The following is a 55,994-nucleotide window of genomic DNA, read 5'->3' as shown; positions in this document are numbered from 1 at the left end:
CCACGTCCTCGAGACCAAGACGCAGCTGGTCACCGGCGAGGAGTTCCACGGCTCGACGCTGGTCGAGTACATGGCCGGGATCGGCGCTCTCTCCGCGAACACGACCTTCGCGCACGGGATCTGGCTGACCGACTCCGACATGGCGTCGATCGCGGCGGCGGGAACCTCCGTCTCGCACAACCCGATCTCGAACCTCAAGCTCGGCTCGGGCATCGCCCCGTGGCGGGCACTGCACGACGCGGGGGTGAACCTCGGACTCGGCACCGACGGCTGCTCGAGCAGCGACTCCCCGCGGATGCTCGACGTGATCAAGGCGGCGGCGCTGCTGCACAAGGTGACCGATCCGGACCTGTCGACGTGGCCGACGGTGGCGGAGGTGCTGACCGCGGGCACGATCGGCGGCGCGCGCAGCGCCGTGCTCGGCGACGTCACCGGCAGCATCGAGGTGGGCAAGCAGGCCGACCTCGTGCTCTTCGACCTCGAGACGCTCGCCTTCACCCCGCGCCAGCGCCTGGAGAACCAGCTGGTCTACTCCGAGAACGGCTCGTCGATCGACACCGTGATCGTCGCCGGGCGGGTCGTCGTCGCGGGCGGCGAGTCGACGACCGTGGACGAGGCGGCGCTGCGGGCCGACCTGGCGGCGCAGCTCGGCGACATCGTCGCCTGGCAGGACGCCCTCGACCGCTCCAACGGCGTGCTGACCGAGCCGTTCCACCGCATGTACGAGCGGGCGATGCGCCGCGACGCCCCGATCGACCGCTTCAGCGGGAGGCGCCTGGTCTGACGGCGCTCGGGCTGACGGCGCTCGGGCTGATGGCGCTCGGGCTGATGGCGCTCGGGGTTACGGCGACGGGGCCAACGGCATGCATCTTCGGCTCGTGGAACCCCCTCCGGCGCGCAGAACGTGCGCGGTTCCGCGAGCCGGACGCGATGTCGCGAGCCGAACTCGCCCGCCCAACCGCCCGCAGCCACCTCCGGCACGCAGAACCCGCCTCGGCACGCCGGATCCGGACAGTCCCGCGAGCCCGACGCGGTTCCGCGAGCCGGACGCGTCTTCGCGCTCCGGGCAGCACCCGGGGCCCGTGGCACCCGTCCGGGGCGGGATCGGACGGACCGGCGGCGCGTCGAGCCGGAGTGCGCCCCCTGAACGGGAACCCCCGTCCGGAGGAAGGTTCATTGCGAACAGGCGTTCGAACGCCCCGCCTAGGGTCGCAGCAGACGCGCCGGACTCCTCCGGCCGACCTCTCGAGCGACTCCCCCACCGCAGTGCCGCGGTCAGGGCATGAGCCGCTCCTCCGCCCTCGACGCCCGGAAGGACGCCCGTGCCGACGACCCCCGCGACAGCCCGCCCGCGCCGCTCAGGCGCGCGGCAGGCCGGCGAAGTTCGCGGCGCTGAGCTCCTGCACGGCGGGCAGCTTGGCGAGGATGGCGGCCGAGACGCTGTCGCGGTCGGAGAGGACGCGCTCGAGGGCGTCGCCCACACGGCCGGCGAGACCGGCTCCCGGCTCGACGCAGAGGTACGGCAGCTCGAACATCGCCATCAGGCCCTCGACCTTGCCCTGGGTGGCGAGCGTGATCGCGGGGACGCCCTTCATCAGGGACATGATCGCCAGGTGCATCCGGCCGGTGACGGTGACGGTCGCGCGCTCGGTGAAGCCGCGCACCTCCGCCGGAGTGAGGACGTCCTCGACGAAGGCGACGCCGGTCGTGTCCGGCAGGGCCGCGTGGACCTTGCGGCAGGCCGCGAGGTCGTCCGGTCCGTGCTTGATGACGTGCGGGAGCAGCACGACGGCGAGGCCGCGGGCGCGCAGACCACCGATGATCTCCACGTAGGCGCCGGTCTGGTCGGTGTCGATCAGGCCGGAGACGTTGACGATCGCGATGCCGCCGGTCGTGTCCAGCGCGGCGAGCTCGGTGCTCGCGCGGCCCTGGTCGACGGAGCGCGCCGAGAAGACGATGTCCGCCGAGGCCTTCGCGTCCAGGCCGTCGCGGCGTGCGCGCTCGACGGAGAGCGGGTCGCGGAGGAAGAGGGTCGTGCCGGCGCGGTCCGCGTCGCGGAGCTGCGCGAGGGCACCGGGGTGCGCCTTGCCGTTCCAGCTGAAGCCGAGGACGCGGGTGTCCACTCCGGCCGACGCGGCGCTGCGGGCGACGAGCGCGCGGCTCGTCGAGGCGCGGAAGTTGTAGGCGCCGTCCATGATGTCGGCGCCGACGATCGAGACCGACGCGGCACCGGGCAGCATGGCCCGGAAGCGGCGCAGGTCGCGGACGAAGCTCGGCAGTCCGCCGTAGAGCAGGGTGCCCAGCGAGACGATCTCGACGCGGTCGGCCTGCTCGGCCGGGATGCGGAAGTCGCCCTTGTAGCGGGTGATCACGGTGATCGGCCCGGCCACGTTCTCCAGGAACGCGCCGACCAGCGCGGCGTCGCCGATGTTTCCGGCGCCGGGGGGCGCGATCAGGATCGCGCGGCCCTGAGCACCACTGGCTCCGCGGGCCCCGCCGGAGCGGCGGGCGCTGCGCAGGCGAGGGGCGTCGAGGAAGACGCCGCGCGCGCCGAGCGAGAGCACCGCCGGGCTCTTCAGCAGCGGGGCGGTGCGCTTGCGCAGCCCGCCCAGCACCGTCCGGACTCGCGAACCTACTCCGCTCACAGCGATCCCGTTCCCGGCCCCGTCGCGGAGCCGTGCTCATCGATGGCGGAGGCGGCCCGTCGCCGCATCCGTCCGTCAGGGCGCGAGCTCGGCGGCACGTGCATCGGTGGTGCTCGGCCGCCGGGGACGCTCCCGCCGCGCCCAGTGTACGGAGTCGTCCCCCGTTCGCCCGGCGCGCACCGCCGAGGCCCGGTGAGGCCTCCCCTCGTCTTCTCCCTTCTCCTCTCCCAGCCCCGAGTCCCCGCTCACACCTTCCCCGATTGGACACCACGCCCATGACTCGAACGCTCAGCGCGACTCTCGCCGCTCTGCTGGTCGTGATCGCCGCGTTCTTCGCGGCCGCGCCCAGCTTCGCGGCGGCGAACCGCTACGCCTCGCCCAACGGCACGGGAACGGCCTGCTCCGCAGCCGCTCCCTGCGCCCTGACCACCGCCGTCCAGAACGCCGCCGCCGGCGACACCGTGCTGCTCACCGCCGGCACCTACCCGACGACCACCCTCAAGGGCGGGAAGGCGACCGTCGCCGCTCCCGTCGTCGTGCAGCCCGCCCCGGGCGCCTCGCCCGTGCTCGGCTCGACGAAGGTCTACACGCCCAACACCGTGTGGAACGACATCTTCTCCAAGAGCACCTTCTACACCTACGGCTCGGGCATCACGGTGAACCGGATGCACATCGACGGCGCCGGCATCTTCGTGCGCAGCGCGAACGTCGTCGTCCGCGACTCGCTCTTCGAGAACGGCTCGTCGATGGACGGCATCCAGGTCGGCGGCACGGACAACGGGCTGATCGAGAACAACCTGGTCCGCAACTTCGACCAGAACATCGACAACGGCCTGCACGCCGACTGCATCCAGGTCTTCGAGAGCAACGACGTCACCCTCCGCGGCAACACGCTGATGAACTGCTACAACGCGGGCATCATCTTCTCCCCCGGCGGCGGCGACGGCATGACCGACATCACCGTGGAGTCGAACTTCGTCTCCGGCTGCATCGTGATCACCAGCGACTGCCGCGGCGGCTCGTCCGCGGACTTCCGCGAGGCCTCGGCCGACGGCATCCACATCCGCAACAACACCTTCGAGTCGGGCGCACTGCGGGTCGGCGGGGCGAAGAACACGGTCTTCGACCGCAACATCGTCAGCTACCTCTCCTCCTGCACCAGCCCGATGACGAACACCATCGTCGAGAACTGGAACACCAAGCTCTGCAAGACGCCGTCGCTGCTCAACCAGCAGGGCAACGTCCAGGGCGCTCCGGCGCTCGCCTCGGTGGCCACCGGCGACCTGCACGTGCTGTCCGCGACCGGGACCCAGATCGCCGGCTGGGGATCGACCACGTCGGCCCGCACCGACATCGACGGCCAGGTCATGGGCTCCCGCACCGCCGGCGCCGACCAGTTCGGCGGAGTGACCGCTCCGTCGCCGACCGCCACGCCGACGGCCACGGCAACCGCGACCGCGACCCCGACGGCCACCCCGACCGCGACTCCGACGGCGACGCCGACCGCGACTCCGACGGCCACCGCCACCCCGACCGCGACCCCGACGCCGACCGCCACGCCGACTCCGACCGCGACGCCGACGCCGACCGCGACGCCGACCGCGACTCCGACCCCGACGGCCACGCCGGCGCCGGTCGACCGCACGGCGCCGACCGTCGCGATCGTCTCGCCGGGCTCCGGCTCGTCGGTCACCGGAGTCGTCAGCCTGATGGCGACCGCCGCGGACGACACCGCCGTGACCGGAGTCACGTACTGGGTCGGCACCACCAAGCTGGGCGACGCCGTGAAGGCGTCGGACGGCAACTGGTACCTCACGGTCAACACCGCGGTGTTCCCCAAGGGCACCTACTCGGTGACGGCGAAGGCCGTCGACGCGGCGGGCAACGCCACGACGAGCGCTCCGATCCTCCTGAAGCGGGTCTGACGCCCGGAGTGATCACCGCCTGAACGACGAAGGGCCCCTGCGCAGTGCAGGGGCCCTTCGTCGTCCGCGGGTGACGGAGTCGCCGTCAGCCGGAGTCGCCGTCAGTCGGAGTCGCCGTCAGTCGGCGAAGATCGCGCCCACCGGCTCGCGCTTCTCCGCCTGGAAGCGGTCCTCGGCGCGGCCGAGTGCCCAGTAGGCCGAGAGCGAGAGCGCCGCGCGCTCCACGCCCCAGTCGTCCTGGAGGATCGCGCGGAGCCGCTTCATCGCCGTCCGCTCGCCGTGGGCGAAGACCTCGACGGCGCCGGCCGGGCGGGTGAGCTCCGCGACGGCGGCGGTCAGCGCCTGCCCCGCCTCCTCGTCGCCGCGGTGCAGCCAGCGCACCTCGACGCCCGCGGGGACGGTCAGCGGCAGCTCGTCCTCGGCGCCGTGCACCTCGATCAGCGCCGTGCCGCGGGCCTCGGCGGGCATCGCCTCCAGGGCCGCCGCGATCGCCGGCAGCGCCGACTCGTCGCCGAGCAGGAGGTTCGCGGCGTCGGCGCGGGGCGCCCAGGCGCCGCCCGGGGCCGACATCTCGAGGCGGTCGCCGGGGCGCGCGGAGGCGGCCCAGGGTCCGGCCACTCCCTCGTCGCCGTGCAGGACGAAGTCGATCGCGAGGCTTCGCGCCTCGAGGTCGACGGAGCGGATCGTGTAGGTCCGGCGCACCGGGAGCTCCTCGGGGGCGAGGCGGGCGCGCAGGGCGTCGAGGTCGTGCGGCGGCTCGAGCGCGACTCCGGGCGGGGCGAGCAGCAGCTTGACGTAGCGGTCGGTGGCGGCGAGCCGGTCGGGATCCGCGGCCTCGACGAAGGCGTCGAAGCCCTCGCCGCCGAGGTGCACGCGCACGAAGTGCTCGGTGAGCCGCTCGGTGCGCAGCACGGTCAGCACGAGCTGCGGGCGGGGCGGGCGGGCGCGGCGCTCGGACGGCGCGGCGGGCGTGGTGGCGTCGGTCATCCCTCCAGCATGCCGCCCGCGCCCGTCCGGCGCGCGCGCTCGGCCCGGGCTCGCAGGAACCTCATGACCCGGCCGCAGTGCCGGCTCGCCGGGGCACCTCCGGCACGCGGAAGCGTCTCCGGCACGCGAGACCGGCACGCGGAACCGTCTCCGGCACGCGAGAACCGTCGGATCCGACGAGCCGAGCCGCGATTCGCGTGCCGGAGGTGTGAGGGGAGCGGCGCGCTCGGCCGACAGACGGCTCCGGCACGCGAGAACGCCTCCGGCACGCGGAAACCGCCGAATCCGACGAGCCGGACCGCGTTTCGCGAGCCCGAGGTGCGACCGACGCGGAAGTCGGCGCCCGCCGGGCGTCTCCGGCACGCCAGAACACTTTCGGCACGCGGAACTCGTCCGATCCGACGAGCCGGACCGCGGTTCACGAGCCGGAGGTGCCGCGGAGGCGGGCCGGGACGCGCGGCGAGCGTCGCCTGGCGCGAGGTGGGGGCGCCCCGGCGCGCGACGGCGCGCGGGCGCGGGCGGCCACGCCGTAGCCTCTCCCCCATGGATGCGACCACGACCGTTCCGCGCGCCGCGACCCTCGCGCCCCGGCTGCAGCCGGACCGGGTCCTCGTGCCCGACGTCCTGCGCGGGGTCGCCATCGTGGCGATGCTGATCGCGCACGCGATGCCGCTCCTGCCGAGTCTGCGCGACGGAGCGGCCGGCTTCGCGGCGGGGAACATCAACGACCTCGCGTCGCCGCTGTTCGCCCTGGTGATGGGGATGTCGGCGGCGCTGGTCCTCGCGCGGCCCGGCGCCTCCGGCGGACGGGTCGTCGTGCAGAACCTGATCCGCGGTGCCGTGCTCGTCGGGCTCGGCGTCTGGCTGGGCGGCTGGGGCAGCTGGATCGCGATCGTGCTGCCGCACCTCGGGCTCACGCTCGCGCTCGGGACGCCGATCCTGCTCCTGCGCAGCCGCCTCGTCGCGATCGTCGCCGCCGTCGTGCTCGTGGCGGGTGCTCCGCTGAACGCGCTGGTCGCGGCGTCGGTGGACCCGGCGGTCCTCTACGCGCGGACGCCCATCGGATACCTGCTGCAGTGGAGCTTCATCGATCCGCACTACCGGCTGACGAACCTGCTCCCGTTCCTCCTGCTCGGCGCGCTGCTGCTGCGGCACGGCTTCCGGCGCGACCGCCTGCTCGCCGTGCTCGCCGTCGTCGCGGTGCTCGCGTACCCGGTGCGGCCGGCGCTCGAGCGGCTGATCGGCCTCCAATCCGTCTCGGGCAGCCACCCGGACACGCTGCACGACCTCGGCCTGGTGCTCGCCGCCTACGTCGTCGTCGTGCTGCTCGCGACGGTCCGCGAGCGGCCGGCGAGCACGGTGATCGCGGCGGTGCTCACGCCGTTCCGCGCCGTCGGCTCGCTCGCGCTCTCGGTGTACGTGCTGCAGGTGGCGGTCGTCGCCGCCTTCGCGACGCAGGGCCTCGGCTACGTCGCCGACACCCCCGGCGCGGCCCTCCTCCTGGTGCTGGGAGTGTGGGCGGTCGCGGTGCTGTGGTGGCGCTTCGTCGGCATCGGACCGCTGGAGTGGCTGATCGGCCGGCTGACCCGGCTGGTGCCGGCGCCGCGGCGCTGAGCCGCCTGGCCGATCGCCGCCCGGCCGGTCAGCTCTCGACGACCGGCAGCTCGGCGACCGCGACGGCTCCGCCGCTCTCGTCGGTGATCTCGATCGAGGCGACGGAGGCGCGCAGGACGGCCGCGTTCATCGCGCAGTCGAGCTCGGCGGTGCTGCCGAGGAAGGAGCCGGAGGGCAGCCGCACGCCCGTCGCCGTGACGAGGACGACCTCGTAGCTCTCGCCGACGGCGAAGCCGCTGCCGCGCAGGATCGTCTCGGTGCCCCAGGTGTGCGCGACGAGCTCGGCGTCGATGTCGAGGGCCGGGTCCTCGGCGAACGCGATCGGCTCGACGGCGCCGAGCGTACCCGGCCCGCCCTGGGACGGTCGGTCGCCGAGCGCCTGCAGGGCGAGACCGCCGACGGCGCCGAGCGCCACGCAGGCGGCCGCGGCGGCCACGCCGAGCGCGATCCGGCGGGCGCGCGCGGGACGCTTCGGTGCACCCCGCTCCTCCGGGGCGTCCCGGAGGGCCACCGGCGCCGGGCCGGCGAGCGCCGCCACCCGCGCGCGCAGGTCCGCCGAGGGCTCCGGCTCCTCCCAGCGGCCGACCCCGCCCAGCCCGGAGAGCACGGCGCCGAAGGAGGCCAGCTCCTCGTCCACGCTCGGGTCCTTCGCCCGCAGCCGGTCGAGCTCGGCGGCCTCCCCGGGCGACAGCTCGCCGGCGAGGGCCGCGGCGATCAGCTCCTCGCGACGGCCGCCCTCGTCCGGGCCGCCGCTGCGGGGTCCGCCGCTGCCGGGTCCGCCACTGCCGAGTCCACCGCTGCCGGGTCCACCGTCGCCGGGTCCGCCACTGCTGGTCACGATCGGTCCTCCGGAGTCGGGTCGGGCGCCGCGAGATGCGTGCGGAGCGCCTTGAGAGCGTAGAACGTGCGGGTCCGGAGCGTCGCGACCGCGACTCCGGTGGCCGCGGAGACCTCGGCGTAGCTCTCGCCGCGGAGGTGGATCGCGACGACGACCTGCCGGTGCTCGGGCGAGAGCCGGGCGAGCGCCTCGACCATCATCAGCGACGCGAGAGGATCGACGTCGTCGCCGGGGACGTCGTCGAGCACCTCGGCCGGCACGATCCGCGGCAGCCGCTGCAGGGAGCGGTGCGCGTCGACGATCACGTTGCGGGCGATCGCGAAGAGCCAGGTGCGCGGGCTCGCGCGCTCCGCCGAGTAGCGCTCGCGCGAGCGCCAGGCGCGCAGGAACGTCTCCTGCACGCAGTCCTCGGCGAGCCCGCGGTCGCGCAGCGCGTTGACGGCGAAGCCGAGCAGGGCCGAGCCGTGCTCGTCGAACGCCGCGGTGAGATCGAGGGGCGCGGGGTCGCCGGGCGCGGGGTCGAGAGGCGGGGGGTCGAGAGGCGGGACGGCGGGTCCGGCGGCGGGCACGGGCGCCGGGCGCGGGTCGGGCTGCGTCATCGCGGTGCGGTCCCCTCGTCGCCTCGTCGTCGGCCCGGTCGTCGTCAGCCCGGTCGTCTGCGGCCCGGTCGCCGTCGGCCCGATCGTCGTCGGCCGGAGAGCGGTCGGCCCGATCGTCGTCGGCCCGATCGTCGTCGGCATCGTCAGCGCCGCGAGTGCCATCGGCGCCTCCTGTCCCGACCGGCCGGGCGGCCCGTCACAGGGGGTACGGAGCGGAGGAGCGAGACGTTCATCCGGGCACTGCGGTCGAGTCTATGAGAAGGATCTCAGACAGCGGGGAACGGGCGCGCTCAGCTCCGGGGCGCTCGGCTCCGCGGCGCTCGGCTCCGCGGGGCTCGGCTCCGCGGGGCGAACGCGCCGAGGGCGTACGCGAGCAGGAGCAGCGCCATCGCCGCTCCGGACGCCACCGCCGCCAGCACGGCCGCGTCGCCGCTGCCGACGAGCAGGCCGAGCCCGCCGAGCACGACCAGCGCGCCGCCGAGCAGCGCGAACATCCGCTCGGAGAACGCCCATGCGAACGGGAGGAAGTGCAGCCCGACCACGAGCGCGATGAGCGCGGGCCTGAGCTCGCCGCGACCCGCCGACTCGAGGGCGCGGCTGCCGACGGCGATGAGCGCGAACTCCGCGACCACGCAGGCGCCGTAGACGGCGAGCCGCGCGGGCCTCGGCCGCGCGAAGGGCCCGAGCGGACGCGGACGGACGAAGAGGAACCAGAGCGCGGCGGTGACGGCCGCGGCGACGAGGACGCGCGCGACGAGCGCGACGGGCTCCGCGGGCGAGTAGGAGAAGGCGAAGACGACCGCGCCGGCCAGGCCGACGACCGCGCCGAGCCGGCGCGGGTCCGCGAACCGCGGGGGGCCGTCCTGCTCCGATGCCATCCGGGCAGCCTCGCACACTCGCCCTACTCGGGGGCCAGAGGCGGACCGCACTCGGCGCCGATCCGCTGCGAGGATCGGGGTGGCCCCTCTCGTCCCGGTGGCGCCGCGCCCGCCGACCGAGAGGCCGCCATGACCGAGATCCACCACTCCGCCGCCGCGTCCTCGGCGTCCTCAGGATCCTCGGCGTCCCGCGGACTCTCCCGCCGCGCGCTCACCGCTGCCGCCTGGACCGTGCCGGTGGTGGCGGTCGCCGTCGCCACTCCCGCCGCCGCCGCGTCCACCGCCGACATCGGGGCGTTCGTCCTCGCGGGCAGCTGCGGCAACGCCGGGATCACCGGCCCCGGCTTCACGCTCCGAGCCGGCAGCGGCGACGTGCCCGTCGGCACGACGATCGTGATCGTCGGCAGCCGCGTCCCGAGCATCGGTACGTTCACGGCCACCTCGGACATCGTGACGATCAGCTCGCCGAGCAGCACCGCCCGCCTCGTCACCTTCATCGGCCCGCTGCCGGCCGGCGCCTTCCTGGGCCTGCGCACCACGCTGTCGCTCACCACCGCTTTCGTGCTCACCGCGACGCTGACCCTGCCCGAGGGCTACGTCGGCTCCGGCGCGAAGAGCACGGCGTCCGTCAGCTCCGACCGAGTGTTCTGCTCGGTCAGCTGACCGCGGCCCGGGCCCGAGGAGCGGCTCCGGCGCTTCAGGTCGCGGAGCGGCGGGCGTCGTCGAGCTCCTCGCGGTTCCGTTCGACGTAGCCCGCCATGCCGGGGACGGTGAACGCGATCTGTCCGTGCTCGGGCGAGTAGACCAGACCCTTGCTGATCAGAGCGGCCCGGTACGGCCCGACACTGCTGGTCTGCGGGCCCATCCGCTGGGCGACGAGCGCCGTCGAGCACGGGCCCTCTCCGTCAGCGGCCATGGCGAGCAGCATCCGCCGCTCCGACCGGGTCGCTCGCTGCCACCGGGAGCGGAAGAATCCGGCGTCGAGCTGCTCCGTCCCGTACTGGACGGCGGCGATCGCGTCGGACCGGTCGATCAGACGGTCCGCGGCGAGATTCCACGCCGCCTGCCCGTACTCCTGGAGGAAGTACGGGTAGCCGCCCGCCGCCTCGAGGAGCGTCGCCAAGGCGTCCGTCGCGTACTCGGCACCGAGACGCTCGGCGGGTTCGCGGAGCGCCTGCGCCGCGTCGGTGGGAGCGAGGGTGCCGATCCGCCGGTAGTTGAACAGCCGCTCGGCGTACGACCGCGTCTCGGTGAGGACGCGCGGCAGGTCCGGGAGGCCGGCGGCGATGACGAAGAAGGGCCACTCCCTCTGGTTCGCGGTGTGCTGGGCCGCGAGCAGAGCACCCATCGTCTCGGGGTCGAGATCCTGCATCTCGTCGATGAACACGGCGAAGGCCCGCCGCTGCTCGCCGAGCGCGATCGAGACGTCCTCGACGAGTTCGAGGAGGTCGACCTCGGCGTCGCCGGAGGGATTGGGAATTCCTAATCTTGTGCAATCGATGGCAATCGACGCTCCGAGTCGCTCGTCCTGACGACGCGCGACGACCGATCAGTACGGGACCGACAGCGACAGCACCGTGACGTCGAAGCCCGGCGCGGTGATGACCAGGTCCGCCACGGGGACCGGGCTCTGCGTGCGGTCGGTGCTGGCGATCAGCAGGAAGAGGACGACGGACTCCTCGCCCGGTGCGAGCGCCGGGTCGTAGCGGAGGGCGACCCGCCCCTCCGGGAACCCGTACGCGTAGCTCCACTGCTGACCGTTGTAGCCGTCGAAGACGTAGCCGTCCCCCGGATCCTGGAGGACGGCGATCACGGACCCGCCCTCGAGCGGGGTGGAGCCGGTGTTGGTCACGAAGACGCGGTACTCGGTCGAGGACGACGGCCGGTACTCCGCGGGGCCGTCGGCGCGGGCGCCGAGCGGCGGCTGCGTCCCGCTGGCCGCGGCGGTCGGTGCGGAGACGGCGAGCGCGACGACCGGAGCGGCCCACGCCGCTCCGACGAGGGTGCGGCGTGCGAGCGGCGCGGCGGGAGCGGTCGGGTCGGTCATGACGGAGTCCTCTCGGCACGGGTGGGCAGGACCGAGCGTAGGTCGGTGCGGCGCCGCCGGGGAAGCGGATCCGGGCGCCGAGCCCTACTCGGGGGTGGGCGCGTCGGAGGTGGGCGCGTCGGGGGTGGGCGCGTCAGGGGTGGGCGCGTCAGGGGTGGGCGCGTCAGGGGTGGGCGCGTCAGGGGTGGGCGCGTGACGGACGAGCCGCGGGAGCAGCCGCACGAGCACGACCATGCCGATCAGCTCGACCAGGGTCTGCGTCACGACGACCACGGGTGCGAGTGCCAGCGGCGCGGGGAGCGCGAGTGCGAGCGGCAGCACCACGAGGGAGTTGCGGGTGGCGCCGCTGAACACCAGCGCGCGGGACGAGGGGACGTCGAGGCGGAAGAGCCGGGCGACGCCGAGTCCGGCCGCGACCATCACCGCGAGGAACGCGGCGTAGAGGGGGACGAGGACGAGCAGCCTCCCGGCGGCGGCACCGACGGCGCCGATCTGCGAGGCGACGACGACGAGGAGGGTCGCCGCCATCAGCGGCACCATCAGTCCGAGCATCGTCGATTCGACGACCCGCCCCGCGCGATGCCGGCGGCCGAGCGCCTGCACGAGCGCGGCGGCGGTGAGCGGCAGCACGATCAGCAGCAGGAGCGCCCGCGCGAACGGGGCCACCTCGACCACGGCGACGCCCTCCGGCCCGAGGAACAGGAGGAGGTAGAGAGGAAGGAGCAGGAGCTGCGCGAGCATCAGCAGCGGCGCCGCGGCGAGCAGCCGGTCGGCGGCGCCGCCCGCGAGGCCGGCGAAGACGATCACGTAGTCGATGCAGGGCGCCAGCAGCACGAGCAGCACCCCGAAGAGCAGCGCGGGGCTCTCGGCGACGAAGCGGGACAGCCCGAACGCGACGACCGGGACGACGACGAAGTTCAGGACGCCGACCGCGGCGAGGAAGCGGACGTCCCGCAGGGCGCGGCCGAGCGCCGCGAACGGGACGCCGAGGAACGTCGCGAACAGCAGCAGCCCGAGCACCGGCTCGATCGCGCCCTCCAGGTGCCGCGCGGCGGGCAGCAGCAGCCCGAGCACGGCGCCGGCGGCGATCGCGCCGAGGTACACGGCGATCTGCCGCCGCTCGAGCCGCGCGACGAGCGCGCTCACGGGCGGGGGCACGGCGGTCGGAGGGGCACACGCCAACGCTAGAGGCTCGGCGCGTCAGTGCGGGCCGAGCAGCGGCCCCTCCACGCCGGCCGAGTAGCCGCCTCCGGCGGCGTATCGAGACCCGCTGTCGTCAGCGGGTCGCGTCTGCAGACTCCCGTTCTGACGGGGTGGATCTCGATACGCCCGCTGCGCGGGCTACTCGATCAGCAGGGGGTCGCCGTCCGCAGCCGCGATGCGTGTCGTGAACGTCATGCAGGTCGAGCAGCCGCCACCGGCGACCCCTCCATGCTGGTCGAGTAGCCGCCTCCGACGACCCCTCCATGCTGGTCGAGTAGCCGCCTCGGGCGACCCCTCCATGCTGGTCGAGCAGCCGCCTCCGGCGACCCATGCATGCTGGTCGAGTAGCCGCCTCCGGCGGCGTATCGAGACCCACCATCACCGAGACATCCGGGAGCGAGTCTCCTCCACACTCGCGATCCGACGACGTTGTCCCCGATCAGCCCATGGTTCCAGTCCCGGTGTCGGTGGTCCCTGCTTCAATACGCGTATGTCAGAAGATGAGAATGCGGCAGCACTCGCGGAGGTGCGCGACTGCTTCACCGACGCCGCCGCCACCGAGCGCGCCGCATCCCCGACGCGCCTGAGAGCCGCGGAACGCATCCACCGCGGCTACCGCGTCGCCCTCACCGTCCCGGAATCATTCGCCCGCGGCGCGACGCGCAGCGAGACGCGCGACCTCGTCGAGCGCTCCATCCGCGCCGAACTCGCGGTCACGCTCGGCGTCTCCGAGCGGGAAGTCTCGCGCCGCCTCGAGACCGCGCAGATGCTGATGGAGCACCTTCCCCTCACCCGCGCCCTACTCCGCGACGCACGAATCCTCTGAGAGATCGGCGAGGCGATCTGCAGAACCGCGAGCAGCCTCCCCGAGAGCTCCCGCTCCGCACTCGACGAGTGCGCTGCCGACGCCGCGCTCACGATGACGACCACGCAGCTGCGCCGCGCCCTCAGCCGCTGGCGCGAGGAGCTGCACGAGCAGCCCCTCGCCGAACGCCACGCCCGCGCGAAGGAGGACCGCGCCGTCTGGGTCACCCCGGACATCGACGGCATGGCGACCCTCTGCGTCCACGCTCCCGCGCCGGCGGTGACGGGCGCTTACGACCGCCTCCGCCGCATCGCGCGCACCCTCCGCGACGACGGCGACCCCCGCACCCTCCAGCAGCTCAGCGCCGACGCCGCCGTCGACCTCCTCTGCGACGGAGACATCGCCGGAACCACGCCGAACGCCGAGCACCGGCCCGACCCGACCTTCGTCCCCGGCATCCGCGCCGAAGTCCGCCTCACCCTCGCCGCCTCCACCGCCGTCGGCCTCGACGACGCACCCGCGGACCTCGACGGCTACGGCCCCGTCCCCGCCCCGATCGCCCGAGAACTGATCCGCACCGCCGCCTCCTTCACCCGCGTCCTCATCGATCCCGAGACCGGCGCGGTCGTCTCCGTCGGCCGCACCCACCGCGTCCCGCCACCGCAGATGCGCCTGCACCTCCAGCTGCGGGACCAGACCTGCCGCTTCGCCGGCTGCACCCGGCCCGCCGCGACCAGCGAGGCCGACCACACCCTCGAGTGGCGCAAGGGCGGCGAGACCTCGCTCGAGAACCTCGTCTCGCTCTGCACCTCGCACCACCATCTGCGGCACGGCGACCAGTGGACCTACGACCAGGTCGACGACGGGACGATCGTGTGGACGAGCCCCACCGGCCGGCGGATCAGCAACCGGCCGCCCCCACTGCCCGGGCGGCCGCCCGAGCCGCCGCCGCGGCCGCACTTCGTCGACGCGCCGGCACCGTTCTGACCGGTGGATCTCGATACGCCCGCTCCGCGGGCTACTCGATCAGCATGCAGCGCCAGCAGCGCACGCAGCGCACGCAGCGCCCCTCGGTGTGCGCCCCTCCATGCCGGTCGAGTAGCGCGCAGCGCGTATCGAGACCCTGCCCCGGCAGAACCTGGATCCTCTTCGAAGGGACACCCGCAGACTCTGCTGGTCGAACAGCCCCGACGGGGCGTGTCGAGACCCGCCCACCCGAAGACATCGGCCTCTTCCCCGCCCTGCGCCGGCGCTGAAGGCGCCCCCTCCGCTCGACGGAGTCGCTGCGCGCGCTGCTCGAGCGGCCCGGTCGGCGACCGGAAGCCGCGTGCGCCGGCACCGCCCGGCACGCTACGCTCATTACTCAGCCAGCTGACTAATCGAGGAGTGACATGACCGCCACGACATCCCCCACCCGCGCGGACCGGATCCGGCAGTCGACCGTCGCCGTCAGCGCCGTGCTCGCGGTGATCGGCTCGTTCATCGGCTCGGGAGCAGCAGGCGGCACGCAGATCCAGGACGCCGCCGGCGGTGCGCTGTCCGCGTCCTCGACGCCGGTCGCGCCCGACGGACCCGCCTTCGCGATCTGGAGCGTCATCTACGCCGGCCTCCTCGGCTACGCGATCTGGCAGTTCCTGCCGTCGCAGACCACGCGCACCCGCCACCGCCGGCTCGGCTACTGGGCCGCCGCGAGCCTCCTGCTGAACGCGGCGTGGATCCTGGTCGTGCAGGCCGGACTGCTCGCGCTCAGCGTCGTGGTGATCGCGCTGCTCCTCTCCGTGCTCGCGCGGATCTTCGTGCTCCTGCGCAGCACCCGCACCGGCGGCGTCGTCGACGCGGTCCTCACCGACGGCACGTTCGGCCTCTACCTCGGCTGGGTCTGCGTCGCGACGGTCGCCAACGTCACGGCCGGCCTCGTCGGCGCGGGCATCGGCAGCGCCGACGGACCCGGCGCCGCACCGTGGGCGGTCGTCGTCCTGATCGTCGCCGCGCTGATCGGCGTGCTGATCGCCGTCACCGGACGCGGCCGGATCGCTCCGATGCTGTCGCTCTGCTGGGGCCTGGCCTGGGTCGCGGTCGGCCGCTTCTCCGGCGAGCTCGTGTCGATCCCCGCCGGCACCGCCGCGCTGATCGCCGCGGCCGTCGTGCTCGTGGCGACGCTCCTGCTCCGCGTCGCCGCCGCCCGTCGCACCGGCACCGCGCGCGTCGCCGCGGCCTGACGCCGCCCGCGCCGCTCAGGCGGGCGGGAACGCGCGCCCGACCGCCTGGCGCAGCAGCGCGCGCCGGCGCTCGTGCTCCGACGCGGCCTCCTCCGCCGTGGCGGCGTAGACGTTGCTCACCGGCGACCAGGCCATCGACATCGCGATGACCAGCGCCATCACGTCGAACGGGTCGGCCGCGACGCCCACCGTGCCGTCGGCCTGAGCGGCGCGGATCGCCTCGAGCTTGCCCTCCTCGCGCACGCGCGCCTCGTCGTCGGCGACGAGGTGGCCGGCCGGGCGGCGCTCGAGGCGCGCCCAGGTGGCCAGCCGGATGAGGTCGGGGCGGCGCAGGTACTCGTCGTAGAGGCGGACGGCCCAGTCGCCGAGGTCGGACGGGTCGATCGGCACGACGTCGACGATCCGGTCGAGGGACGCCTCGAAGACCGCGTCGAAGAGCAGCTCCTTGCTGGTGAAGTAGGAGTACAGCTGCGCCTTGTTGCTGCGGGCCTCGGCCGCGATCCGGTCCACCCGCGCGCCGGCGATGCCGTAGCGCGCGAACTCCGCCGTCGCCGCGGCCATGATCCGCGCGCGCGTCGCCTCGCCCTTGCCGGTGGCCGGTGTCGCTCCCATCCCTCGAGACTACCGACCGGTCTGTTCTCCGACGTCCGCGAGTGCTAGCGTCAACAAAACAAACCGGTTAGTAGAAACGAGCGCGCAATGATCAGTACCACCGCCTACGCGGCCACCGCCGAGGGCGGCCTCGCTCCCGCCGTCATCGAGCGGCGCGCCCTCCGCTTCGACGACCTCGCCGTCCGCGTCGACTACTGCGGCGTCTGCCACAGCGATCTGCACGCCCTCCGGACCCACGCCGCGCACTCCGCCGACCCCGCCGCCGACCCCGGCCCGCTCGTCCCGGGTCACGAGTTCGTCGGCACGGTGCTCGCCGTCGGCGCGGCCGTCACGGCCTTCTCCCCCGGCGACTCCGTCGCGGTCGGCAACATCGTCGACTCCTGCGGCGGGTGCGACATGTGCACGGCCGAGCAGGAGAACTTCTGCCGCGAGTTCCCGACCCTCACCTACGGCGGCACCGACCGGCACGACGGCAGCACCACGCTCGGCGCGTTCTCGCGCGAGTACGTGGTCCGCGACCGCTTCGCCTACCCGCTGCCGGCCGGCCTCGACCCGGCGGCCGTCGCTCCCCTGCTCTGCGCGGGCGTCACCGTCTGGGAGCCGCTGCGCGCGCACGCCGTCGGCCCCGGCTCACGGGTCGGCGTGGTCGGGCTGGGCGGCCTCGGCCACCTCGCCGTGAAGCTCGCCCGGGCGCTCGGCGCCGAGGTGACGGTCTTCACGACCTCCGCCGCGAAGACCGCCGACGCCCTCGCGCTGGGCGCCACCCGGGTCGTCGTCTCCCGCGACGAGGAGGCGATGGCGGCGCAGCGCGGACGCCTCGGCCTCGTCCTCGACACGGTCTCGGCCCCGCACGACCTCGCACCGTACCTGCACGTCCTCGCGCTGGACGGCGCACTGAGCGTCCTCGGGATGCTCGCGCCGGTCACCGTGGACGTCACCGACCTGCTGATCGGACGCAAGAGCCTCACCTCCGGCGGCAGCGGCGGCACCCGCAGCACCCGCGAGCTGCTCGCCTTCTGCGGCGAGCACGGCATCACGGCGGACGTCGAGGTGCTGCCCTCCGCTCAGGTGGGCACCGCACTGGAGCGTCTCGTCGCGAACGACGTCCGCTACCGCTTCGTCCTCGACCTCGCGGACCTCGACACGGCACACTGATCGCGCCGAGTACCTCGTGTACTTGACGTACTCGACGGCCCGGTCGATGATCGGAAGATGACCCTCCTCGGTGCCCAGCACTACGACACCACCAGCAGCGCGCGGACCAGCTTCAAGCGCGTCATCGACGGGGCGGTCCGCGGCAGCAGCGTCACCGTGCGCCGCGACGGCGACTCCGTGGCCGTCGTCGACGCGTCGCGCTACCGCCGGTTCCTCGCCCGGACGGTCACCCCCGAGGTCCGCGTGCTCGAGGAGGACGGCGTCTTCGCGATGATCATGGTGGACCCCGCGATCGCCGTGGAGGACGAGGACTACGAGGCACTAGTCGCCGACATGGTGCTCGCCCTCCGCGAGTACGCGGAGGACTGGCAGGACCACCTCCTGACCGCGCCGAACCACGCGGAGAACTGGGGGCTCGTCCAGCTCGTCGAGCTGTCGGACGACGCGCAGCTGACCGCGTGGCTCCTCGGCACGGACGAGTGAGCACAGACGAGTAGGCACCGTGAGCAGGCACCCCGCGCCGACGCGCGAGCACCACGACGACTTCTGCCTCACCGAGAAGTGGACGCTCGTGCGCGGCGCGACCGGGAAGCCCGTCCGCCACCACAAGACCTTCGAGTTGCCGCTGCACGACGGGCGCATCCTCCGGACCCGGATCTCGAAGCCGGTGAACCGCACCGCCTACGGCGCGAGCATCTGGGCCGAGATCCTGCGCAGCCAGCTCTGCGTCGAGTCCTCCGTCTTCTGGGCCTGCGTGCAGGACGGCGTCCTGCCGGATCGGGGTCGCCCCGCCGCTCCCGCGTCCGGCGGCCTCCCGCTCTCGCTGATGACGCAGCTCGTGCGCACCGTCGGCCTCGAGCCGTCGGCGGCGGTGCGGCTGAGCGTCGCAGAGGCCACGGCCGCGATCGCCGAGCACTGGGCCCGCGTCAGCGACGAGCACTGACGCGCCGCTTCTGAGGAAGTAACCGACCTCGAGGATCGACGGAGGTTCCGCGGAGCGGAGACGCGCAGGTCTCGCATCCCCGTGACGACGCGAGCCGCGCGAGTGGACGCGGGACGGGCGCTGCGGAAGCTGCAAGGCCCGTCGCGCGTCCACTCGGAGCCGCCCCGAGCCCGGCCGCGCGTCAGGCGCGAGCCGCCGCCGCCGCGCGCGCCAGCGCCGGGCCGTGCGCCGCCAGCACCAGGTCGCGCACCGCCGTCACCGGCAGCGACGCTGCCCCGGCCGGCAGCAGGTCCGCGTCCGACGTAAGCACCAGCGGAGTGTCCGCCGCCGACACCGGCAGACGGCCGTGCGTGCCGCGCACCAGCGACGCGTCCAGCGGCACGAGGTTCATCGCGTAGCGCAGGCCCAGGGCCTTCTTCGCGAGGTTGCCGGCCGCCTTCGCCTTCACAAGCCGGTCGGCGGGGTCGAAGAACAGCTCCGCCGGGTCGTAGCCGGGCTTGCGGTGGATGTCGACGCCGCGCGCGAAGTCCGGCGCGCGGTCGTCGTCGAGCCAGTAGTAGTAGGTGAACCACGCGCCCGGCCGCGCCACCACGACGAGCTCGCCGGAGCGCTCGTGGTCGAGGCCGTACCGCGCCTGCGCCTCGCGGTCGAGCACCTCGTCCACCCCGTCCAGCGCCTTGAGCAGCGAGCGCACCCGCGGCAGGTCCGCCGCATCAGGCACGTAGACGTGCGCGATCTGGTGATCCGCGACCGCGAAGGCGCGCGAGGTCCACGGGTCCAGCTGCTCGCGGCCGTCCTGCACGTACACCTCGAGCAGGCCCGCGCGCCGCAGCGCCCGGTTGACGTCCACGGGGGTGTCCGCCGCCGCGATCCCGTACTCCGCCACCACGACGACCGACGCACCGAGCGCCTCCGCGTCGTCGAGCAGCGGCGCGAGCACCACGTCCAGCTCGCCCGCCGCCCGCCGCGCCTCGGCCGAGTCCGGCCCGAAGCGCTGCAGGTCGTAGTCGAGGTGCGGCAGGTACGCCGTGGTCAGCTGCGGCGGGCCGGAGCCGTCGCCGGCGAGCACGTGCCGGGTCGCGTCCACCATCCACTGCGTGGAGCGCAGCGACGCGGTCGGCCCCCAGTACTGGAACAGCGGGAAGGCGCCCAGCTTCCCGACCAGCTCGTCGTGCAGCGCCGGCGGGCGGACGTAGGCGTCCGGCGACTTGCGGCCGTCGGCGTGGTAGATCGGCCGCGGCGTCACGGTGACGTCGGTCGTCGCTCCCATCGCGTACCACCAGCCGATGTTGGCGGCGCGGTAGGGGTCGCCGTCGGACAGCCGACGGGCCGTCTCCCAGACCTTCTCCCCCGTCACCAGGCGGTTGTGCTGGCGCCAGAGGTGCACCTCGCCGAGGTCGCGGAAGTACCAGCCGTTGCCCACGATCCCGTGCTGCGCAGGCATCGTGCCGGTGAGCATCGACGACTGCACGCTGCAGGTGACCGCCGGCAGGATCGTGTCCAGCGGCAGCTGCCCACCGGCCCGGGCGAGCCGGGACAGCCGCGGCATGTCGGCGAGCGCCGTCGCGGTGAGGCCGACCACGTCGATCAGCAGCACCGGCGTCACAGCGCGACCTCCTCGGCGACGAGGGCGGCGACCGGCACAGGTGCGGGGCCCGCCTCCAGAACCGCGGCGCGCGCCTGCGGCGTCAGCAGGTGCTCCGCCGCCCAGGCCAGCTCGGCGCCGATGCCGACCGACAGATCGCTCGGCGCGTCCGCGAGCACCGCCCAGGTGTAGGTCTCCACGTCGAGGTGGATCTCGTCGTACGGCCAGGCGGCGTCGACCACGGACACCGCCTCGGCCAGCACCGCGGTGGTCGCCGACAGCGGTGCGGCCGGCCGGTGGTGCAGCGGCACGTGAAAGTGCACGCGCCAGGGCCCCGCTCCGGGCAGCGTGTCGAGCGCCTCCGGCAGGTCGTCGACGCGGAGCACCCCGCCCGCGCCGTTCTCGCGGGTCTGGTGCAGGTAGCGCTTCTCCACGAACGCCCCGACGGCGAGGCGCGCGGCCGGATCGGCCGGGTCCTCGACGTGCAGCGCGGCCGAGGCCTGCACCTTCACGACCCGGAGCCCCGCGTCCCGGATTCGCCGGACCGCCGCGGCGGGGTCGGCGAACGACACCGCGAGGTGACAGGTGTCGAGGCAGACGCCGACGTAGGCCGGGTCGACCAGGCCGATCCGCGGGTGCAGCCAGGCGACGACGTCCTCGACCGTGTCCAGGATGCAGCCCGGCTCGGGCTCGATCGCCAGGCGGATCGCGTGCCCGGTCGAGCGCCGCAGCTCGCGCAGCTCGTCGACCAGCCGCGCGAGCTGCCGGACGGCCGCCGCGTCCTGCTCCGCGCCCCAGCCCTCGCGCCAGCCCAGCGGCAGCGTCGAGATGCTGCCGTCGGCGCCGGCGGGCAGCAGATCCGCGAGGATCCGCGCACAGTCGATCGTGTAGGCGAGGCGCTCGGGCGTGGTCCAGTCGGGCCGGTAGACGTCGAGCTTCACCACCTCGGCGTGGAAGGCGGCGTAGGGGAACGCGTTCAGCGTCCGCACCTCGAGGCCGTTGCGCTCGAGCGCGGCGCGCAGCACGGCGCGGTCCTCGCGGCTGGCGACCAGCCGGGCGGCGAGGTCGCGCGGGATCCACAGCCCCACGCCGACGGTGTCGAGCCCCGCGGCGGCGCGGGCGGGCCCGGCGTAGACGTCGAGCTGACGGACGACGCCCTCGAGGTCCTCGGCCGGGTGGACGTTGGTGCAGTAGGAGAGGTGCATCAGACGACCTCCGCCACGCGCGGCGCGCCCCGGAGGATCGAGTTGCCCTCGAAGCTGCGCCCCATGGCGTCGACCGCGTCGAAGCCCGGGATCGGGTCGAGGTTCAGCCGCCCGCTCTGCCCGTAGAAGTCGATCGGGTTCTGCCAGAGCAGCCGGTCGACCTCGGCGGCGCTGAAGCCGGCGACGAGCAGCAGGTGCCCGGTCTTCGCGGTGGTCAGCGGATCGGAGCGGCCCCAGTCGGCGGCGGAGTTGACCAGCACGCGGTCCAGGCCGATCCGCTCGACGAGCGTCACCAGGCGGGTCTCGTCCATCTTGGTGTCCGGGTAGATCGAGAAGCCCAGCCAGCAGCCGGAGCCGAGGACGAGGTCGACGGTGGTCTCGTTGAGGTGGTCGACGACGACGAGGCCGGCGTCGATCCCCGACTCGGCGACGACGTCGAGCGTCTGCTGCGTGCCCGCCGCCTTGTCGCGGTGCGGGGTGTGCACGAGCACGGGCAGGCCGTGGTCCTTCGCCAGCTCGAGCTGGTGGCGGAAGACGGCGTCCTCCTCCGCGGTCAGCGAGTCGTAGCCGGTCTCGCCGACCGCGACGACGCCGTCCTTGGCGAGGTAGCGGTCGAGCTCGGGCAGCACCTCGCGGCAGCGCGGGTCGTTCGCCTCCTTGGGGTTCAGGCCGATCGTGCAGTGGTGCCGGATGCCGTACTGCGCGGCGCGGAAGCGCTCCCAGCCGATCAGGGCGTCGAAGTAGTCGGTGAAGGAGCCGACGCTGGTGCGCGGCTGGCCGAGCCAGAACGACGGCTCGACCACGGCGCGGACCCCCGCGTCGTGCATCGCCTGGTAGTCGTCGGTGGTGCGGGAGGTCATGTGGATGTGCGGGTCGAAGATGCGCATCGTCGCGCCTTTCTCGTGAGGGGTCGTGATGGTGTGCGGGGCCGGCGGTCGTGTCGAGGGACGCGCCGGGGTCCCTCAGCTCGGCAGGAGCACCGCCAGGTCGTCCGGCACCGTGCGGCCGGCGGCGCGGCGCTCGTCGGCGAAGCGGCCGGCCATCGCGGCGAGCTCGGGGTCGCTCCGCCGCTCGAGACCGGAGACGGCCGCGAGCGGGACGCCGCAGAAGACGAGCTTGAGCACGCCGTGCCGCCAGGCGTGCGCGTCGAGGTGCTCCTCGGCGAAGCGGCCCATCGCCGCGGCGACCAGCCGGGTGTCGTTGGCGCGCAGGGCGTCCGCGATCAGCTCGCGGCCGGCCGCGGCCACCGGCTCGCCCGCGCGGCCGGCGGCGGTCAGCGCGTGCAGCCCGACCAGCACGCCGCGGCGCTCGGCGTCGTCGCCGCCGCGGTAGAGCCGGAGGAGCAGGGCGGCCAGGTCCTCGTCGTCGAGGGCCGAGGCGGCGGCCGTGATCAGCGCCGAGCGCGCCGCGTCGTCCTCGGTGCCGTGCACGAGGCCCTGCGGATCCGCGTCGGGGCGGAGCGGGGCGCGACCGGCCTCCCGACCGGCGGCCGGGAAATAGCGGTCGATCCGCCGCGGCTGCTCGCGGAGCACGGCGCAGGCTGTCGCGGTCCAGGGGTGCTGCGGCGACTCCGCCCCGGTCCCCCGGGTCCGGATCGCCGCCCGCATCGCCGCGAGACTCGCGACCGCCAGGCGAGGCGCGTCGTGCGAGTGGCGCGGCAGCTCCACCGCGGCGATCCCGCGGTAGCCGATCTCCTCGAGCGTCGCGAAGGCGGCCGCGAGATCGAGCACGCCCGTGCCGAGCTCGAGGTGCTCGTGCCGCTCGGGCAGCATGTCGTCGACCTGCACGTTCACCAGCAGGCCGGCCGCGCTGCGGAGGGCGCCGACGACGCCGTCCGGCTCGACCACCACGCAGTGGCCGAGGTCGACGGTGAGACCGAACGCCTCCGGGTCGCCGAGCTCGCGCCGCAGCAGCAGCGCGTCCGCGACGGTCTCGACGAGCATGCCGGGCTCCGGCTCGAAGCCCAGCCGCACGCCGTAGCGCTCGGCCTCGGTGACGACGCCGCGCATCCGCTCGACCAGGAGCCGCCAGCCGCGGGCGCGCTCCATCCCCTCGGGCAGCACGCCCGACCAGAGCGAGACGGCGTCGGCGCCGAGCAGCGCGGCGATCTCGATCGCGCGGTGCAGGAAGGCCAGCCGCGGGCCGGCCTCCTCGTCGACCAGGGTCGGCCGGTGCTTCACGAACGGGTCGAGGAGGTAGCGCGCCCCGGTCTCGATCACCACGCGGAAGCCCAGCTCGTCGAGCCGTCGACGCAGGGCGAGGGTGCGCTCGCGGACGTCGTCGGCGAACGGGTCGAGGTGCGGGGTCCCGAGGGTCAGCGCCACCGCGCGGTAGCCGGCGGCGTGCAGCACGGTCAGGGCGTCGTCGAGGGTGTGGTCGGCGAAGCCGTTGGTGCCGTAGCCCAGGACGGGGCCGGCGCCCAGGACGGGGCCGGCGCTGTCCTGCATGCCCTGCTCCTGCCCGCTCATGTGATGTCCGCCGAGACCCTCGGGCGCCGCAGCACGACGGCCCCGAGCGCGTCGAGCCCCAGCAGGGCCGCGCCGAGCTCCGGCCGCCGCAGCCCGGCGAGCGCCGCCTGCAGCGGGACCATCCCCGCGATGCCCGAGCGGGTGGCCGTCCGGGCCGAGGCCGCGTCGGACGTCCGCACGGCGCGCAGCTGCGGGACCAGCACGAGCGCGATCCAGCGGGCGAGCGCGACGGCGACGACCGCGCCGAGAGCCGGGCCGCCCTTCGCGCGGACCGCCCCGGCGCCCAGCGCGAGGGCGAGCGCGGCCGTGCCGGTCGCCGCCGCTCCCGCGACCGCCGGGCGGGTGCCGTGCACCTCGCCGCGCGAGAGCACGGTCACTCCGAGCGTGTGCGCCGCGACGGCGGCGGAGGCGGGAGCCGCCGCGCGCACGCCGGACGCCCCCGCACCGAGCAGCACGTCGAGCCCGCGGCAGGCCGCCATCACGACCGGCCCGAGCGGAGTCGGCTTGGCCAGCAGGTCGTACGACCAGATGCTCGCCGCGAGCGGCACGCTCAGGAGGAGTGAGCGGCGACCGTCGACGAGCGCCGCGACCGCGATCCCCGCCCCGGTCAGCCCGGCCGCCAGCCCGAGTGCGGCACCGCGCCGGATCCGCCCCGACGGGATCGGCCGCTCCGGCCGCTCCACCGCGTCGAGCTCCGCGTCGGCGTAGTCGTTGAGCGCCATGCCCGCCGAGTAGAGGAGCGCGGACGCGAGCGGCAGCGCGACCGTGCGCACTCCGGGCGCCCGGCCGGCCCACGCCGCTCCGGCCACCGTGTCGCCGAGCACCGAGAGCGCCGCCTTGGCGCGCACGAGCTCGAGCCAGTCGCGCAGCTCAGCCATGGCGGATAGCGCCGCCCGCCACGAGCGAGCGCTGGACGACGGCCGCGCCGGTGCGCGCCGACCAGGCGACCAGCTCGGCGGTCTGCTCCGCGAAGCCGTGCACGTCGCTCCCCCACGGGTCCTTGAAGAAGAAGCCCATTTCGGCGACGGGCCCCGAGATCCCGGCCGCGTCGGCGAGCGACATCAGGCGCGCCAGGTCCAGGATCAGCGGCGCGGCGAGCGCCGAGTCGTACGCCGACCAGATGGTCTGCACCGTGATCCGCGAGCCGAGGAACCCCTCCGCGTGCACGTGGTCCCACGCGGTCTTCACGTCGCCGAGGTCCGGCACGTTGTCGATGTGCAGCGGAGTGACGACCTCGTCGCCGAGCAGGCTGCGGAGCCCGCGGTTCTTCGAGACCAGCTTCGAGCGCACCGCCTCCGGGTCGGCGAGGGTCTGCCCGTCGCCGCCGCCGAGCAGGTTCGCGCCCGCCCAGGACAGCACGCGCATCCCGCGCGCCGTGAACATCGGCGCGAGCACGCTCCGGAGCAGGGTCTCGCCGGTCTTGCCGTCCTGTCCTGCGATCGGGACGCCCGCCTCCGCGGCCCACTCCTCCAGCGCGGGCAGCGCCAGCGCGGTGGAGGGGGTGAAGCAGACGTAGGGCGAGCCGGCGGTCACCGCGGCGAGCGCGCTGATCGAGCTCGGCGGCAGCACGGTCTCGCCGGGCCGGGCGAGCGCGGCGCGCAGGGCGGCGAGGTCGTGGAACTCGGGGCGGTCCTGCGGCAGCACCTCGGTGGAGGCGACGTCGATCACGACGACCCGGGCGAGCGCGTGCCGCTCGCGGAACTCGACGATGTCGGCCGCCTGACGGTCGATCTCGTCCTGCTGCGAGCCGCCCTCGACGCCGAAGGAGCGGCGGATCTCGCGGTCGGTCGCGTCGAGCCGGTCGGCGACCTCGGCGACGACCGAGGTCGGGAACATCCCGCCGGCCGCCAGGCCCATCGCCTTCTCGAGCAGCGGGGTCGACGAGACGTCGTGCCCGCCGATCACGATCGCGTCGAAGCCGGCGAGCGGGACGTCCTCGAAGGCCGGGGTCGCGGTGGCGCAGCCGTTGCTGGGCGCCGCGCCCGAGGCGATGGCGTGCAGGCCGACGGCGGCCGTGGTGGCGACGCTGCCCCGGGCTCCGATCAGCCAAAGGCCGATGCGCTCCTGCTGCGGGGCGCGGTCGGCGGTGGAGGCAGTGCCGGTGGTGCCGGTGGTGTGGGACGAGGTCATCGTTCTCTCCTGTCTGTGGACTTCATTCGGGGGGACGTCATTCGGGGTCTCCTCGCGCGTCGAGATTGCGTCACCTCGCGGCGACTGCTTTCCTCAGGTGTGCCGAGCCGCGACCCGTCCTCCCGAGCAGTCGCCTGCGACATCTGCACCGTCGACATCCGAGCGGGCGGGCGCTGAGCGTGGGAGTGCGGGCCGGCTCGCAGACCGGCGACCTGCTGCGGCTCTTCGCCGACGGCCGTCCGCGCACCCGCGCGGAGCTGGTCGAGGAGACGGGACTCGCCCGCACGGCGGTGATGACGCGGCTCGACCTGTTCTTCGAGCTCGGCCTGATCACGCACCTCGACCGCGCGCCGTCGACCGGCGGCCGCCCGTCGGCCCGGCTGGTGTTCGATCCGTCGGTCCGCGCATTCCTGACCATCGACCTCGGCGCGACGCACTCGACGATCGCGCTGACCGACTTCGACGGCCGCATCGTCGTCGAGCGGCGCGAGGAGCTCGACATCGCGCAGGGCCCGATCCGGGTGCTCGACCACGCGCTCGACGTCTGCGACGAGATCCTCGCCGACGCGCACCTGGCGCCCGAGGCGCTGGCCGGCTTCGGCCTCGGCGTGCCCGGCCCGGTCGAGCACGCGAGCGGCCGCCCGGTGCGCCCGCCGATCATGCCCGGCTGGGACGGCTTCGACATCCCGGGCTACATCCGCCGCCGCGTCGACACCACCGTGCTCGTCGACAACGACGTGAACCTGCTGGCCCTCGGCGAGCGCGCCTCGCGCTTCCCGCACGCGCAGGACCTGATCTTCGTGAAGATCAGCACCGGCATCGGCTCGGGCATCGTCTCGGGCGGCGTCCTGCAGCGCGGCGCGCTCGGCGCGGCCGGCGATCTCGGTCACGTCCAGGTGCCGCGCACCGCTCCGGAGGCGGCGGACGGCCGCGACGGCGACCTCGAGGCGCTCGCGAGCGGCGGGGCCCTGGTGCGCGCACTGGCCGAGGCGGGACGCGACGTGCACTCGGTCCGCGATCTGCTGGCGCTCCTGCGCGACCGCGACCCGGAGGCGATCGAGGCGGCGCGCCTCGCGGGCCTGCAGATCGGCGAGGTCCTCGCCACCTGCGTGAGCCTGCTGAACCCGTCGGTGATCGTGCTCGGCGGCAGCGTCGCGCTCGCCGCCCCGGAGATCCTGGCCGGCGTGCGCGAGGTCGTCGATCGGCGCTCCCTGCCGCTGGCGACCCAGCGCCTCCATGTGGTGACCGCCGAGCTCGGCGGCAGCGGCGGCGTCCGCGGTGCGGCCCTGATGCTGCGGCAGCACCTCCTCGGCCCGAGCAACGTCGACGCGTTCCTCGAGCAGCTCCGCGAGCAGAGCCTCGCCGAGCGCTGAGCCCTCGCCGAGCGCAGAGCCCTCGCCGAGCACTGGCGCCCCGGCGACGACGGAGGTCAGGAGCGCACCCCCGCACGGTCGGAGCCGGACGGGTCGGTCGCTGCCGGGTCGGTCGCTGCCGGGTCGGTCGCTGCCGGGTCGGTCGCTGCCGGGTCGGTCGCTGCCGGGTCCGTCGTCTCCCGCGAGATGCCACTTGTGAGCTCGACACGCCGCGAATCCTCGTCATAAGTGGCATCTCGCGGAGGCGCGGAGGCCCCGGTCGTCGAGGCGCCGGCCACCGCGGCGGCGACGGCGGCGTCGATCCGCTTCTGCTCGCCCGCGGCGCGGCGGCGGCGGCGCACGACCGCCAGCACGATCAGCCCGATCAGCAGCGCCAGCAGCAGCAGCGCGCTCCACGGCACGGCCGCGGTCGAGGCCTCGGAGGAGACGGCGGCGACCTCGGGCACGGCGGCCGGGTCGGCGGCCTGGCCCGCGAAGTCGGCGGTGACGACGGTGCCGGTCAGCGCGATCCGGGCGGTCGCGACGAACAGCGGCCAGACCCCGGCGACGGTGACGCTCCGGCTGGTCGAGCTGCCCGGGAGCAGCTCGGGCAGCGGCTCCGGATCGGTCGCGGCGACGCTGCCGAGGCCGAGGAGACCGGAGACCGCGAGCTCGGCGCCCGGGGCGAGGCGGGTGTTGCCCGCGTTGGTGACGGTGTAGTCGATGGTGGTCGTGCCGGGGGCGAAGGGGTTCCACTCGCCCTGGTACGAGACGGCGAGGCCGTCGACCGAGAGGCGCGGGGCGAGGTCTCCGCCGACGCGGAGGTACATCCGCGAGCCGAGGCGGCGGTCGACCGAGACCCCGGTCTCGCCCTGGACGAGGATCGAGGAGACGACGCCCGCGGCGTAGTCGCCCGGCACCGCGTCGGCCGGCACCTCGAGCTGGAACGGGATCTGCACGCTCTCGCCCGCGGGGACGACGACGTCCGGGGCCTCGAAGGAGATCCAGCTGCCCAGCTGGGTGGACGGCTCGGCGGCCGGCAGCAGATCGAGCTGCCCCGCCTCGGTGATGAAGCCGTCGGAGCCGTAGACGCGGAAGGTCTGGTCCTCGTCGTCGTAGTTGGAGACGATCAGCGCGTCGCTCAGCTGCCCGCCCGGCTCGAGCGCGTAGGCGTAGTTCGGCCGGTCGCTGCCCTGCTCGGTGTCGGCGGGCCGCACCCCCCAGGTCACCGGCGAGCTCGCCGGCGAGGTCGCCTCCTCGGCGAGGGCCTGCGCCGGCAGCGCAGCGGCCCCGAGCCCGACGACGAGCAGGACACCGAGCGAGCGGAGTGTGGAGCGGAACATCATCGTCCAGCCTTTCGAGGGGGGGGTGGGTCCCCCCGCGAGATGCCACTTGTGCACGCGACACGCCGTGTCAGGCGTGCACAAGTGGCATCTCGCGGAGGGGAGGAGAGAGGGGGGCCGGCCGCCGGGGCTCCGGCGGCCGGCCGAGGGGGCTAGCCGAGCGCGGTGAGCGTCAGCGTCGCCGTGTAGGTGCCGGTTCCGACCGACAGCGGGAGCTGCAGGTCGAGGTCGGCGCCGAGGACCGAGGATCCGGTCGGGTGCCCGGCCGCGGCGGAGCCGAGGACGCGAGCGGTGGCGAGGCCCTCGCCCGAGACGAACCCGGAGACGACGGGGGCACCGGCGACGGCACCGCCCTCGTTCTCCAGGACCTTCGGGGTCCAGCCGAGGTACTTGCCCGAGACCGTCTGGTCGCCGGCACGGAAGTCGCTGATCTGAGCGGTCACCGACCACTCCGGTCCGGACAGGCGCGAGTCGGTCACGCGGACCGGCACGAGCTCGCCCGACGCGGCGAAGTGGTCGCCCTGCTCCTCGGCGACACCGAGGTTCACCAGGTTGCTGGTGCCCTCGAGGCTCCAGGTCAGCTCGCCCTCGCGCGCGTCCGGAACGATGACCGCGACGGCCTGGTCGCCCTGCGCCGCAGCGCCGGCGGCCGTGCCGGTGAAGTCCCCGTCCACTCCGGCGGCGGTGTTGCCCGCGCCGAAGTTGACCGCCGGAGCGTTCTCCGCGAGCGTGATCCGCCCGCCGACCGTCGAGCCCGCGAGCTGGACGTTGCCGGAGTTGCCCGAGAGCACGAGGTTCCCGCCGACGGTGTTGCCGAGCGCGGCCGCGGAGCCGTCCTCGTTCGCGCCGAGGAGCACGCCGCGCGAGGATCCGCTGACCGTCAGCGAGCCGCCGACGATCGCGCCGCCGACGCTCACGCCGAAGTCGCTGCCGGCGAAGGTCGCGTCGCCGCCGACGCTGGTGCGCGCCACGTCGACGTAGTTCGCCGCATCGGTGCTGACCGAGCCGTCGACCGAGACGTCGCTGAGCTCGACGTCGATGCCGCCCGCCTCGACCATGCCCGCGACGGTGAGGTCGCGGAGGTAGAGGAAGCCGGCGCGCGAGCCCTCGGAGAACGACACGACGTCGCCGCCGACGCTGGTGCCGTCGATCGAGATGCCGTACGCGTCCGTGCCGATGACGTCGCCCTCGATCGTCGCCGAGGTGGCGTCGAGCCAGGCGTCGTCGCCGACGGTGATCGAGCCCTGCACGACGACGTTGCCCAGCACGCAGGTCTCGCCGGCGGCGACGGTCAGGTCGCCCGCGATCGTCGTGTTGCCGAGCTCGGTCGTGCAGTCCGTCGTCGCCGCGAAGGCGGACGGCGCGGCGACCATCGCGAGGGAGGCGGCCGCGAGGACCGCCGTGGTCGTCTTCCACTTCATGGGGGTTCTCCTCGGTGCGCCGGTGCGCGTGGTGGTGCGGGGAAGGGAGGCGCCGGCGCGGCGCGAGGACTCAGCCACGGAGAGCCTCGATGGCGTCGTAGCTGCGCGCGGCGTTGCCGAGCGAGTTCACCGGGTTGGGCGCGACGGCCTGGGTGGGCGCGGTGTCCTGCTCCCAGACTCCGTAGCGCTGGCCGCGGTCGCGCAGCTCCGACAGGAACGCCTGGTACGGCAGGTTGCCCGCGCCGAACTCGATGATGTCGTAGCCGTTGGTGTTGGCGTTGTTCGTCTTGCCGTCCTTGAGGTGCAGGATCGGGTAGCGGCGCGGGTTGCGCTTGATGTAGTCGAGCGGCTCGAAGCCCGGGTAGAGCTTCTTGCCCACGTAGGCCCAGTAGACGTCCATCTCGAGGTAGACGTGCTTCGGGTCGGTGTTGTCGTAGAACACGTCGTAGAGGCGCGTCTTCGGGTCGTCCGAGCCGAAGGCGAACTCGCCCGCGTGGTTGTGCTGGTAGAGCTTCATGCCGGCGGCCGAGACCTGCTGGCCCCAGGCGTTCCACTCGTCGGCAGCGGCGCGGTAGCCCGCGACGGTGTTGACGTTGGTCGGCGCGTTGCCGGTGCCGAGGTGCGGGGTGCCGAGGATCTGCGCGATCTCGATCTGCTTCCCCAGCTCCGAGCGGAGCAGGTTGGTGCCGACGTGCGAGCCGACGGCCCGCAGGCCGTTGTCGTCGAGCAGCTGGCGGATCTCCTGGGGGGTGATCGCGCCGACGTTGCCCTGGGTGTAGCCGGCGAACTCGATCTCGCTGTAGCCGATGCGGCCCAGCTCCTCGAAGACGGCCCGGAAGCCGATCGACGAGACCTTGTCGCGGACGCTGTAGAGCTGGATCCCGATCCGGTTGATCGGGACGAGCCGGTTGGCGCCGGACGAGGGGGCGGGAGCGGCGAGGGCGCCGGGCGCCAGCGCGCCGGCCCCGACTCCGACGGCGACCGTGGAGGCGGCGAGGGCCGTCATCAGCGCGCGTCGGCTCATCGGCTTCGCCGTGATGGATCCGTGGTGGTGGTGCATTGTCTCTCCTTCGAAACGGAACATGCAGGTGGATCAGGGGGGGGACCGGCCGGCCCGGGCTCGGGGCGCGAGCCGGCCGGTCCCGCCGCGGCTACTGCTGGACGGTGAGGTTCAGCAGGCTGGACGCGGCGTTGGTGTTCGCCGTGGCGGTGTGGGTGACGGTCAGCTTGTAGCTGCCCGCCGCGAGCTTCGGCAGGGTCACGACGACCTTCCCGTTCTCGTCGAGGGTGCCGGTGAGCATCGCGACGGTGGAGAGGTTCCTCTTCACCATCACGGTGACCTGGCCGGTCCCGGCGACGCCGGTGGACGTCTTCGACTCGACCGAGACCTGCGCGCTGGCACCCGGCTTGACCGGGTTCGGCGAGACGGTCGCGGTGAGCACGGAGTCGGCCTTCGACACGATCAGGCGGGCGGTGCCGGCCGACGCCTTGAAGGTGCCGTCCGCTCCGTAGGCCGCGCGGAAGGTGTGCGTTCCCGCCCCGAGGGTCTGCGGCAGGGCGATGGTCGCCTTCCCGCCCTCGAGGGCGCTGCGGCCGATCTCGCTGTCGCCCTCGTAGAGGACGACCTCGCCGCCGGGGGTGCCGCCCTGGCCGGAGACGGTGACCGTCGCCGATCCGGGAGCGCCGAAGGTCACGCGCGGGGCGGCGAGCGCCACGGTCGTGGTCGAGTCGACGGTCGGCGCGTTCCCCGCGGCGAGGTCGATCGTGAACGAGACCGTGCCGACCGCGGAGACGTTGCCGCCGGTGTCGGTGGCGCGGTACTGGACCGTGCGGGCGCCGTTGGTGGTGAAGGGCACCGAGTAGGCGCCGTTCGCGGCGCGGACCGTGGTCCACGTCGTCCCGTTGTCGACCGAGTACTGCACGCTGGCGAGCGCGCCGTTGTCGGTCGCCGCCAGGGTGAGGTTCACCGCGCGGTTGTAGACGCCGCCGACGCCGGTGGGCGCTGCGGGGTCGAGGGTCGCGCTGACGGTCGGCGCCGTCTTGTCGCCGGCACCCGCACCCTGGAAGGTGAGGGAGTCGAGCGACAGGCCGGAGGGCGAGGTCACGTAGAGCGAGCCGGTGCCGGTGGGCTGGCCGGAGAACGGCACGAGGACGTCCTGCCAGCCGGCGCCGGCGGGGATGGTCGCCGTTCCGAAGGGCGCCGCGTCGGCGGCGTTCCAGCGGAGGTCGACCGTGCCCTCACCGGTGGCGCGGACCACGACGCCGGTCAGGTTCGCGAGGTTCACCGGGTCCCAGCGCAGGAAGGATCCCGCACCGAGTCCGCTGACCGCGTTGCCGCCGCTGGCGGCGGTGTCCGCGTAGGGCAGGACGCCCTCGCGGGCGGCGTGCTCCGCCTCCTGCGTCTTCGGGTTCAGCCGCAGCGTCGCCTCGGCCGCGGCCGGGGGCAGTCCGTTGTAGCCGGCGTCCGTGTAGGTCACGACGACGGTGCCGTAGAGCAGCGCGCCGGGGCCGTGCTCGGGCGAGTCCTTCGACGTCGGGAACGCTCCCGTGGCACCGGTGCCGGTGACCTCGGGGTGGGCGTGCTCGTCGTGGCCGAGACCGTAGGTCCAGCCCACGCGGCTGCCGACGATCTGGTCGCCGTCCTCCGCGTCGCGGCCGGTGACCCGGTAGGGGATCGCGTCGCCCCACTCGAAGAACGAGCCGTTGCCGGGCGTCGTGATCTCGATCTGCGGCGCCTGGTTGCCCACCGAGATCACCCGGGAGGTGAGGCTGAACTTGCCCTTGGCGTCGGTGACGCGCAGGCGGGCCGTGAACTGGCCGAGCTCGGTGTAGGTGTTCTTCGCGGTGACGCCCGTGGCGTCGAAGGTGCCGTTGCCGTCGAAGTCCCAGTCGTAGGTGAGCGCGTCGCCCTCGGGGTCGGAGGATCCCTTGGCGTCGAACGTCACCTCGAGTGGCGTCTCGGAGGCGGACAGCGGCGTCGCGGTGAAGCGCGCCTGGGGGGCCTTGTTGCCCTCGGCGTAGTCGATCCGGTACAGGCCGGCGTCGGGGTTGGCGCGGAAGAAGCCGTCGCCGTACTCGAGCACGTACATCGACCCGTCGGGGCCGAACTCCATGTCCATGGGGTTGTCGTGGATCGGCTGGTTGCGCGAGCTCAGCGCCGTGTTGGGCAGGAAGTCCTCGATGTGCGTGACCGCGCGGTCGTCATCGAGCGTGAACGCCGCGATGTAGTCCTGCGAGAACTCGCCGAAGAAGGTCTTCTCGTTCCAGTAGGCCGGGAACTTCGACGTCGAGGTGTTCTCCTCGTCGAAGTGGTACACCGGTCCGCCCATCGGGCCCTGGCCGGTGCTCGTCCCGAAGTTCACGAGCTCGTCGAACGGCTGGTCGCCCGGGTTGTCGCCGTAGTAGACGGTCGCCGGCGTGGCCGCCGGGATGTCCACGAGGCCGGTGTTCCAGCGCGAGTTGTTCTTCAGGTTCTGCGGGTCGAAGAAGCCGCGGGGCGTCGCCGTCTCGAAGTTCCACTCGTTGTACGGCAGGTTCGGGCCGTGCACGTAGGGCCAGCCCGAGTTCTGCGGCTGGTCGAGACCGGTCGCGTTCCACTCGACGAGACCCATCGGGCCGCGCACGCCGTCGGCCGCGGCGGCCTTCGTCGCGTCGGGCCCGTAGTCGCCCCAGGAGAGGGTGTTCGTCTCCGCGTCGACGTCGATCTTGAACGGATTGCGCACGCCCATCACGAAGATCTCGGGGCGGGTCTTCTCGGTGCCCACCGGGAAGAGGTTGCCCTCGGGGATCGTGTACGAGCCGTCCTCCTGGACCGCGATCCGGAGGATCTTGCCGCGCAGGTCGTTCGTATTGCCCGCACCGCGACGCGAGTCGAAGCCGGGGTTCATGCCGGGCGCGTCGTTGTTCGGCGCGAAGCCCGCGGCCCCCGGAGCGCTCGCCGGCGTGTTGTCGCCGGTCGAGAGGTACAGGTTGCCGTCGGCGTCCCAGTCGAAGTCGGCGCCCACGTGGCAGCACTGCCCGCGCTGCGCCTCGACCTCGATGATCTTCTGCTCGCTCGCCAGGTCGAGTCCGGAGCCGGTCCACTTGAACCGGGAGAGGCGGTTGACGCCCTTCCACTGGTCCCAGTAGCTCTCGTCCTCACCCGCGGGGAGCATGTTCGGGGCCGCACCGGTCGGCGTGCCGCTCTGGGGCGCGTAGACCAGGTAGACCCACTGGTTCTCGGCGAAGTCGGGGTCGACGCCGACGCCCTGGAGTCCGTCCTCCGAGTTCTGGTAGACGGGGATCGTGGCCACGACGCGCGTGGTGCCGGTCTTCGGATCGGTGTGGCGGATCTCGCCGTTCCGTGCCGTGTGGAGGACCGACTTGTCCGGGAGGACGGCGAGGTCGATCGGTTCGCCGACGTTCTTCGTCAGCAGCACCTTCTCGTAGTTGCTCCAGTCGAGCGCGGACTCCGCGCCCGGCTCCGAGCCGTGGTCCACTCCGTCGTGGGCCGAGGCGGGCAGGCCGAGGGCGGTGAGTCCGGAGACCGTCACCATCCCGGCGATGCCGAGGGCGAAGAGAGACCTGATGCTTCTCTTCGTGGATCGCTTACCATTCATGCGTGATGTGATTCCTTCAACGAGGTGTTCATCGCAGAGGCCGGATCCGTCTCTGTCCGCACGACGTGCGGATCCGGTCTCCTCTGGTCGGCCCGTGGGCCGATGTCTTCGTCGTCGCCTCCTCTCGCGGGATGCTGTCGCGGCGCCGGTCGCTCCTTTTAATAGGGGCGCGGTTCCGGCTGGTCCGGGCCGGCGCGAGGTCTCCCCCGCGCCGGCGGGTCAGTGGGCCGGTCGGATCAGTGATCCGGCCGGATCAGCCGATCAGGACTCGAAGGCCGAGGGCAGGTACTCGGCGACGTTGTCCTTGGTGACGACCGGCGCGAAGAGCTGGATCTGGCGCGGGACGCCGAGCGAGGTGGTGTCGCTCATCGACTTGTTCTGCTCGATCAGGCGGGCGAGCTTGATGCCGTCCGCGGCCTGGGTCGAGGGGTAGACGACCGTGGCCTTGACCACGGAGTCGTCGGCCTCGATCGAGCGCATCACGTTCGCCGAGCCGGCGCCGCCGACGAGGATGAACTCGTCGCGGCCCGCGGTGTCGATCGCGGCGAGGACGCCGACGCCCTGGTCGTCGTCGTGGTTCCAGATCGCGTCGATCTGCGGCGCCGCCTGGAGGAGGTTGGCCGCGGCCTGCTCGCCGCCCTGGACGGTGAAGTCGGCGGCGACGCGGTTGTCCACGTCGAGCCCGCAGCCCGAGAGCGCGTCGGCGAAGCCCTGGCTGCGGTCCTGGGTCAGCGGCAGCGAGTCGATGCCGGCGATCTCGGCCACGACCGCGTCCGGGTTGTCACCGAGCTGCTCGCAGAGGTAGGTGCCGGCGCTGACGCCCATGCCGTAGTTGTCGCCGAGCACCGTCGAACGGGCGGCGAACGGGCTGGAGAACTCGCGGTCGACGTTGATGACGGTGATGCCCGCCTCCATCGCCTCGGTCGCGACCTCGGTCAGCGCCGCGCCGTCGATCGGCAGCAGCACGATCGCGTCGACGCCGTCGTTGATGAAGGTCTCGACCTGGCTGATCTGCAGGTTGACGTCGTTGGTGCCCTCCGCGGTGCGCAGCTCCACGTCGTCGTACTTCTCGGCCTCGGCGATGGCCGCGCGGCTGACGGCGCCCATCCAGCCGTGGTCGGCGGCGGGAGCGGTGAAGCCGATCACGACGGTGTCGCCGGAGGCGTCGTTGTCCGAGGCGGCGACCGCGGCGGCGGTGCCGCCGCCGGAGGCGTTCCCGGTCTCGACGGGGGCGTTGGAGATGCAGCCGGTGAGCATCAGCGCGACGGCGCCGAAGGCGAAGCCGGCGGTGCCCAGGCGGGCGGTGCGGCCCAGTCGGGTGGTGCGGTCCAGGCGGGAGCCGGAGGGGTGGCGAACGGACATGGAAGTGATCTCCTTCGATGGATCCATGAGGGGCCGCAGGGCACAGCGGTGCCTGCGGAGGGTGACCGGAGTGGTCGAGGTGGGTGCTGCTGGTGCTGGGAATCGGGGCGAGCGCCCCGGGAAGAGGTGGGGCGGCGGCCCCTCGGGTCAGGACTTGCCGCGGGCGGCGAAGCGCTGCTGCAGCAGGACGGCGGCGACGATGATCGCGCCCTTCGCCACGGCCTGAGCCGAGGTCGACATGTTGTTCTGCGTGAAGACGTTGGTGAGGGTCGTGAAGATCAGGACGCCGAACACGGTGCCGACGATCGTGCCGCGGCCGCCGGCGAGCAGCGTGCCGCCGACCACGACCGCCGCGATGGCGTCGAGCTCGTAGAGCGTGCCGTTGGTCGAGGAGCCGGCGGTGGTGCGGGCGAGCATCATCACCGCGGCGATGCCCGCGGTCAGGCCGGCGAGGCCGTAGACGTACATGGTGTGCCGGCGGACCTTGATGCCGGCGAGGCGGGCCGCCTCCGGGTTGCCGCCGACAGCGACGGTGCGGCGGCCGAAGGTGGTGCGGTTGAGCAGGATCCAGCCGGCCACCGCGACGAGCGCGAAGATCAGCACGAGGACCGGGATGCCGAGCACGTCGGCGCGGAAGAAGTCGAGGAACGGGTCGACGGTGACGATCTGCGTCTGCCGGTTCGAGATCAGCTCCGCGAAGCCGCGGGCCGCGACGAGCATCGCCAGCGTCGCCATGAAGGCGACCACGCGGCCGTAGGCGATCAGCGCCCCGTTGATCAGCCCGCAGACAAGGCCGACGAGCACCGCGGTCAGCACGATGACCAGCCACGAGGTGTTCGCCGCGTAGTACTGCGTCGAGACCGTGCTCGCCCAGACCGTCGCGAGCCCCATCACCGAGCCGACCGAGAGGTCGATGCCGCCCGAGGTGATGACGAAGGTCATGCCGATGCTGAGCACGCCGATCACGGCGGCCAGGCGGAGGATCGTCAGCACGTTGTCGACGCTGGCGAAGCGCTCCCCCGCGGTGGCGAACCCGACGATGCAGAGGATGACCAGCGCGAGCACCAGGCCGATGTTGCGGCCGAGGGAGCCGCCCATCATCCCGGCGAGCCCGGAGCGGGCGTCCTTCGACGGGGTCCCGCCGCTCGGCCCTCCGGTCGCGGCCGAGGCGTGACGTCCGGCGTCCTCCTGCGGACCGCAGATCGACGGTGACGCGGTGTCGAGCTGTCCGCTCACGCTGCACTTCCTTCCATGACGAGATCGAGCACGCGGTGCTCGTCGATCGAATCGGCGGGGCCCTCGTGGACCACGGCGCCGTCGGAGATCACGAGCACTCGGTCCGAGAGCCCGAGGACCTCGCCGATCTCGCTGGAGACCACGAGCACGGCGGCGCCGTTGGTCGCGAGGTCCCGGATCAGGGTGTAGATCTCGGCCCGCGCTCCGACGTCGACCCCGCGGGTCGGCTCGTCGAGCAGCAGCACGCGGCAGCCGCGCACCAGCCAGCGGGCGAGGAGCGCCTTCTGCTGGTTGCCGCCGGAGAGCGTGCGGGCGTCGCGGTCGACGCCGTGCGGGCGGAGGTCGAGCGCCACCGCCTGCTCGGCCGCCGCCGCGCGCTCGGAGCGCTCGTCGAGGAAGCCGCGCTTGGCGAAGCGGTCGAAGGTCGAGAGGGTGATGTTGCGGTAGACCGGCTCGTCCAGGAGCAGGCCCTGGCTCTTGCGCTCCTCCGGGCAGAGGCCGATGCCGGCGTCGACCGCGGAGGTGACCGAGCCGGCCCGCAGCCGCTTGCCCGCGACGCTGACGGTGCCGGTGCTGGCGCGGCGCGCCCCGTAGATGGTCTCCAGGATCTCGGAGCGTCCGGAGCCGACGAGCCCCGCGAGGCCGACGACCTCTCCGGCGCGGATCTCGAGCGAGACGTCGGCGAACGAGCCGCGCAGCCCCAGGTTCTCCACCTTCAGCAGCGTCTCGGCCTCGGCGGGGAGCTCGGTGCGGTCCGGGAAGACGTACTCCACGGCGCGGCCGGTCATCAGCGTGATCAGCTTCGAGGTCGGGGTGTCGGCGACGGCGAGGTTCTTCGCGACCGTCGCGCCGTCCTTGATGACGGTGATCCGATCGCCGATGGCGCGGATCTCCTCGAGGCGGTGCGAGATGTAGACGATGGCGACGCCGTCGGCGGTGAGCTGGCGGACCACGTGGAAGAGGTTCTCCACCTCCTCGGAGTCGAGCACCGCGGAGGGCTCGTCCATGATGATGACCCGCGCGTCGTGGGAGAGGGCCCGCGCCATCTGCACGATCTGCTTGCCGGCGGCGGAGAGGCTGCCGACCTCGCGGTGCGGGGCGATCTCGGGGTGGCCGAGGCGCTGCATCAGCTCGCGGGTGATCCGCGCGGCCTTCGAGCGGGCGGTGAAGCCGCCGCGGGAGAGCTCGTGGCCGAGGTAGATGTTCTCGGCGACGGAGAGGCCGTCGACGACGTCCAGCTCCTGGTACATCGTGGCGATGCCGAGCGCGAGCGCGGCCGTCGGCGAGGGGATCGTGACGACCTTCCCGTCCACGAGGATCTCGCCCTCGGTGGGCTGGTGGGCCCCGGCGAGCGTCTTGATCAGCGTGGACTTGCCGGCGCCGTTCTGGCCGAGGAGGCAGTGCACCTCGCCCGGGCGGACGTCGAGGTCGACGCCGTCGAGGGCTCGTGCTCCGGGGAAGACTTTGACGATCCCGCGCATCTGCAGAAGCAGTTCTGACGCGGTGTCCTGGGTGCGGGAAAGAGGCTGGGCGGCGGTGTCGCCGGGGTCTGCGTTGACCATGCGGACGAAGCTACAGCGACTTAAGTCGCGGGTCAACCAAAAGTTCTGAGCCGTTTCGAAGGAGATCCCGGCGGTCGCCCAGCGCATCGAAACGCTTCCGTCACCCGCGCCAGCCCTGGGATCCGCGGGTTTAGGCGACATCTGACGGCGCAGTGCACGGCGCGTCTGGACACGGAGTCTCGTCATAGAGCGCTCTCCGACCCTATGAATAGCGTCCGGGCCGCAACCGGATCGTGACCTGCCGCCTCCCGAGCCCTCCGTCGCCGCCCTCCCGCTCGGCAGAAAGAGCTGGCGGAGCCGAGCGCGGGCATGGGAGGGTCGACCCGCCGACGAAAGGACGACGATGTCGAACGACCGAGCACTGCGCGTCGCGATGGTGGGGACCGCCTTCATGGGCCGCACCCACTCGCACGCCTGGCGCACCGCCCCCCGCTTCTTCCCGCTGCCGCTGCGCCCCGAGCTGGCCGTGCTGGTGGGCACCGACCCGCAGCGGACCGCCGAGCGCGCCGCGACCCTGGGCTGGAGCGAGTCCTCGACCGACTGGCGCGCGGTGATCGCGCGCGACGACATCGACCTCGTCGACATCTGCACCCCCGGCGACACCCACGCCGAGATCGCGATCGCCGCCCTCGAGGCCGGCAAGCACGTCCTCTGCGAGAAGCCGCTGGCCAACTCCGTCGAGGAAGCCGAGCGGATGGTCGCCGCGGCCGCCGCCTCGGGCCGCGTCGCGATGTGCGGCTTCAGCTACCGCCGCACCCCCGCGCTGGCCCTGGCCAAGCGCTTCGTCGACGAGGGCCGGCTCGGCGCGATCCGCCACGTCCGCGCCCAGTACCTTCAGGACTGGCTCAGCGACTCCGAGGCCCCGCTGACCTGGCGCCTCGACGCCGCGAAGGCCGGCTCCGGTGCGCTCGGCGACATCGGCGCGCACATCATCGACAGCGCGCAGTGGCTGACCGGCACCCCGATCTCGTCCGTCTCGGCGGTCCTGCGCACCTTCACCACCGAGCGCCCCGTGCTCGCGACGCAGTCGGGCCTCGGCGGCCGCGCGGAGGAGGGCGCCGAGCGCGGCCCGGTCACGGTCGACGACGCCGCCGCCTTCACCGCCTCCTTCGAGGGCGGCGCCCTCGGCGTCTTCGAGGCGACCCGCGTCGCCACCGGCCGGAAGAACGCCAACCGCATCGAGATCAACGGCGAGACCGGCTCGATCGCCTTCGACTTCGAGCGGCTGAACGAGCTCGAGTACTACGACGCCCGCGACCCCGAGGACGCCCAGGGCTTCCGCACCGTCCAGGTCACCGAGCCCTCGCACCCGTACATGTCGGCCTGGTGGCCAGCCGGCCACGGCATCGGCTACGAGCACCTCTTCAGCCACCAGGTCGTCGACCTCGTCGAGGCGATCGCCGCTGGCACCCCCGCCACCCCGACCTTCGCCGACGCCCTCGAGGTCCAGCGCGTCCTCGCCGCCGTCTCGACGAGCGCCGCCAACCGCTCCGAGTCCACCCCCGTCCAGCGCGGCACCGGCCCGGTCTGACGCCGGAAGGCACCGCGCCCGTCACCGCGGAGGGGATTTCCCAGCAGGCTGCTGGGAAATCGAGTGATCCTCCTCATCCTTCCCTCGCTGGACTGCGAGCCGAGTGTCAAACGGTTCCGAGAGAGCGCAGCGTCTCCGTCGGGCACGGAGTGCCAGGCTGGGGCGATGCGCCGACGACGGAGTTCTGCGGCGGCCGTCGCGGTCGTCGCGCTGCTGCTCGGCGGCTGCGTCGAGGCGGAGTCCGGGCCGGCGGCGGTCGGTGCCGGTGGTGTGGCGGACGGCACCTCGGCGAGCGTCTCCGCGGCGGGGACCGTCGACGTCTCCTATCAGCGGCAGGGCGACTTCGCGGTGGTCGTCGCGCTCGACTGCTCGGCCTGCTCCGGGACCGTCACCGTGTCGGCGCCCGGGCGCAGCACTCCGGTCGGCGAGGCCGCGGCGGGGACGCAGTCGTCGTGGCTCCTCGAGACCGTCGCGACCGACCCCGTCGACCAGTCGCTCCTCGTGCGGACCGCCGGCCACTGGACGCTCACGCTGCAGAGCTGGAACGACCTGCCCGAGGTCTCCGGCGAGCAGTCGGGCAGCGGATCCGCGGTACTCGCGTTCTCCGACGACGTCGACAGCCTCGACGTCGCCTACGGCCCCGCGAGCAGCGAGGACTCGCTCTCCGGCCGCGTCCTCGGCACCGCCGGGACCCGCCAGACCTTCGGCGACACCACGGCCTTCGCCCGCGTCGTCGACGCCACCCTCCCCGGCGTGGTCGCGATCCGCACCGACGGCGCCTGGACCCTGACCCCGATCCCGTGACACGCGCGCCGGGTCCCCCGGTCGCGCTCCGCGAGATGCCACTTGTGAGCACGACACGCCGTGGAATCCGCGCACAAGTGGCATCTCGCGGAGGGGGTCGGCGGGGGCGTCCCGGGGGCTTCGCCTCGTGAGGCGATCCTGCGCCATACTTCCTGGATGAGCAAGAAGATTGACGCGGCGCATCGCGCCCTGGTAGCAGCCCTCGACAAGCACGCCGGCCTCGTCGGCGACAAGTCGTCGAAGCCGAGCAAGGTCGCGCGTGCCGCGTCCGAGCTCCGCGCCGCGACGAAGGCCTACTCGGCGCTCGTCTCGGCCCGCACCGGCACCTCGAGCCCGTTCGCGGACCTGGCCGACCCGCGCCTGGACCAGCCGACCATCGCCTCGCTCCGGGCCGAGCGCGACGCGATCGCCGCGCGTCTCGCGAAGCACGAGGCCCTCGCGGCGGAGTCGGGCGACCAGGCCCTCGCGGGCTGACCCTCCTCCCCCGCTCTCCCTCCCCCGCGGAAGTCGCCGTGTTACGGGCGTGTTTCGCGTGCCCGGTGGCGCCCTGCGTACGGTGGTCTCCGGGATCCGCGCAGTCGCGGCGTCGAGCGACCGGAGACCGGTCGCAGCGCCGGCGGTGACCAGCACCGCCCGTGGACGCCGCCCGGATCCTCTCCACGGAAGGATCCACCGCATGTCCCTGCGCCGCACTCTCCTCGCGACCACCGCGATCGCCGCCTCCGCCCTCCTCCTCGCCGGCTGCTCGTCCGCCGCCGGCGCGAGCGACGACACCGTCCGCATCGGCGTGGTCGGCGCGGGCGACCCCTACTGGGCGACCTACGAGCAGGCCGCCGAGGACGCCGGCATCGACGTCGAGATCGTCGACTTCACCGACTACAACCAGCTGAACCCCGCGCTGACCGAGGGCGAGATCGACCTCAACCAGTTCCAGCACCTCGTCTACCTGGCGCAGTACAACACCTCGGCCGACGCCGACCTCGTGCCGATCGGCGCGACCGCGATCTACCCGCTCGGCCTCTACTCGACCCAGTACGACAGCGTCGAGGACATCCCCGAGGGCGAGAGCGTCGCCGTCCCCAACGACGTGACCAACCAGGCCCGCGCCCTCCTCGTCCTCCAGTCGGCCGGCCTGATCGAGCTGACGGACGGCGGCACCGCCTTCTCCGGCCTCGACGACATCGACACCGACGCCTCGAAGGTCACCGTCACCGCGCTCGACGCGGCGCTCGTGCCGACCTCGCTCCCGGACGTCGCCGCCGCCGTCGTCAACAACGACTACCTCGCGGGCGCGGGCCTCGAGGCCACCGACGCCCTCGCGCAGGACGACCCGAGCGACCCGACCGCCGTGCCCTACGTCAACGTGTTCGCCGCCCGCGCGGACGACGCGGAGAACGAGACCTACCTGAAGCTCGTCGACGTCTACCAGACCTCGCAGGACGTGCTCGACGGCGTCTCCGAGCAGTCGGGCGGCACCGCCGTCTTCGCGACGACCCCCGCCGCCGAGCTGCAGTCGACCCTCGCCACCGTCGAGGCCGACGCCGCCGCCCAGGGCTGACCCGCCCCTCTCCCGCCGCGACCCCGCGGCACAGCAGTGCCCGACCCGGAAGTGCCCGACCCGGGCAGTGCCCGACCCGGGCAGTGCCCGACCCCGGCAGTGCCCGACCCCAGCAGTGAAGGAAGCGCCGTGCCGCTCATCCGCCTCGCCGACGTGAGCAAGGTCTACCCGCCGCTCGCACGCGGCGCGTCCGCCCTGACCGCCGTGGACGGCGTCAGCCTCGACATCGAGGCCGGCGACGTCTACGGCGTGATCGGCTACTCCGGAGCCGGCAAGAGCACGCTCGCGCGCCTGATCAACGCCCTCGAGCCCGCCACCGGCGGCAGCATCGAGATCGACGGCCGCGAGATCGTCGGCCTGCCCGAGCGGGAGCTGCGCCGGCTGCGCCTCGGGATCGGCATGATCTTCCAGCAGTTCAACCTCTTCGGCTCCAAGACCGTCGAGCAGAACGTCGCCTATCCGCTGCAGGTCGCCGGCACGCCGCGCGCCGAGCTGCGCGCCCGCGTCGACGAGATGCTCCGCTTCGTCGGCCTCTCCGACAAGGCCCGCAGCCACCCGGAGCAGCTCTCCGGCGGCCAGAAGCAGCGGGTCGGCATCGCCCGCGCCCTCGCCGCCTCGCCCCGCATCCTCCTCGCCGACGAGGCCACCAGCGCCCTCGACCCGGACACCACCGGCGAGGTGCTCGCGCTCCTGCGCCGGATCAACGAGGAGCTCGGCGTCACCATCGTCGTCATCACGCACGAGATGGACGTCGTCCAGCAGCTCGCGACGAAGGTCGCGGTGATGGAGGCGGGCCGCATCGTCGAGCGCGGCCCCGTCTTCGACGTCTTCTCGGCCCCGCGGGAGGCGGTCACCCGCCGGTTCGTCTCCACGGTCGTGCGCACGGTGCCCTCGCGGGAGGAGGCGGCGGTGCTGCGCGCGCGCCACCCCGGCCGCCTCGTCACGCTGTCCTTCTCCGACGGCTCCGCCTCGCAGGGCGAGGTCTTCGCCGAGATCGCGCAGGCCGGCGTCCCGCTGGAGCTCGTCTACGGCGGCATCACCGACGTCCGCGGCCGCGCCTTCGGCCACCTCACCGTCGCCCTCGACGCGTCCGACGCCGTGATCGACCCCCTGCTGGCCCGCCTCGGCGCCCGCGTCGCCCTCACGGAGGTGCCCCGATGAACGAGCTCATCCCCCTGCTGCCCCAGCTCGCCGAGGCGACCGGCGAGACCCTCTACATCGTGGCCCTCAGCCTGCTCTTCGGCGGGATCGGCGGGCTCCTGATCGGGCTGGGCCTCGCCGTCACCCGCGGCGGCGCGCTCTACGCCAACCGCTTCGTCTTCGGCCTGCTCAACGTGATCGTCAACGTCTTCCGGCCGATCCCGTTCATCATCTTCATCGCCGCAGCCCAGCCGCTCGCGCGCCTGGTGGTCGGCTCCGGCATCGGCACCGACGCGATCGTCTTCACCCTCTCGCTCGCCGCGGCCTTCGGCATCGGCCGCATCGTCGAGCAGAACCTGCTGACCGTGCAGCCCGGCGTGATCGAGGCCGCACGCTCGGTCGGCGCGAGCCGCTTCCGGATCGTCCGCACGGTCCTGCTGCCCGAGGCTCTCGGACCGCTGATCCTCGGCTACACCTTCGTCTTCGTCGCGATCATCGACATGTCGGCCGTCGCCGGCTACATCGGCGCCGGCGGCCTGGGCACCTTCGCGATCCAGTACGGCTACCGCCAGTTCGAGCCCGTCGTCACCTGGGCGGCCGTTCTCGTCATCATCGTGATCGTCCAGCTCGTCCAGCTGCTCGGCAACGTCCTGGCCCGCCGAGTCCTCCGCCGCTGACCCCCCCCTCCCCCTCCGCGAGATGCCACTTGCGTACACGACACGCCGCGAAACGCGTACCCAAGTGGCATCTCGCGGGAGGAGTCAGCACGGTGGGTGTCATGAGGATCCGATACGACCCGCAAGCGAACGCCGCGTACCTGCCCGTCGGGCGTGAGCCCGAGGCCGGGGAGTCCGTCGAGCAGGTGTGCGACATCGCCGACCCGCACGGGTTCGGCGAGATCATCCTCGACTTCGACGCCGCCGGGCACCTCATCGGCGTCGAGATCCTGGGCGCGCGCGCACTCCTGCGCCCCGAGGCCCTGGCCGACGCCGACATCCTCTGACGCGCGTTAACCACCTCCGCGAGATGCCACTTGTGTACGCGACACGCCGTGGAAGGCGTGCACAAGTGGCATCTCGCGGAGGAGGGGCAGGGCTCAGTAGCGGGGCTTGCGCTCCGGGCGGTCGGTGGAGCGGGACGGGCCCGAGGGGCGAGCGCCGCGGTCGGCGCCGGCGCGGCTGGGGCGGCGGTCGGGCTTGAGCTCGATCAGCTGGCCGCTGATGCGGGTGCCGGCGAGGCGGTCCAGCACGTCCTGGGGCAGGTCGGCCGGCAGCTCCACGATCGAGAAGTCCGGGCGGATGTCGATGTGCCCGAAGTCGCCGCGGTTGAGCCCGCCCTCGTTCGCGAGCGCGCCGACGATCTGGCGGGGCTCGACGCGCTGACGGCGGCCCACCTCGATCCGGTACGACGCGAGGTTGCTGTTCGACGAGCGCTGACGACGCTCGGGACGCTCGCGGTCGTTGTCGTACGAGGACCGGTCGGAGCGCTCGGGGCGGTCGCCGCGGCTGTCCTCGCGGCGGAAGCGCGGGTCGTCCGGCGAGAGCAGCAGCGGCTCGTCGCCCTGGGCGACGATCGCCAGCGCGGCAGCGACGTCGGACTCGACCACGTCGTGGTGCTCGACGTAGTGGCCGATGATGTCGCGGAACCGGTCGAGCCGCTCGCGGTCGGCCAGCGCCGTGGTGATGGCGTCGTCGAAGCGGGAGAGGCGCGTGACGTTGACGTCCTCGACGCTCGGGAGGCGCATCTCGGTCAGCGGCTGGCGGGTCGCCTTCTCGATGGCGGAGAGGAGGCGGCGCTCGCGCGGGGTCACGAAGCTGATCGCGGCACCGCTGCGGCCGGCCCGGCCGGTGCGGCCGATGCGGTGCACGTAGGACTCGGTGTCGATCGGGATGTCGTAGTTGACGACGTGGCTGATCCGGTCGACGTCGAGACCGCGGGCCGCGACGTCGGTCGCGACGAGGATGTCGAGCTTGCCCGACTTCAGCTGCTCGACGGTGCGCTCGCGCTGGGCCTGCGCGACGTCGCCGCTGATCGCGGCGGCCGTGTAGCCGCGGGCTCGCAGCTTCTCGGCGAGCGTCTCGGTCTCGCTCTTGGTGCGGACGAAGACGATCATGCCCTCGAAGTTCTCGACCTCGAGGATGCGGGTCAGCGCATCGACCTTCTGCGGGTACGACACCATCAGGTAGCGCTGGGTGGTGTTGGCGGAGGTCGTGGTCTTGGCCTTGACCGTGATCTCCTCCGGGTCCTTCAGGTACTTCTGCGAGATGCGGCGGATCTGCGACGGCATGGTCGCCGAGAACAGCGCGATCTGCTTCTCGACCGGGGTGTCGGCGAGGATCGTCTCGACGTCCTCGGCGAAGCCCATCTTGAGCATCTCGTCGGCCTCGTCGAGCACCAGGTACTTCAGGTGCGTGAGGTCGAGAGTGCCCTTCTCGAGGTGGTCCATGATGCGGCCGGGGGTGCCGACGACGACGTGGACGCCGCGGCGCAGCGCGGAGAGCTGGGTGCCGTAGCCCTGACCGCCGTAGACGGGGAGCACGTGCACGCCGCGCAGGCCGGACGCGTAGCGCTCGAACGCCTCGCAGACCTGGAGCGCGAGCTCGCGGGTCGGCGCGAGGACGAGCGCCTGCGGGGTCTTCTGCGAGACGTCGAGGCGGGAGAGGATCGGCAGCGCGAACGCCGCGGTCTTGCCGGTGCCGGTCTGCGCGACGCCGAGGACGTCGCGGCCGGACAGGAGGGAGGGGATCGTCGCGGCCTGGATCGCCGAGGGCGTCTCGTAGCCGACCTCCTTGAGGGCCTTGAGGACGGGGTCGCTGAGACCCAGGTCCGAGAAGACCATCGAGGGGCCGGTCTCGGCTGCCGGCGCGGCCGGGGCGGTGCTGTCGGCGACGGGCGCGGTCGCGCCGTCGGCCTGGGGGGCGGGTTCGGGTGTATCGGTGGACGCCATAGTGCAACGGTAGGCCGTCGGAGGCGCGCGCGAGCGCAGATCCGGCCTCTGAGCGGGCATTCGCGCCGGATCGGCGGCTGTGGAGGGGTCTCTCGGGGTCGCGCGAGCCCTCGCGTCAGTAGAACTCGACGGTGTCGACCCGGTTGATCAGCTCCTCGCCGTCGAGGTAGCGGGTGGCGTTGCGGGCGAAGAGCTCGGCGATCAGGCGGTCCTCAGCCGCGTTGAGCGCGGCGGTGTGCGGGCTGAGCAGCACGTTGGGGTGGCTCCAGAGGGGGCTGCCCTGGGTGAGCGGCTCCTCCGCGACGACGTCGAGGGCGGCGAAGCCGACCCGGCCGTCCTCGAGCGCGGCGACCAGCGCGTCCTCGTCGATCACGGTGCCGCGGCCGACGCTGACGAGCGTCGCTCCCGGGCGCAGCGCGGCGAAGAAGTCCGCGCCGACGAGCTTCTCGGTCTGCTCCGTGCCGGGAAGGGTGACGACCACGCCGTCGATCCGCCCGGCGACCTCGGCGATCGCCGACGGCTGCACGATCTCGTCGACGTGCTCGACGGAGTCGGCGTGCCGGCTGGTGCCGATCACCCGGGCGCCGAGGACCGACAGCTTCTGCGCGGTCGCCCGGCCGATGGTGCCCAGCCCGACGATCAGGATCGTCTGCTCCGAGAGCAGCCCCATCGTCCAGCGCGACCCCCACTCGCGGGCGCCCTGCAGTGCCTGCAGCTTCGGCAGCGTCTTCGCGCCGGCCAGCAGGCCGAAGAGGGAGAACTCGGCCAGCGGGTCGGAGTGCACGCCCGCGGAGGTGGAGAACGCGACCCGTGAGAGCTGCTCCTCGCTCAGGCCGGCCTTCTTCACCTGCGCGCCGCCGCCCGCGGGCATCGTCTGCACCCAGCGCAGCGCCGGGTTCGCGACGACCGTGCGAGCCAGCTCCGTCGGTTTCTCGTCCGGGATCCCGTAGAGCACCTCGGCCGAGTCGACCAGCTCCTCGAACGCCGCCTGCTGCTCCGCGGTCCGCTCGAAGGCCGGGTCGCCGCCGTGATCGCCCGGGTGCCGCATCGGCGGCAGCAGACTCTGGTCCGCGACGAAGTCGATCCGCGGCTCCAGCTCCACCACACGCGCGATCAGCTCGTCGCTGATCGGCGTGGCGGCTACCACGCGCAGGCGTCCGGTGCGGTCCGGGCCGGGCTCGGTCGATCGGGGCGGAGTCGGAGCGGGCGTCGTCACGGGAGTCCCTTCGAGCGGCGGGCGAGCGGTGCGGCGGGCACCGACGCGATCGACCGCGGTCTGCCGTCAGCGTATCGAGCGGAGGGGGCGCGTCAGGTTCGGGCGCAGGGCGGGGAGGAGGCCGACGTTCGGGGGGAGGCGGGTCTCGATACGCCCCTTCGGGGCTACTCGACCAGCATGGGTCCGTGGGCGCCCCTTCGCAGAAGGCGGAACATGCGCGACGCCCGATCGGCGACGGATCGCGCCCGATCCGGCGGAAGCAACCCCTTGGCCGCCCGCGTTGCTGTGGATCTCCGCGTCGCCGGCCGTCAGTCACCGGGCCGCCGGCTGGACGAACGGTGAGGACGCCCCTCCGCGCCTCAGGCCCCGCCCTACCGTGAGCGGACGGGAACATCGATCGAAGGAGACCGGATCATGGCGGCAGCAGGAGTGGCGACGGTATGGGTGCCGGTCGAGGACATGGAGCGGGCGGTCGCGTTCTACCGCGACACCCTCGGCCTCGACGTGAAGAGCACCTCGAGCGACTGGTCGGAGCTCGACGCGGGCGGACTGATGATCGGGCTGAACGCCCGCGAGTCGGCCTCGGTCGCGGAGAGCGGCGGAGCGGTCATCTCGTTCCAGCCCGACGGCAGCATCGAGGACGAGCTGGAGCGGCTGAAGGCCCGCGGAGCGTCGATCGAGGGCGAGATCAGCGACCACGAGTGGGGTCGCATCCTCCCCTTCAAGGACTCCGAGGGCAACGACCTCCAGTACTACACGCCGCCGCAGAGCTGACGGCGGGCTGAGCGCCGGAGAGACGGCGCGGAGCGAGGGGGAGGCGGACGCAACCGCCTCCCCCTCGTCGTGCCAGGACGGCTCGTCCGCTCAGGACGGCTCGTCCGCTCAGGACAGCCGCAGCGGCAGCCGGCAGGCGAGCCGCGCGCCGCCGAGGGCGGCCGACGGGGCCAGCTCGATCGAGCCTCCGTAGACCGCGAACTGGCGCGAGAGGCGCTCGAGCCCGGAGAGCACCGGCGGGGCCGCGAGCCCGCCGCCGTCGTCGTCGAGACCGATCACCACGGCGTGCTCCCGCTCCCCGCGCGCCACGTCGAGCTGCAGCCGCACGGCCCGTGCGCCGCCGTGCTTGAGCGCGTTGGTCAGCGCCTCCTCGATCAGCCGCACCAGAAGCACCCGCTGCTCGATCGGGACACCGCGCTCCTCGAGACCCGGGTAGTCGTCGTGGACGTCCAGGTCGACGGCGATCTCCGGCGGGAGGCGCGAGAGCAGATCGCGGGCGGCGGCGACCAGCCCGTGCTCGATGTCGACCGGGTAGAGCGCCCCGCTGACCGCGCGGACCTCCTGCTCCCGCAGCTCGTCGAGCCGCCTCGCGATCCCGCTCAGGCGCTCGGCGGTCGCGGCGGAGGGAGGAGTCGCGGCCAGCCCGCGCAGCTCCGCGGCCAGCACCACGAGCGTGTTCTGCAGCCGGCCGTGCAGGCCCTGCGCGACCTCGCGGCGCACGCGCAGCTCCTCCTGCTGGAGCGCCTGCACCGCGTCGACGGCCTGCAGCAGCACGCGGGCGCGCTCCCGCTCCTTCTCGCGCACCCGTCGGGTCGCATCGACGAGCAGGAACCCGAACGAGACGATCAGGCCGACGACCACCGCGCCCACCACGAGCTCGACCACGAGGGCGTCGAGCGCGGTCGGCAGGTAGACCCCGACGATGAGCTGCAGCGCGACCCGGACGACGGCGACGGCCGCCGCGATCCCCGCCGAGACCAGCAGCCGCCCGGTGCGCGCGCGGCGCTCGGGACGCAGCAGAGCGACGAGCACGACCGCGAGGCCGATCGACGCGGTGTTGACGACCACGCGCACGACGACGTCGACGACCGGCCCGCTCTCGACCCCCCGGACGGTCTCCGACAGCATGCCCAGCGCGAAGACCGCCTGCAGCGCCGCGAGGACGGCCAGCACCCCGCCGAGGATCGCGACGGTCCCGCGCAGGATCCGGTTGTCCTCGGCGTCGTCCGCGCGGCGCGGCCGGGAGTCGTCGGGGAGGGTCACCGGGTGTGCTCCAGGAACAGCAGGGTCGCCTCCACGCGGGGGTTGCGCGAGCCGTCGGAGCGCAGGCTCAGCGCTCCGTAGAGGGCGTTCACGTGGTTGTCGACCGAGCGCACCGCGATGCCGAGCCGCTCCGCGATCGCGGCGTTGGTGAGGCCCGAGGCGAGGGCGCCGAGCACCTCGTACTGCCGACGGCTGAGCGCGTCGACGGGCGAGCTCCGGCGGGCGGTGCGCGCGGCGACCAGGGCGGGGTCGAGCACGGTCCGGCCGTCGAGGGTCGCCCGGATCGCGGTCATCAGCGCGGGGGACGAGAGCGACGAGCTCTTCGAGAGGTAGCTCCAGCCGCGCACCTCGTCGCGGCCGAGGCGGAGGAAGCGGTGCATCGAGTCGACCGCCGAGAGCAGCACGACGGCGAGCTCGGGGTCGCCCGCGCGCAGCTCGCGGCCGAGCTCGATCCCGTCGCCGTCGCCCAGCTCGATGTCGATCACGGCGACGTCGAGCTCGGCGGGCCGCAGCCGCTCGCGCGCCTCGGCGGCCGAGGACGCCTCGACGACGCTCCGGACTCCGGGCACCGCGCGCAGCAGGGACGCGAGCATCTGCCGGTAGAGCGGCTGGTCGTCGACGACGGCGAGCCGCAGCTCCCGCAGACCGCCCCCGAACGTCACACCGCATATCTTGTCCCGGCGCCGGGGGCGGGATCGGCGGAGATCGTGCTCAGAGGCCCCTGGACCCCGTCAAAGGGGGGCACTGCGAGGCAGGCGAGGTGGGTCGCGGAGCGGTCGAGGAGACATCCCGTCTCACCGAGCGAGGATCGCCTGCGTCAGTGCGAGCCCGGCCGCCGCCGCGGCGAGCGCCGCCGCCCACATCCCGAGGCCGTAGCCGAGGCCGGCGGCCCAGCGCCGCTCGAGCAGCATCCGCGCGGCCTCGACGCTCGCCGTGCTGAAGGTGGTGAAGCCGCCCAGGACGCCGGTGCCGAGCACGAGGCGCCAGGAGTCGTCCAGAGCGCCGGTCAGGGCCAGCCCGGTGACGACGCCGAGCAGCAGCGAGCCGGAGACGTTGATCAGGAGCGTGCCGACAGGCCAGCGCACCGGGATCAGCGAGCGCGCGACGCCGTCGAGGACGAGGCGGGCCGCGGCGCCGACGCCACCGGCGAGGGCGATGCCCAGGAGGAGGAGCGGCTCGGTCACGCGATCGCCCCGCTCCGCCGCCGGCTCGCGAGCACGACGCCGAGCGCGGCCGCGAGGGTGCCGAGCACGAGCGTCACGGCCGTGTAGAGGAGGACGTCGGCCCAGCGTCCACCCTCGACGAGCGCGACGGTGTCGAGCGAGAAGGTGCTGTAGGTCGTGAAGCCGCCGAGCACGCCGGTGCCGAGCAGGAGGCGGAGGGTGAGCCGGCGGCCGGTGTCCGGCCCGCGACGGGCGAGGCCGGCGAGCAGCAGGCCGAGCAGGAAGGCGCCGAGGAGGTTCACCGCGATCGTCGCCACCGGGACGGCGCCGAGCGGCGGCAGGGCGAGCGCGGTCCCGTAGCGGGCGGCCGTGCCGACGGCGCCGCCCGCGGCGACCAGGAGGATCGCGCCCGGCCGCAGGTGCGGCGGCCGGGTGCTGAGCGACGCGGCGACGGGCGGGCTGGCGCGGGGAGGAGTCATTCCCCCGTGTCCCACGGGACGCGGCGGCGGGTGCCCTCGTCGGCGCGGGGCACGACGAGGACGGGGCGGCGCTGGCGGTGCGCGAGGTGCACCGCGACGCTGCCGCTGAGGAACTCGGCGATGCTCGCGAGCACTCCGGCGTCGCGGGTGCCGACCACGATCATCCGCGCGTCGACCTCCTCGGCGACGTCGGTGAGGACCAGCGCCGGCTCGCCCTGGACGGTGCGCAGCGTCCAGTCGACATCCGTCCCGGCGAGGGCCGCGCCGATCTCCTCGCGGAGTCCGGGCGGCTCGGTGGGGCCGGCGCCGGTGCCGCCGGAGCGCGGCACGAGGCCGACGGGGATGCCGCCGGTCATCGGGTCGACGTACTCGCCGACGAGGTACGGATCGGCGACCACGGTGAGCAGCAGCAGCGGCGCGCCGAGCCCGGAGGCGAGCTGCGCGGCGGTGCGGACGACCTCGGGACGCTGCCCGTCGACGACGCCGACGAGCACGGGTCCGGAGGGAGTGGATTCGGTCATGGACGGCTCCTTCCCTGGTCGTTCCATCCTCCCACCGGGGCCGGAGCGGGAGGAGACGCTGCGCGACGAGTTCCGTCGTGATCATTCCGTTACCGAGCGGTGGCGGGCTAGAGTGACGAGTCGCCGGGCCCTGCCGGCGCCCCGCACCACCCCGCAGGCCCCCCTGCACCACCCCAGTCCGCCCACCCGAGGAGAGCGCACGCGTGTCGACCACTGGCATTCCCGATCCGCAGGAGTGTCACGACACCTCTCCCTCCGCGCCGGTGCACCGCACCCGCCGCGAGGCCCGCGCCGCTGAGGCCGCCGCCGCTTCACGGGCGGCCGGTGCCGCTGTGCCTGTCGCTGCCGCGGCCGTCGCTTCCGTGCCCGTCGCGACTCCTCGTGCCACGGTCGCCCCGCGCACTCCGGTCGCCCCACGCACTCCCGCCGCCCCGCAGCCCGCTCGCTCCGGCGGGCTCAGCCGGCGCACCCTCGGCTTCGCCACGTTCTCGATCGTCGGCGGCCTCTTCGCCACCGCCGCGCTCCCCGCGTACGGCGCCCGCAGCACCGCGGCCACCGCGGCGGGCACCGCCGCGAACCGCGCCGGCCTGCAGAACCTCACCGTCTCGTCGGAGGCGGCCGGGCAGACCGCCGTCCGCGACGCGTTCGCCGCGCCGACGCAGGCGCAGCTCGACGAGGCCAGCCGCCAGGCGGCCGTGCTGCAGAACGCGAACGGCGGCGGCTTCAGCACCGTGCAGACCCGCGCCGTCGGCGACGACTACCCGTGGCCCTACGAGACCATCGACGACAACGGCGGCGGGCTCTCCCCGCTCGGCTACTTCTACCGCGAGTGCGTCGACTTCGTGGCCTGGCGCCTCAACCGCGACGCCGGCGCCACCGCCGCGCCGTGGAAGTACACCTGGGGCAACATCACCCCGATGGGCGGCAGCGCCTGGGAGTGGCCGGACAACTGGGCCGCGAAGGGCTGGGCCACGAGCTCCGTCCCGATCGTCGGCTGCGTCGCCTGGTGGACCTACAACCACGTCTCCTACGTGCAGCAGGTCAACGACGACGGCACCGTCCTCCTCGAGGAGTACAACTACGGCGGCCGCCACAGCTACGTCACCCGCACCTTCCCCACGGCGCAGGTCCCCCTCTTCCTCTACCCGCCCGCCCTGTAGCGATCAGCACGGTCTCGGTGACACCGCATGTCCCCTGCGCGTCACGAGGGAAGGGCGTCGAACCGAAGTCCGCTCGTCTCCGTGATCTTCTTCGCGGTCGTGGGGTCGCGACGACTCCACGAGCCCGAGACGACATCGGTCCGGACGCGCCTGCTCGACGGACACCGGCACCGCGCTGGACCGCAATGACGTCATCCCGTTGCTCCAGCGTGAGAAGCGGAGTGATCACACTACTCGGGGAGAGATGATGCAACGGTCGGCGCCCTGGGTATTGATGGCGTTGGGCTTGCTCGACATCCTCTGGGGATATCACGCCTGGAGCCCGTGTTTCGTCTCGAACGACCTGGCCTGTCGAGAAGCACTGAACGAGCGCCCGGAAGAGCCCTTGTCAGTAGCCGTCTGGATCCTGTCGTTCGCCTCGATCATCCTCACCATGCTCTTCCGCACCGGACGAGTCGGGACATTCATCGGCCTCGTACTGATCGCGATCGCGAATCCGCTCTTCGATCCGGGCTTCTTCTGGCGGGATTGGAATTCCGCGGACGGAGCGGCCGGCACGGGCATGACCGCTGGTGCGGTCATCGTCGTCTCAGGAGTGATCGTCCGGATCTTCCTCTCCATCGACCGAAGGAGAGTCGCCGGCGGACTGCTTCCTCTTGGAGAAGGCGGAAGCTGATCCGCTGTATCGCAGAACGACGAGATCGATGTGCTCGGATCGCGCACCAGCGTCACCTGGGGCAGCTTCCACTCTTCACGATCACCCACCAGTAGCCGTTGGGTACCTTCACCCAGGAGCCTTCGCCGTTGACGTGACGAGCCACCAGCGCCCGTCCCGCTCGGCCTCGCTGCAAGGTCGTATCCGGTCAGAGTCACTTCTCGTCCAGCTACGTCACCCGCACCTTCCCCACTGCGCAGGTCCCCGTCTCCCTCTACCCGCCGGCCCTGTAGCGGCGGAACCCGCCGCCTCGCGGGTCGCTCACCGCCTCCATGCTGATCGAGTAGCCCGCGGAGCGGGCGTATCGAGATCCACCACCGCCAGCAGGACGAATCGGCAGACCGCCCCGCTGCGGACGGTGGGTCTCGATAAGCCCCCTCGGGGCTACTCGACCGCCATGACGACGTGAAGCGACGTCCTCTCAGATCAGCTCAGGAGGCGACGGGCGTCGTCCCGCGCTCGAGCTGCTGCACCCGGGTCCGGGACACACCGAAGGCAGCGGCGGCCGCATCGAGCGTGTAGCGGTCCGCGCGAGCGATCGCGACGGCCCGGCGTCGAGCGGCGGCCGAGCGCTCCTGCGCCTCCCGCGACTCGCGCTCGGCCTCCTCCGCTTCGCGCCAGGCCGCCTCCGCGGCGGGAGTCACGTGCACGGTGACCGTGACACTCACGGCCTCCTCAGGGACGTTCAGGAAGAGCGCGGCCACTTCTCGAGCAACGGCGTCGACCTCGCCCACCGTTCGGGCCTGACCCACGGTGTCGAGCTCGGGGATCGTCACCAGCCACCAGCGGCCGTCCCGCTCAGCGGTCGCTGCAAGGTCGTACTTCGTCACGGTCACCCTCCTAGCGCCATTCCCTCGGGACATCGGGAAGCTTCTTGCCGAGCTGACGAATCACGCCCGCCGATACCTCGGCATGCCGTGGGATCGTCTCCTTCACCGACTCGTCGGGCAGACCCCAGATCTCGTGGCTGCCCTTGCCCCGCCGCAGGAGCACCCACCCGCGCGAGCGAAGGAACGATACGACATCTCGATACTTCTGCGGCTTCGGCACCAGGATATTACAGCCCCCCTTACGACGACAAGGAAAGGGGGACTGTCGAGACGGCGCACGACGCACGGTCGTCTTCCCGCGCGCAGCGGACGATCACCTCTGAGGCGACGCGCACAGACCATCGAGGACGGCCAGGAGGGTCGCGAACGCCGGGGTGCGCGGGTCGATCGGGGCGTAGTGGTCGGCGTCCGGGAGCTCGACGAGGTGCGCGGACGGGTGCGCGACGCAGTAGCGGCGGCTGTACTCGACGGGGACCTCGTCGTCGAGGGCGCCGTGCAGGAGCACGGTCGGCATCGGCGGCGCGGGGAGCCGCGCCGGGTCGAGGTCGTCGAGCGGGCCGTCCGGGCCGAGCAGCTCCGCCACAGCGCCGTTCCCCAGCCGCTCGTCGGCGGCGGCGCGCAGGTCGGCGACTCCGGCGAGCGACACAACGGCGTCGACGTGCGGCGACGGATGCGCGGCCTGCGACCACAGCGCAAGATGCCCGCCGGCCGAGTGGCCGATCAGGACCGTGCGCGGCCGCTCCACGACGGGGACCAGAGGCGGGAGCGCCGCGACGGCCGCGGGGACGTCGTCGAAGGTTCCCGGCCATCCGCCGCCCGCGTCGCCGACGCGCCGGTACTCGAGCAGCAGCACCGACCAGCCCGCGTCGGCGAGCGCGGCGGCCAGCGGACGCGCGTGGCTCCGGTCCCAGCGCGCGCGCCAGAAGCCGCCGTGCACGAACAGCACGAGTCCCCGACCGGAGCCGCGGTAGTGCTCGGCGATCTGCTCCGGCGCCTCGCCGTAGCGGAGCACCTGGTCGGCCTCGCGCGCCGCGAGGTCGAGGACCCCGCTCACGCGCCGCCGTGGACCTCTCGGGACTCGCGCGCCCCCTCGAGGAGCAGGTCGCGCACCGCCAGGATCACGGTCTCGACCTCCGCGAAGGACGTGGAGAGCGGCGAGAG

The 55,994-nt window shown here is 73.3% G+C and carries 53 protein-coding genes and 1 pseudogene (2 of these 54 only partly in view); 21 read left to right on the top strand and 33 right to left on the bottom strand.

Annotation, left to right across the window (positions count from 1 at the left end):
- Positions 1-784: the 3' portion of an amidohydrolase family protein gene (locus tag C1I64_RS18530; RefSeq protein ID WP_127888233.1), read on the top strand. Its footprint begins 728 nt before the window's first position; the window shows 784 of its 1,512 coding nt (coding positions 729-1,512); its start codon lies beyond the left edge, outside the window; the stop codon is at positions 782-784.
- Between the two features lie 574 nt (positions 785-1,358).
- Here the strand turns inward: C1I64_RS18530 and C1I64_RS18525 are convergent.
- Positions 1,359-2,615 (bottom strand): polysaccharide pyruvyl transferase family protein, encoded by a 1,257-nt coding sequence (locus C1I64_RS18525; protein ID WP_127888232.1) that lies wholly within the window; start codon positions 2,613-2,615, stop codon positions 1,359-1,361.
- A gap of 305 nt (positions 2,616-2,920) precedes the next feature.
- Between C1I64_RS18525 and C1I64_RS18520 the strand changes: the two genes are divergently transcribed.
- Positions 2,921-4,570 (top strand): Ig-like domain-containing protein, encoded by a 1,650-nt coding sequence (locus tag C1I64_RS18520; RefSeq protein ID WP_127888231.1) that lies wholly within the window; start codon positions 2,921-2,923, stop codon positions 4,568-4,570.
- Between the two features lie 117 nt (positions 4,571-4,687).
- Here the strand turns inward: C1I64_RS18520 and C1I64_RS18515 are convergent, their stop codons facing one another.
- Positions 4,688-5,557, bottom strand: coding sequence for a siderophore-interacting protein (locus tag C1I64_RS18515; protein WP_127888230.1), 870 nt, complete (start codon positions 5,555-5,557; stop codon positions 4,688-4,690).
- A 543-nt stretch (positions 5,558-6,100) separates the two neighbouring features.
- Between C1I64_RS18515 and C1I64_RS18510 the strand changes: the two genes are divergently transcribed.
- Positions 6,101-7,171: a DUF418 domain-containing protein gene (locus C1I64_RS18510; RefSeq protein ID WP_164874599.1), complete on the top strand. Its 1,071-nt coding sequence runs from the start codon at positions 6,101-6,103 to the stop codon at positions 7,169-7,171.
- A 28-nt stretch (positions 7,172-7,199) separates the two neighbouring features.
- Here C1I64_RS18510 and C1I64_RS18505 read toward each other — a convergent pair whose 3' ends face one another.
- From C1I64_RS18505 to C1I64_RS20670, 3 genes and pseudogenes are all read right to left on the bottom strand, one after another.
- Entirely contained in the window at positions 7,200-8,009 is an 810-nt protein-coding gene (locus C1I64_RS18505; protein ID WP_127888228.1) for a hypothetical protein, read from the bottom strand.
- The gene (locus C1I64_RS18500) at positions 8,006-8,770 is read right to left on the bottom strand and encodes a sigma-70 family RNA polymerase sigma factor (RefSeq protein ID WP_244209530.1); all 765 of its coding nucleotides are present in this window, start codon (positions 8,768-8,770) and stop codon (positions 8,006-8,008) included. Before C1I64_RS18500 ends, C1I64_RS18505 begins: the two co-directional genes overlap by 4 nt.
- A gap of 221 nt (positions 8,771-8,991) precedes the next feature.
- Positions 8,992-9,486: pseudogene (locus C1I64_RS20670) on the bottom strand (DUF7010 family protein); the annotation flags it as partial.
- A gap of 129 nt (positions 9,487-9,615) precedes the next feature.
- On the opposite strand from C1I64_RS20670, the gene C1I64_RS18490 reads away from it, so the two are divergent.
- Complete coding sequence (locus C1I64_RS18490; RefSeq protein ID WP_127888227.1) at positions 9,616-10,149, top strand: hypothetical protein; 534 nt, start codon at positions 9,616-9,618, stop codon at positions 10,147-10,149.
- 34 nt (positions 10,150-10,183) lie between these two features.
- Here C1I64_RS18490 and C1I64_RS18485 read toward each other — a convergent pair whose 3' ends face one another.
- From C1I64_RS18485 to C1I64_RS18475, 3 genes are all read right to left on the bottom strand, one after another.
- The gene (locus C1I64_RS18485; protein WP_164874598.1) at positions 10,184-10,858 is read right to left on the bottom strand and encodes a hypothetical protein; all 675 of its coding nucleotides are present in this window, start codon (positions 10,856-10,858) and stop codon (positions 10,184-10,186) included.
- A 177-nt stretch (positions 10,859-11,035) separates the two neighbouring features.
- Positions 11,036-11,533: a hypothetical protein gene (locus tag C1I64_RS18480; RefSeq protein ID WP_127888225.1), complete on the bottom strand. Its 498-nt coding sequence runs from the start codon at positions 11,531-11,533 to the stop codon at positions 11,036-11,038.
- Between the two features lie 84 nt (positions 11,534-11,617).
- Entirely contained in the window at positions 11,618-12,679 is a 1,062-nt protein-coding gene (locus C1I64_RS18475) for an arsenic resistance protein (protein ID WP_127888224.1), read from the bottom strand.
- Between the two features lie 547 nt (positions 12,680-13,226).
- Between C1I64_RS18475 and C1I64_RS18470 the strand changes: the two genes are divergently transcribed.
- The 3 genes from C1I64_RS18470 to C1I64_RS18460 all read left to right on the top strand — a co-directional run bounded on the left by C1I64_RS18470 (position 13,227) and on the right by C1I64_RS18460 (position 15,760).
- Positions 13,227-13,562, top strand: a complete 336-nt coding sequence (locus C1I64_RS18470; RefSeq protein WP_127888223.1) for a hypothetical protein — start codon at positions 13,227-13,229, stop codon at positions 13,560-13,562.
- Between the two features lie 3 nt (positions 13,563-13,565).
- Positions 13,566-14,528, top strand: a complete 963-nt coding sequence (locus C1I64_RS18465; protein ID WP_341867849.1) for an HNH endonuclease — start codon at positions 13,566-13,568, stop codon at positions 14,526-14,528.
- 404 nt (positions 14,529-14,932) lie between these two features.
- Positions 14,933-15,760 (top strand): tryptophan-rich sensory protein, encoded by an 828-nt coding sequence (locus C1I64_RS18460; protein ID WP_127888221.1) that lies wholly within the window; start codon positions 14,933-14,935, stop codon positions 15,758-15,760.
- Between the two features lie 15 nt (positions 15,761-15,775).
- On the opposite strand, the gene C1I64_RS18455 is transcribed toward C1I64_RS18460, so the two are convergent.
- Entirely contained in the window at positions 15,776-16,372 is a 597-nt protein-coding gene (locus tag C1I64_RS18455) for a TetR family transcriptional regulator (protein ID WP_127888220.1), read from the bottom strand.
- Positions 16,373-16,459: 87 nt separating this feature from the next.
- On the opposite strand from C1I64_RS18455, the gene C1I64_RS18450 reads away from it, so the two are divergent.
- Genes C1I64_RS18450 through C1I64_RS18440 form a run of 3 tightly spaced genes read left to right on the top strand, consistent with a single transcriptional unit; the run spans position 16,460 to position 18,470 of the window.
- Positions 16,460-17,527 carry an NAD(P)-dependent alcohol dehydrogenase gene (locus tag C1I64_RS18450; RefSeq protein ID WP_127888219.1) on the top strand — a complete coding sequence of 356 codons (1,068 nt, stop codon included), beginning with the start codon at positions 16,460-16,462 and terminating at the stop codon, positions 17,525-17,527.
- Between the two features lie 57 nt (positions 17,528-17,584).
- Positions 17,585-18,010: a prevent-host-death protein gene (locus C1I64_RS18445; protein ID WP_127888218.1), complete on the top strand. Its 426-nt coding sequence runs from the start codon at positions 17,585-17,587 to the stop codon at positions 18,008-18,010.
- A 19-nt stretch (positions 18,011-18,029) separates the two neighbouring features.
- Positions 18,030-18,470, top strand: a complete 441-nt coding sequence (locus tag C1I64_RS18440) for a cytotoxic translational repressor of toxin-antitoxin stability system (RefSeq protein WP_127888217.1) — start codon at positions 18,030-18,032, stop codon at positions 18,468-18,470.
- 181 nt (positions 18,471-18,651) lie between these two features.
- Here the strand turns inward: C1I64_RS18440 and C1I64_RS18435 are convergent, their stop codons facing one another.
- From C1I64_RS18435 to C1I64_RS18410, 6 genes are all read right to left on the bottom strand, one after another.
- Entirely contained in the window at positions 18,652-20,076 is a 1,425-nt protein-coding gene (locus tag C1I64_RS18435) for an alkaline phosphatase family protein (protein ID WP_127888216.1), read from the bottom strand.
- Entirely contained in the window at positions 20,073-21,260 is a 1,188-nt protein-coding gene (gene eboE / locus C1I64_RS18430; RefSeq protein ID WP_127888215.1) for a metabolite traffic protein EboE, read from the bottom strand. Before eboE ends, C1I64_RS18435 begins: the two co-directional genes overlap by 4 nt.
- Positions 21,260-22,147: a TatD family hydrolase gene (locus tag C1I64_RS18425; RefSeq protein ID WP_123444625.1), complete on the bottom strand. Its 888-nt coding sequence runs from the start codon at positions 22,145-22,147 to the stop codon at positions 21,260-21,262. The genes eboE and C1I64_RS18425 overlap by 1 nt, the downstream gene beginning before the upstream one ends.
- Positions 22,148-22,222: 75 nt before the next feature.
- Entirely contained in the window at positions 22,223-23,728 is a 1,506-nt protein-coding gene (locus C1I64_RS20665; RefSeq protein ID WP_244209529.1) for an EboA domain-containing protein, read from the bottom strand.
- Positions 23,725-24,606, bottom strand: coding sequence for an SCO3242 family prenyltransferase (locus tag C1I64_RS18415; protein ID WP_208645165.1), 882 nt, complete (start codon positions 24,604-24,606; stop codon positions 23,725-23,727). The genes C1I64_RS20665 and C1I64_RS18415 overlap by 4 nt, the downstream gene beginning before the upstream one ends.
- Positions 24,599-25,858, bottom strand: coding sequence for an inositol-3-phosphate synthase (locus tag C1I64_RS18410; protein ID WP_127888214.1), 1,260 nt, complete (start codon positions 25,856-25,858; stop codon positions 24,599-24,601). Before C1I64_RS18410 ends, C1I64_RS18415 begins: the two co-directional genes overlap by 8 nt.
- A 179-nt stretch (positions 25,859-26,037) precedes the next feature.
- Here C1I64_RS18410 and C1I64_RS18405 point away from each other — a divergent pair, with 179 nt between their 5' ends.
- Entirely contained in the window at positions 26,038-27,231 is a 1,194-nt protein-coding gene (locus tag C1I64_RS18405; RefSeq protein ID WP_244209528.1) for an ROK family protein, read from the top strand.
- A 56-nt stretch (positions 27,232-27,287) separates the two neighbouring features.
- Here C1I64_RS18405 and C1I64_RS18400 read toward each other — a convergent pair whose 3' ends face one another.
- The 7 genes from C1I64_RS18400 to C1I64_RS18370 form a co-directional block, all read right to left on the bottom strand.
- Positions 27,288-28,553: a hypothetical protein gene (locus C1I64_RS18400; protein ID WP_127888213.1), complete on the bottom strand. Its 1,266-nt coding sequence runs from the start codon at positions 28,551-28,553 to the stop codon at positions 27,288-27,290.
- Between the two features lie 152 nt (positions 28,554-28,705).
- The gene (locus tag C1I64_RS18395; RefSeq protein WP_123444620.1) at positions 28,706-29,974 is read right to left on the bottom strand and encodes a hypothetical protein; all 1,269 of its coding nucleotides are present in this window, start codon (positions 29,972-29,974) and stop codon (positions 28,706-28,708) included.
- Positions 29,975-30,044: 70 nt separating this feature from the next.
- Complete coding sequence (locus C1I64_RS18390) at positions 30,045-31,034, bottom strand: sugar phosphate isomerase/epimerase family protein (RefSeq protein ID WP_244209527.1); 990 nt, start codon at positions 31,032-31,034, stop codon at positions 30,045-30,047.
- Positions 31,035-31,125: 91 nt separating this feature from the next.
- Positions 31,126-34,572: a PQQ-dependent sugar dehydrogenase gene (locus tag C1I64_RS18385; protein ID WP_127888212.1), complete on the bottom strand. Its 3,447-nt coding sequence runs from the start codon at positions 34,570-34,572 to the stop codon at positions 31,126-31,128.
- Positions 34,573-34,833: 261 nt separating this feature from the next.
- Positions 34,834-35,934 carry a substrate-binding domain-containing protein gene (locus C1I64_RS18380; RefSeq protein WP_127888211.1) on the bottom strand — a complete coding sequence of 367 codons (1,101 nt, stop codon included), beginning with the start codon at positions 35,932-35,934 and terminating at the stop codon, positions 34,834-34,836.
- A 147-nt stretch (positions 35,935-36,081) separates the two neighbouring features.
- On the bottom strand, positions 36,082-37,035 hold the full coding sequence (locus C1I64_RS18375) for an ABC transporter permease (protein ID WP_123445318.1): 954 nt from the start codon (positions 37,033-37,035) through the stop codon (positions 36,082-36,084).
- A gap of 131 nt (positions 37,036-37,166) precedes the next feature.
- Positions 37,167-38,651 carry a sugar ABC transporter ATP-binding protein gene (locus tag C1I64_RS18370; protein WP_127888636.1) on the bottom strand — a complete coding sequence of 495 codons (1,485 nt, stop codon included), beginning with the start codon at positions 38,649-38,651 and terminating at the stop codon, positions 37,167-37,169.
- A gap of 424 nt (positions 38,652-39,075) precedes the next feature.
- On the opposite strand from C1I64_RS18370, the gene C1I64_RS18365 reads away from it, so the two are divergent.
- The 7 genes from C1I64_RS18365 to C1I64_RS18335 all read left to right on the top strand — a co-directional run bounded on the left by C1I64_RS18365 (position 39,076) and on the right by C1I64_RS18335 (position 44,768).
- Positions 39,076-40,263: a Gfo/Idh/MocA family protein gene (locus tag C1I64_RS18365; protein WP_127888210.1), complete on the top strand. Its 1,188-nt coding sequence runs from the start codon at positions 39,076-39,078 to the stop codon at positions 40,261-40,263.
- A gap of 165 nt (positions 40,264-40,428) precedes the next feature.
- Entirely contained in the window at positions 40,429-41,067 is a 639-nt protein-coding gene (locus C1I64_RS18360) for a hypothetical protein (RefSeq protein ID WP_127888209.1), read from the top strand.
- Positions 41,068-41,223: 156 nt separating this feature from the next.
- On the top strand, positions 41,224-41,541 hold the full coding sequence (locus tag C1I64_RS18355; protein WP_123444613.1) for a hypothetical protein: 318 nt from the start codon (positions 41,224-41,226) through the stop codon (positions 41,539-41,541).
- 202 nt (positions 41,542-41,743) lie between these two features.
- The gene (locus C1I64_RS18350) at positions 41,744-42,625 is read left to right on the top strand and encodes a MetQ/NlpA family ABC transporter substrate-binding protein (RefSeq protein ID WP_123444612.1); all 882 of its coding nucleotides are present in this window, start codon (positions 41,744-41,746) and stop codon (positions 42,623-42,625) included.
- Positions 42,626-42,754: 129 nt separating this feature from the next.
- Complete coding sequence (locus C1I64_RS18345; RefSeq protein ID WP_123731785.1) at positions 42,755-43,786, top strand: methionine ABC transporter ATP-binding protein; 1,032 nt, start codon at positions 42,755-42,757, stop codon at positions 43,784-43,786.
- Complete coding sequence (locus C1I64_RS18340; RefSeq protein ID WP_123731784.1) at positions 43,783-44,442, top strand: methionine ABC transporter permease; 660 nt, start codon at positions 43,783-43,785, stop codon at positions 44,440-44,442. Before C1I64_RS18345 ends, C1I64_RS18340 begins: the two co-directional genes overlap by 4 nt.
- Positions 44,443-44,543: 101 nt before the next feature.
- On the top strand, positions 44,544-44,768 hold the full coding sequence (locus tag C1I64_RS18335; RefSeq protein ID WP_127888208.1) for a DUF2283 domain-containing protein: 225 nt from the start codon (positions 44,544-44,546) through the stop codon (positions 44,766-44,768).
- A gap of 93 nt (positions 44,769-44,861) precedes the next feature.
- Here C1I64_RS18335 and C1I64_RS18330 read toward each other — a convergent pair whose 3' ends face one another.
- The gene (locus C1I64_RS18330) at positions 44,862-46,604 is read right to left on the bottom strand and encodes a DEAD/DEAH box helicase (protein WP_127888635.1); all 1,743 of its coding nucleotides are present in this window, start codon (positions 46,602-46,604) and stop codon (positions 44,862-44,864) included.
- Positions 46,605-46,827: 223 nt separating this feature from the next.
- Complete coding sequence (locus C1I64_RS18325) at positions 46,828-47,928, bottom strand: D-2-hydroxyacid dehydrogenase (protein ID WP_208645163.1); 1,101 nt, start codon at positions 47,926-47,928, stop codon at positions 46,828-46,830.
- A gap of 414 nt (positions 47,929-48,342) precedes the next feature.
- On the opposite strand from C1I64_RS18325, the gene C1I64_RS18320 reads away from it, so the two are divergent.
- Positions 48,343-48,702, top strand: a complete 360-nt coding sequence (locus tag C1I64_RS18320; protein ID WP_123705714.1) for a VOC family protein — start codon at positions 48,343-48,345, stop codon at positions 48,700-48,702.
- A gap of 108 nt (positions 48,703-48,810) precedes the next feature.
- Here the strand turns inward: C1I64_RS18320 and C1I64_RS18315 are convergent, their stop codons facing one another.
- The 5 genes from C1I64_RS18315 to C1I64_RS18295 all read right to left on the bottom strand — a co-directional run bounded on the left by C1I64_RS18315 (position 48,811) and on the right by C1I64_RS18295 (position 52,128).
- On the bottom strand, positions 48,811-49,965 hold the full coding sequence (locus tag C1I64_RS18315) for a sensor histidine kinase (protein WP_127888207.1): 1,155 nt from the start codon (positions 49,963-49,965) through the stop codon (positions 48,811-48,813).
- Positions 49,962-50,627 carry a response regulator transcription factor gene (locus tag C1I64_RS18310; RefSeq protein WP_243585979.1) on the bottom strand — a complete coding sequence of 222 codons (666 nt, stop codon included), beginning with the start codon at positions 50,625-50,627 and terminating at the stop codon, positions 49,962-49,964. The genes C1I64_RS18315 and C1I64_RS18310 overlap by 4 nt, the downstream gene beginning before the upstream one ends.
- Before the next feature lie 132 nt (positions 50,628-50,759).
- Positions 50,760-51,149 carry a fluoride efflux transporter FluC gene (locus C1I64_RS18305; protein WP_127888206.1) on the bottom strand — a complete coding sequence of 130 codons (390 nt, stop codon included), beginning with the start codon at positions 51,147-51,149 and terminating at the stop codon, positions 50,760-50,762.
- On the bottom strand, positions 51,146-51,607 hold the full coding sequence (locus C1I64_RS18300; protein WP_127888205.1) for a fluoride efflux transporter FluC: 462 nt from the start codon (positions 51,605-51,607) through the stop codon (positions 51,146-51,148). Before C1I64_RS18300 ends, C1I64_RS18305 begins: the two co-directional genes overlap by 4 nt.
- Positions 51,604-52,128 carry a universal stress protein gene (locus C1I64_RS18295; protein ID WP_159423666.1) on the bottom strand — a complete coding sequence of 175 codons (525 nt, stop codon included), beginning with the start codon at positions 52,126-52,128 and terminating at the stop codon, positions 51,604-51,606. The genes C1I64_RS18300 and C1I64_RS18295 overlap by 4 nt, the downstream gene beginning before the upstream one ends.
- A gap of 332 nt (positions 52,129-52,460) precedes the next feature.
- Here C1I64_RS18295 and C1I64_RS18290 point away from each other — a divergent pair, with 332 nt between their 5' ends.
- The gene (locus C1I64_RS18290; protein WP_127888204.1) at positions 52,461-53,288 is read left to right on the top strand and encodes a CHAP domain-containing protein; all 828 of its coding nucleotides are present in this window, start codon (positions 52,461-52,463) and stop codon (positions 53,286-53,288) included.
- A gap of 286 nt (positions 53,289-53,574) precedes the next feature.
- On the top strand, positions 53,575-53,964 hold the full coding sequence (locus tag C1I64_RS18285; RefSeq protein WP_127888203.1) for a hypothetical protein: 390 nt from the start codon (positions 53,575-53,577) through the stop codon (positions 53,962-53,964).
- A gap of 470 nt (positions 53,965-54,434) precedes the next feature.
- Here C1I64_RS18285 and C1I64_RS18280 read toward each other — a convergent pair whose 3' ends face one another.
- The 4 genes from C1I64_RS18280 to C1I64_RS18265 all read right to left on the bottom strand — a co-directional run.
- The gene (locus C1I64_RS18280) at positions 54,435-54,833 is read right to left on the bottom strand and encodes an antitoxin HicB (RefSeq protein ID WP_123444602.1); all 399 of its coding nucleotides are present in this window, start codon (positions 54,831-54,833) and stop codon (positions 54,435-54,437) included.
- A gap of 10 nt (positions 54,834-54,843) precedes the next feature.
- Entirely contained in the window at positions 54,844-55,053 is a 210-nt protein-coding gene (locus C1I64_RS18275; protein WP_123444601.1) for a type II toxin-antitoxin system HicA family toxin, read from the bottom strand.
- 93 nt (positions 55,054-55,146) lie between these two features.
- Positions 55,147-55,887 carry an alpha/beta hydrolase family protein gene (locus C1I64_RS18270; protein ID WP_127888202.1) on the bottom strand — a complete coding sequence of 247 codons (741 nt, stop codon included), beginning with the start codon at positions 55,885-55,887 and terminating at the stop codon, positions 55,147-55,149.
- Positions 55,884-55,994 carry the final stretch of a kynureninase gene (locus C1I64_RS18265; RefSeq protein ID WP_127888201.1) on the bottom strand. It continues 1,155 nt past the right edge of the window, so the window shows 111 of its 1,266 coding nt (coding positions 1,156-1,266); its start codon lies off the right edge, out of view; its stop codon occupies positions 55,884-55,886. Before C1I64_RS18265 ends, C1I64_RS18270 begins: the two co-directional genes overlap by 4 nt.

This window comes from Rathayibacter festucae DSM 15932, assembly GCF_004011135.1.
Taxonomy (GTDB): Bacteria; Actinomycetota; Actinomycetes; order Actinomycetales; family Microbacteriaceae; genus Rathayibacter; species Rathayibacter festucae.
Note: the sequence above shows the minus strand (reverse complement) of the source record. Positions and strands in the feature narration are given on the sequence as shown.

Excerpts from the sequence above, each read along its gene's own strand:
- C1I64_RS18520 (WP_127888231.1), top strand. The coding sequence starts at position 2,921 with ATGACTCGAACGCTCAGCGCGACTCTCGCCGCTCTGCTGGTCGTGATC.
- C1I64_RS18515 (WP_127888230.1), bottom strand. The coding sequence starts at position 5,557 with ATGACCGACGCCACCACGCCCGCCGCGCCGTCCGAGCGCCGCGCCCGC.
- C1I64_RS18510 (WP_164874599.1), top strand. The coding sequence starts at position 6,101 with ATGGATGCGACCACGACCGTTCCGCGCGCCGCGACCCTCGCGCCCCGG.
- C1I64_RS18500 (WP_244209530.1), bottom strand. The coding sequence starts at position 8,770 with ATGGCACTCGCGGCGCTGACGATGCCGACGACGATCGGGCCGACGACG.
- C1I64_RS18490 (WP_127888227.1), top strand. The coding sequence starts at position 9,616 with ATGACCGAGATCCACCACTCCGCCGCCGCGTCCTCGGCGTCCTCAGGA.
- C1I64_RS18485 (WP_164874598.1), bottom strand. The coding sequence starts at position 10,858 with ATGCAGGATCTCGACCCCGAGACGATGGGTGCTCTGCTCGCGGCCCAG.
- C1I64_RS18480 (WP_127888225.1), bottom strand. The coding sequence starts at position 11,533 with ATGACCGACCCGACCGCTCCCGCCGCGCCGCTCGCACGCCGCACCCTC.
- C1I64_RS18470 (WP_127888223.1), top strand. The coding sequence starts at position 13,227 with ATGTCAGAAGATGAGAATGCGGCAGCACTCGCGGAGGTGCGCGACTGC.
- C1I64_RS18460 (WP_127888221.1), top strand. The coding sequence starts at position 14,933 with ATGACCGCCACGACATCCCCCACCCGCGCGGACCGGATCCGGCAGTCG.
- C1I64_RS18455 (WP_127888220.1), bottom strand. The coding sequence starts at position 16,372 with ATGGGAGCGACACCGGCCACCGGCAAGGGCGAGGCGACGCGCGCGCGG.
- C1I64_RS18450 (WP_127888219.1), top strand. The coding sequence starts at position 16,460 with ATGATCAGTACCACCGCCTACGCGGCCACCGCCGAGGGCGGCCTCGCT.
- C1I64_RS18445 (WP_127888218.1), top strand. The coding sequence starts at position 17,585 with ATGACCCTCCTCGGTGCCCAGCACTACGACACCACCAGCAGCGCGCGG.
- eboE (WP_127888215.1), bottom strand. The coding sequence starts at position 21,260 with ATGCACCTCTCCTACTGCACCAACGTCCACCCGGCCGAGGACCTCGAG.
- C1I64_RS18425 (WP_123444625.1), bottom strand. The coding sequence starts at position 22,147 with ATGCGCATCTTCGACCCGCACATCCACATGACCTCCCGCACCACCGAC.
- C1I64_RS20665 (WP_244209529.1), bottom strand. The coding sequence starts at position 23,728 with ATGAGCGGGCAGGAGCAGGGCATGCAGGACAGCGCCGGCCCCGTCCTG.
- C1I64_RS18415 (WP_208645165.1), bottom strand. The coding sequence starts at position 24,606 with ATGGCTGAGCTGCGCGACTGGCTCGAGCTCGTGCGCGCCAAGGCGGCG.
- C1I64_RS18410 (WP_127888214.1), bottom strand. The coding sequence starts at position 25,858 with ATGACCTCGTCCCACACCACCGGCACCACCGGCACTGCCTCCACCGCC.
- C1I64_RS18400 (WP_127888213.1), bottom strand. The coding sequence starts at position 28,553 with ATGTTCCGCTCCACACTCCGCTCGCTCGGTGTCCTGCTCGTCGTCGGG.
- C1I64_RS18395 (WP_123444620.1), bottom strand. The coding sequence starts at position 29,974 with ATGAAGTGGAAGACGACCACGGCGGTCCTCGCGGCCGCCTCCCTCGCG.
- C1I64_RS18390 (WP_244209527.1), bottom strand. The coding sequence starts at position 31,034 with ATGCACCACCACCACGGATCCATCACGGCGAAGCCGATGAGCCGACGC.
- C1I64_RS18385 (WP_127888212.1), bottom strand. The coding sequence starts at position 34,572 with ATGAATGGTAAGCGATCCACGAAGAGAAGCATCAGGTCTCTCTTCGCC.
- C1I64_RS18380 (WP_127888211.1), bottom strand. The coding sequence starts at position 35,934 with ATGTCCGTTCGCCACCCCTCCGGCTCCCGCCTGGACCGCACCACCCGA.
- C1I64_RS18375 (WP_123445318.1), bottom strand. The coding sequence starts at position 37,035 with ATGATGGGCGGCTCCCTCGGCCGCAACATCGGCCTGGTGCTCGCGCTG.
- C1I64_RS18370 (WP_127888636.1), bottom strand. The coding sequence starts at position 38,651 with ATGCGCGGGATCGTCAAAGTCTTCCCCGGAGCACGAGCCCTCGACGGC.
- C1I64_RS18365 (WP_127888210.1), top strand. The coding sequence starts at position 39,076 with ATGTCGAACGACCGAGCACTGCGCGTCGCGATGGTGGGGACCGCCTTC.
- C1I64_RS18360 (WP_127888209.1), top strand. The coding sequence starts at position 40,429 with ATGCGCCGACGACGGAGTTCTGCGGCGGCCGTCGCGGTCGTCGCGCTG.
- C1I64_RS18355 (WP_123444613.1), top strand. The coding sequence starts at position 41,224 with ATGAGCAAGAAGATTGACGCGGCGCATCGCGCCCTGGTAGCAGCCCTC.
- C1I64_RS18350 (WP_123444612.1), top strand. The coding sequence starts at position 41,744 with ATGTCCCTGCGCCGCACTCTCCTCGCGACCACCGCGATCGCCGCCTCC.
- C1I64_RS18340 (WP_123731784.1), top strand. The coding sequence starts at position 43,783 with ATGAACGAGCTCATCCCCCTGCTGCCCCAGCTCGCCGAGGCGACCGGC.
- C1I64_RS18335 (WP_127888208.1), top strand. The coding sequence starts at position 44,544 with ATGAGGATCCGATACGACCCGCAAGCGAACGCCGCGTACCTGCCCGTC.
- C1I64_RS18330 (WP_127888635.1), bottom strand. The coding sequence starts at position 46,604 with ATGGTCTTCTCGGACCTGGGTCTCAGCGACCCCGTCCTCAAGGCCCTC.
- C1I64_RS18320 (WP_123705714.1), top strand. The coding sequence starts at position 48,343 with ATGGCGGCAGCAGGAGTGGCGACGGTATGGGTGCCGGTCGAGGACATG.
- C1I64_RS18300 (WP_127888205.1), bottom strand. The coding sequence starts at position 51,607 with ATGACTCCTCCCCGCGCCAGCCCGCCCGTCGCCGCGTCGCTCAGCACC.
- C1I64_RS18295 (WP_159423666.1), bottom strand. The coding sequence starts at position 52,128 with ATGACCGAATCCACTCCCTCCGGACCCGTGCTCGTCGGCGTCGTCGAC.